39 protein-coding genes and 1 pseudogene are annotated in these 49,914 nt (G+C 44.4%); 25 read left to right on the top strand and 15 right to left on the bottom strand.

Annotation, left to right across the window (positions count from 1 at the left end; genetic code table 11):
- Positions 1–231 precede the first annotated feature (231 nt).
- The 5 genes and pseudogenes from QZ379_RS02820 to QZ379_RS02800 all read right to left on the bottom strand — a co-directional run.
- Positions 232–1,167, bottom strand: a pseudogene (locus QZ379_RS02820) (glycoside hydrolase family 97 catalytic domain-containing protein); the annotation flags it as partial.
- A complete protein-coding gene (locus QZ379_RS02815; RefSeq protein ID WP_291558139.1) occupies positions 1,143–1,274 on the bottom strand; it encodes a hypothetical protein in 132 nt (43 codons plus the stop codon). The gene QZ379_RS02815 and the pseudogene QZ379_RS02820, both read right to left, overlap by 25 nt.
- A 226-nt stretch (positions 1,275–1,500) precedes the next feature.
- Entirely contained in the window at positions 1,501–1,653 is a 153-nt protein-coding gene (locus QZ379_RS02810; RefSeq protein WP_291558136.1) for a hypothetical protein, read from the bottom strand.
- A 105-nt stretch (positions 1,654–1,758) separates the two neighbouring features.
- A complete protein-coding gene (locus QZ379_RS02805; RefSeq protein ID WP_291558134.1) occupies positions 1,759–2,634 on the bottom strand; it encodes a DMT family transporter in 876 nt (291 codons plus the stop codon).
- 180 nt (positions 2,635–2,814) lie between these two features.
- Positions 2,815–2,994: an integrase core domain-containing protein gene (locus QZ379_RS02800; RefSeq protein WP_291558131.1), complete on the bottom strand. Its 180-nt coding sequence runs from the start codon at positions 2,992–2,994 to the stop codon at positions 2,815–2,817.
- Between the two features lie 5 nt (positions 2,995–2,999).
- Here QZ379_RS02800 and QZ379_RS12720 point away from each other — a divergent pair, with 5 nt between their 5' ends.
- The 4 genes from QZ379_RS12720 (at position 3,000) to QZ379_RS02785 (ending at position 7,469) form a co-directional block, all read left to right on the top strand.
- Complete coding sequence (locus QZ379_RS12720) at positions 3,000–3,236, top strand: helix-turn-helix domain-containing protein (RefSeq protein ID WP_366933566.1); 237 nt, start codon at positions 3,000–3,002, stop codon at positions 3,234–3,236.
- A 73-nt stretch (positions 3,237–3,309) separates the two neighbouring features.
- Positions 3,310–4,593, top strand: coding sequence for a voltage-gated chloride channel family protein (locus QZ379_RS02795; protein WP_291558128.1), 1,284 nt, complete (start codon positions 3,310–3,312; stop codon positions 4,591–4,593).
- A 142-nt stretch (positions 4,594–4,735) separates the two neighbouring features.
- Entirely contained in the window at positions 4,736–5,797 is a 1,062-nt protein-coding gene (locus QZ379_RS02790; RefSeq protein ID WP_291558143.1) for a choloylglycine hydrolase family protein, read from the top strand.
- Positions 5,798–6,005: 208 nt separating this feature from the next.
- Positions 6,006–7,469, top strand: a complete 1,464-nt coding sequence (locus QZ379_RS02785) for a Fic family protein (protein WP_291558125.1) — start codon at positions 6,006–6,008, stop codon at positions 7,467–7,469.
- Between the two features lie 161 nt (positions 7,470–7,630).
- Here QZ379_RS02785 and QZ379_RS02780 read toward each other — a convergent pair whose 3' ends face one another.
- Positions 7,631–8,536, bottom strand: coding sequence for a nucleotidyltransferase (locus QZ379_RS02780; RefSeq protein ID WP_291558122.1), 906 nt, complete (start codon positions 8,534–8,536; stop codon positions 7,631–7,633).
- Positions 8,537–8,672: 136 nt separating this feature from the next.
- Here QZ379_RS02780 and QZ379_RS02775 point away from each other — a divergent pair, with 136 nt between their 5' ends.
- From QZ379_RS02775 to QZ379_RS02750, 6 genes are all read left to right on the top strand, one after another.
- A complete protein-coding gene (locus QZ379_RS02775; RefSeq protein ID WP_291558118.1) occupies positions 8,673–13,358 on the top strand; it encodes a translocation/assembly module TamB domain-containing protein in 4,686 nt (1,561 codons plus the stop codon).
- Positions 13,339–15,663, top strand: coding sequence for a BamA/TamA family outer membrane protein (locus tag QZ379_RS02770; protein ID WP_291558115.1), 2,325 nt, complete (start codon positions 13,339–13,341; stop codon positions 15,661–15,663). Before QZ379_RS02775 ends, QZ379_RS02770 begins: the two co-directional genes overlap by 20 nt.
- 65 nt (positions 15,664–15,728) lie before the next feature.
- On the top strand, positions 15,729–16,580 hold the full coding sequence (locus tag QZ379_RS02765; RefSeq protein ID WP_291558142.1) for a peptidylprolyl isomerase: 852 nt from the start codon (positions 15,729–15,731) through the stop codon (positions 16,578–16,580).
- A 6-nt stretch (positions 16,581–16,586) separates the two neighbouring features.
- The gene (locus tag QZ379_RS02760) at positions 16,587–17,822 is read left to right on the top strand and encodes a pitrilysin family protein (RefSeq protein ID WP_291558112.1); all 1,236 of its coding nucleotides are present in this window, start codon (positions 16,587–16,589) and stop codon (positions 17,820–17,822) included.
- Positions 17,819–19,138 carry an MATE family efflux transporter gene (locus QZ379_RS02755; RefSeq protein WP_291558109.1) on the top strand — a complete coding sequence of 440 codons (1,320 nt, stop codon included), beginning with the start codon at positions 17,819–17,821 and terminating at the stop codon, positions 19,136–19,138. The genes QZ379_RS02760 and QZ379_RS02755 overlap by 4 nt, the downstream gene beginning before the upstream one ends.
- A gap of 31 nt (positions 19,139–19,169) precedes the next feature.
- The gene (locus QZ379_RS02750) at positions 19,170–21,584 is read left to right on the top strand and encodes an ATP-binding protein (RefSeq protein WP_291558107.1); all 2,415 of its coding nucleotides are present in this window, start codon (positions 19,170–19,172) and stop codon (positions 21,582–21,584) included.
- A gap of 8 nt (positions 21,585–21,592) precedes the next feature.
- Here the strand turns inward: QZ379_RS02750 and QZ379_RS02745 are convergent, their stop codons facing one another.
- The 7 genes from QZ379_RS02745 to QZ379_RS02715 form a co-directional block, all read right to left on the bottom strand.
- Positions 21,593–22,975 (bottom strand): peptidoglycan DD-metalloendopeptidase family protein, encoded by a 1,383-nt coding sequence (locus QZ379_RS02745; RefSeq protein WP_291558102.1) that lies wholly within the window; start codon positions 22,973–22,975, stop codon positions 21,593–21,595.
- A 2-nt stretch (positions 22,976–22,977) separates the two neighbouring features.
- The gene (locus QZ379_RS02740; RefSeq protein ID WP_291558100.1) at positions 22,978–23,823 is read right to left on the bottom strand and encodes a DUF4292 domain-containing protein; all 846 of its coding nucleotides are present in this window, start codon (positions 23,821–23,823) and stop codon (positions 22,978–22,980) included.
- Between the two features lie 4 nt (positions 23,824–23,827).
- Entirely contained in the window at positions 23,828–25,450 is a 1,623-nt protein-coding gene (locus tag QZ379_RS02735; protein ID WP_291558140.1) for a tetratricopeptide repeat protein, read from the bottom strand.
- Between the two features lie 161 nt (positions 25,451–25,611).
- Positions 25,612–26,046 carry a dUTP diphosphatase gene (gene dut / locus QZ379_RS02730; RefSeq protein WP_291558097.1) on the bottom strand — a complete coding sequence of 145 codons (435 nt, stop codon included), beginning with the start codon at positions 26,044–26,046 and terminating at the stop codon, positions 25,612–25,614.
- An 84-nt stretch (positions 26,047–26,130) separates the two neighbouring features.
- Entirely contained in the window at positions 26,131–27,462 is a 1,332-nt protein-coding gene (gene dgt, locus QZ379_RS02725) for a dGTP triphosphohydrolase (RefSeq protein WP_291558095.1), read from the bottom strand.
- Between the two features lie 268 nt (positions 27,463–27,730).
- Complete coding sequence (locus tag QZ379_RS02720) at positions 27,731–28,672, bottom strand: GNAT family N-acetyltransferase (RefSeq protein WP_291558092.1); 942 nt, start codon at positions 28,670–28,672, stop codon at positions 27,731–27,733.
- A gap of 31 nt (positions 28,673–28,703) precedes the next feature.
- A complete protein-coding gene (locus QZ379_RS02715) occupies positions 28,704–29,522 on the bottom strand; it encodes a 1-acyl-sn-glycerol-3-phosphate acyltransferase (protein WP_291558089.1) in 819 nt (272 codons plus the stop codon).
- Positions 29,523–29,815: 293 nt separating this feature from the next.
- On the opposite strand from QZ379_RS02715, the gene rsmH reads away from it, so the two are divergent.
- From rsmH to QZ379_RS02640, 15 genes are all read left to right on the top strand, one after another.
- Positions 29,816–30,730 (top strand): 16S rRNA (cytosine(1402)-N(4))-methyltransferase RsmH, encoded by a 915-nt coding sequence (rsmH, locus tag QZ379_RS02710; protein ID WP_291558087.1) that lies wholly within the window; start codon positions 29,816–29,818, stop codon positions 30,728–30,730.
- A 12-nt stretch (positions 30,731–30,742) separates the two neighbouring features.
- Positions 30,743–31,099, top strand: a complete 357-nt coding sequence (locus QZ379_RS02705; protein WP_291558084.1) for an FtsL-like putative cell division protein — start codon at positions 30,743–30,745, stop codon at positions 31,097–31,099.
- Entirely contained in the window at positions 31,099–33,213 is a 2,115-nt protein-coding gene (locus QZ379_RS02700) for a penicillin-binding protein (protein ID WP_291558080.1), read from the top strand. The genes QZ379_RS02705 and QZ379_RS02700 overlap by 1 nt, the downstream gene beginning before the upstream one ends.
- 20 nt (positions 33,214–33,233) lie before the next feature.
- Positions 33,234–34,685: a UDP-N-acetylmuramoyl-L-alanyl-D-glutamate--2,6-diaminopimelate ligase gene (locus QZ379_RS02695; protein WP_291558077.1), complete on the top strand. Its 1,452-nt coding sequence runs from the start codon at positions 33,234–33,236 to the stop codon at positions 34,683–34,685.
- Between the two features lie 44 nt (positions 34,686–34,729).
- Complete coding sequence (locus QZ379_RS02690; RefSeq protein ID WP_291558073.1) at positions 34,730–35,998, top strand: phospho-N-acetylmuramoyl-pentapeptide-transferase; 1,269 nt, start codon at positions 34,730–34,732, stop codon at positions 35,996–35,998.
- A 13-nt stretch (positions 35,999–36,011) separates the two neighbouring features.
- Positions 36,012–37,346, top strand: a complete 1,335-nt coding sequence (murD, locus tag QZ379_RS02685; RefSeq protein WP_291558070.1) for a UDP-N-acetylmuramoyl-L-alanine--D-glutamate ligase — start codon at positions 36,012–36,014, stop codon at positions 37,344–37,346.
- Between the two features lie 12 nt (positions 37,347–37,358).
- Entirely contained in the window at positions 37,359–38,633 is a 1,275-nt protein-coding gene (locus QZ379_RS02680) for an FtsW/RodA/SpoVE family cell cycle protein (protein ID WP_291558065.1), read from the top strand.
- A 104-nt stretch (positions 38,634–38,737) separates the two neighbouring features.
- Positions 38,738–39,868, top strand: a complete 1,131-nt coding sequence (murG, locus tag QZ379_RS02675; protein ID WP_291558061.1) for an undecaprenyldiphospho-muramoylpentapeptide beta-N-acetylglucosaminyltransferase — start codon at positions 38,738–38,740, stop codon at positions 39,866–39,868.
- A complete protein-coding gene (locus tag QZ379_RS02670; protein ID WP_291558058.1) occupies positions 39,858–41,234 on the top strand; it encodes a Mur ligase family protein in 1,377 nt (458 codons plus the stop codon). Before murG ends, QZ379_RS02670 begins: the two co-directional genes overlap by 11 nt.
- Complete coding sequence (locus QZ379_RS02665; RefSeq protein ID WP_291558055.1) at positions 41,231–41,965, top strand: cell division protein FtsQ; 735 nt, start codon at positions 41,231–41,233, stop codon at positions 41,963–41,965. Before QZ379_RS02670 ends, QZ379_RS02665 begins: the two co-directional genes overlap by 4 nt.
- Before the next feature lie 6 nt (positions 41,966–41,971).
- The gene (gene ftsA, locus QZ379_RS02660; RefSeq protein WP_291558052.1) at positions 41,972–43,747 is read left to right on the top strand and encodes a cell division protein FtsA; all 1,776 of its coding nucleotides are present in this window, start codon (positions 41,972–41,974) and stop codon (positions 43,745–43,747) included.
- Between the two features lie 119 nt (positions 43,748–43,866).
- Positions 43,867–45,174 carry a cell division protein FtsZ gene (gene ftsZ, locus QZ379_RS02655; RefSeq protein ID WP_291558049.1) on the top strand — a complete coding sequence of 436 codons (1,308 nt, stop codon included), beginning with the start codon at positions 43,867–43,869 and terminating at the stop codon, positions 45,172–45,174.
- Positions 45,175–45,207: 33 nt separating this feature from the next.
- Positions 45,208–45,657 carry a GatB/YqeY domain-containing protein gene (locus tag QZ379_RS02650; RefSeq protein WP_291558047.1) on the top strand — a complete coding sequence of 150 codons (450 nt, stop codon included), beginning with the start codon at positions 45,208–45,210 and terminating at the stop codon, positions 45,655–45,657.
- Positions 45,658–45,773: 116 nt separating this feature from the next.
- Complete coding sequence (locus QZ379_RS02645) at positions 45,774–46,691, top strand: ABC transporter ATP-binding protein (RefSeq protein WP_291558045.1); 918 nt, start codon at positions 45,774–45,776, stop codon at positions 46,689–46,691.
- Positions 46,692–46,724: 33 nt separating this feature from the next.
- The gene (locus tag QZ379_RS02640) at positions 46,725–48,023 is read left to right on the top strand and encodes an ABC transporter permease (protein ID WP_291558042.1); all 1,299 of its coding nucleotides are present in this window, start codon (positions 46,725–46,727) and stop codon (positions 48,021–48,023) included.
- Between the two features lie 104 nt (positions 48,024–48,127).
- On the opposite strand, the gene recO is transcribed toward QZ379_RS02640, so the two are convergent.
- Positions 48,128–48,853, bottom strand: coding sequence for a DNA repair protein RecO (recO, locus tag QZ379_RS02635; protein ID WP_291558038.1), 726 nt, complete (start codon positions 48,851–48,853; stop codon positions 48,128–48,130).
- 15 nt (positions 48,854–48,868) lie between these two features.
- The coding region (locus tag QZ379_RS02630) for an ROK family protein (protein ID WP_291558035.1) at positions 48,869–49,914 on the bottom strand (1,046 nt) is incomplete at its 5' end.

Below are 49,914 nucleotides of genomic sequence, written 5' to 3'. Positions count from 1 at the left end.
TTATTTTCGATTGCGGATGCAAAGGTACGCACTTTTTTGATTCCTGCAATACTTTATACAACTTTTTTCAAGAAAATTTTTACGACACCACTTAATATACTGAAAATCAACTCATAAACAGTAACTATTTTTATATTACCTTTTTCATTTATATTTCAACAGTAATATAATATACATTATAATATAAGCAGCACAAGTACAAGAAGCTTATGCTGCCTACAATCAATCGTATTATTTTTTAGTAACTTTCATTATAAAGCCACCGCCACTGTACATTTTTACATCTGCTACAGACTTTCTATTAACCACAAGCGTTTCCTTCTTATAGTCTTTAGCCACCAAGTCCGAATTGATACCATCTCTAAACAACACTACGTCATATTCACCATCACCAAGGAAAGAGAAATCAACCTTCACTTCACGTTCTTTCCAGTTAGTAAGACCACCAACATACCACACATCGCCATTCATACGTGCCATTACTATACACTCACCAATCTTTGCCTGCAAAGGACGAGCTTCATTCCATACAGTAGGAACATCAGCAATGAATGATGTACACTCCTGCTCTTTTTCATAGTTAGTCGGAGAATCACACAACATATTCAGTGGAGATTCAAATATCACATATTCAGCCAACTGTCTGCACCTTGTACCCTGGCTCATAGGTTCAGTATAGATAGCCCTGAAGTTCTCCTTATTGGCATTCACCATAGCCCCCTGAGTATAGTCTACAGGCCCAGCCACCATTCTTATAAACGGGAAAGTCACATCATATGTCACCTGATCAGTACCTTCCTTGGCCCATTTCAGTTCTTCCAGGCCATGTCCCCCCTCGAAGTTGATAGTATTAGGATATATTCTCTGCAATCCTGTAGGCTTGAATGTTCCATGCAGGTCGATAAGAAGCTTATATTTCGCACCGGTTTCCGCAGCCCTTTTATTAAAATCAACAGCTATCTGGTCATCCCTGTCCATAAAGTCAATCTTGAATCCTTTCACCCCCATAGCCGCATAATGATTACATACGTTATCCATATCTTTATCGAAAGCCAGATAACCTGCCCAAAGTATTATTCCCACATTTTTACTTTCAGAATGAGAAATAATCTCCTTTAAATCAATTTCAGGTACCACTTTCATCAAGTCAGCCGTACCTGGAACAGCACAAACGAAGCATAATTACTATATTCATTCTGTATAGCCATATCGTCATTTATCAGGAAGTCCATCAATTCTTTAGACTCCTTATTGAAACTTCCCCATATAGGCATTTCCAGCTGAATGAAAATACTTTCAAAATCGGCAGTATCGAAACAAGCCTTCGGCGGACACTATAAATAAAATCTTCAATGATTTATACCATACTCCTTTCATATTCTGAAGTAACGCCTCCATTCCTCCACATCCATCGCAGTATATACCATAAGAGGAAAAACACAAACTCTTACCACCCCATTTCTCAGATATCACGACATCCTTACTATACCATACCTTACTTTAAAACTTATAATATCTTGACAGGAAAGTCGTTTCATTTCTGTTTTCATTCACCTTTCCCTTCCTGTTCGTATCAGTAGTTCCGGGAAGAATCAACTCATCATCATACGTCTTATTATCAAACGAGAAATTCCATTTCCCTTTCAAATCCATTATTTCCGTATTTCCCGAATGTGCGGCAAAGCCACAGACAGAAATAACGCCCAATAAAAAATCAGATAAAATTTTCTCATAACACAATCTTTACATTTTATAAATTCACAAAGCCCTATTCCTTATAAACGCATCCATTGACTGTAAGACTACAGAGAACAATATCAGCAGCAATCCCAAATAGAAACTACTATCCAGATAATGCCCCTCATCAAACAATATCATAGCCAATATAATACTGTATATAGGTTCAAGATTATAACTCAGATTAACCGTAAAAGCCGATATAACCTTCAGAACCTGAATCTGCAATATATACAGACAAACCGTACATACAGAAGCCAATGCCAACAGGTAACACAAGTCCGTTGTTCCCGGTATTACAAAATCCGTATTAAAGCAATAACTGTATATCGGCATTAAAACCGTCAGCCCTACAAATCCGCCACACATTTCGTACAGCAACATTGTTCCTGAAGAATAATTGACAGACACTTTCTTGTTCATAATAGTAAACAATGAAGCCAATGCCGACGATATCATCCCCAACAGGACACCAGTCCTATATCTCGTATCAAAGTGGAATATCAGAACTATTCCCACTACAGCAATCAGACTGAAAGCGATCTCCTTTACAGAGATTCGTTTTCTGTTTATAACAGGTTCAAAAATCGCCGTGAAAAAACTCATCAGCGACAGACATACCACCCCGATAGAAACATTCGAGAACTTGATACTTGCATAAAAGAACACCCAGTGCAAAGCCAACAAAGTACCTACAAGGCCAATCTTAAGAATGTCTTTTCGCCCCACCTTCTTAAGACTACCGGAAATCTTAAGCACAAAATAAAATAATATTGCAGCCAATAACAACCTGTACCACACCAACATAAATTCGTTCAGCGTAATCAGTTTTCCGAATACTCCCGTTCCTCCTGCCAACAGAACAGACAGATGAAGTTTTATAAATGCCTCTCTCATATATTTACGTTTTCTAAATCTATTATTATATTCTAAATACAAAGACGACTTAAAATTACAATATATAAAAACAAAACGAAAACATTAGAAAGGAGTTTTTACCTATTTATTCCATTTCACTTAGCTCCATATACCCATACTTCAAACGCTTCGTCATTTTGATTAAAACGACGAAACGTTTTAATCAAAATGACGAAGCGTTTTCCTGTCAGTATCTCCATTGAGAGTTTTCATTCCAAGTGCCTTATGTGGTCTAGCATTATTGTACATTTCAATGAACTTACTTATAGTTTCCTGTGCCTGTTCAGAGCTCAGATTTCCATCATTGAAGAGGCATCCGTTTTTTAGCGTATTGTTCATTCTCTATGCAAGGGCATTATGAAGCAGGTCACCGGTCTGTGTCATACTTATTCTTATGTTTATTATACCATTTTATCTGGCTGAAAACTGCCGCAAAACTGTTGGCGGAAGGCAAATACAGGATTTCTGAAATAACTTATATAGTGGGATTCAGTTCATCATCGTATTTTGCAAAATGCTTCCAGAAGCAATTCGGCATACTGCCTACTGATTTTGTAAAAAATTTGAAGGGTAATGAATAATCATTCTGTTGCGAATGGTGGATAAACAACTCATTTGAATTAACTTTGCACCACAATTTGATTTCGCAAAAAGATGAGACTTGACAAAAACATTACCTGGATTGGAAATAAAACGGAACAGCTGCCTATATTATGGTATCTGCTAAAATGGACTGTAATAGGGGCAGTGGCCGGTGCATTGATTGGCTCGGCATCGGCATTACTGCTGGCATCACTAAACCGGGCTACAGACTATCGTGAAAATAACCTTTGGATAATAGCACTTCTTCCGTTGGGAGGTTTGGCTATAGGACTGATGTATCATTATCTGGCAGGTACAGCGGCCAAAGGTAATAATTTTCTGATAGAGGAGATACGCTCTTCAAGAAACATAATCCCGTTCAAGATGGCTCCGTTGGTTTATATAGGTACGGTGCTGACACATCTGTTCGGAGGTTCTGCCGGTCGCGAAGGTACAGGAGTGCAAATGGGAGGAGCGATAGCCGATTTCATGTCCCGTCTGTTCAAAATGCACCCTTACGACAGGAAAATTATGATTCAGATAGGTATAGGAGCCGGATTTGCATCTATCTTCGGAACTCCGCTTGCAGGGGCTGTTTTCGCTCTTGAGGTCATCATAGTGGGAAGACTGAGATACGACGCCATACTACCTGTTTTCCTTTCGGCTTTCTTCGCCAACCTGACCTGCCACGCATGGGGAATAGCCCACACTCATTACTGCATAAGTCAGACTCCGGACATAAACATACAGACATTGCTGCTGGTTCTTGCGGCAAGTATTCTTTTCGGAATTGCTGCAATGACTTTCTCACGGTTCATTGAGATTTGGGGAGGTCTGGCAAAAAAGTATATATCATACCCTCCTTTGCGTCCTTTCATAGGAGGTATTTTCATAGCACTGAGTGTTTATCTGTTGGGAACAACCAAATATATCGGTCTTGGTGTCCCTACCATTGTAGCGTCATTCAGTGAGGTACAGATGTGGTATGACTTTCTGCTGAAAATCCTCCTTACTACATTTACTATCGGAGTAGGATTCAAAGGCGGTGAGGTCACCCCCCTATTCTTCGTCGGTGCGACATTTGGAAGCGCATTGTCCGCAATACTGCCTCTGCACGTATCATTCCTCGCCGGAATAGGTTTCGTGGCCGTTTTTGCCGGAGCAACCAACACTCCTATAGCCTGCACGCTTATGGGAATCGAGCTGTTCGGAGCAGATGCAGCTGTATATATAGGAATAGCCTGTGTAACTGCATACATGTTTTCCGGGCATACGGGTATATACACATCACAGATTATCGGAAGTCCTAAACATATCATATTCTGGAAAAAGAAAAAAGGAAAGATGCTGGACTAAGATGTTTTTTTCATAGGGAATGCTTGATTTTTATCAACAAAGTCTTTAATTTTGAGGATATAAGCAACAAAAGTATCACTTCTGTTGTTTTTAGGATTAAAGATAAAGACATTCTTGGTTTATGAAAAAACAAATTCTTACGATGTGCCTTGCAACTGCAATGATAGCAGCAGGCACGAACAATGCAAATGCCTGCACAGGCATAACTCTGACAGCAAAAGACAGCACTAAAATCCTTGCGAGAACCATTGAATGGGGAGGAAGCGACCTCAACAGCCAGTATGTTATAGTTCCAAGGGGATATACTGCACAATCATATGTTCCGGGAGGTATTGACGGAATGAAATTCACCGCAAAATACGGGTATGTGGGATTGGCTGTGGAGCAAAAGGAGTTTATAGCAGAAGGACTTAACGAGAAAGGGTTGTCTGCCGGACTGTTCTACTTCCCTAAATATGGCAAGTATGAAGATTATAATGCGGCAAACAAGGAAGAGAGCATTGCCGACTTGCAGTTAGTTTCATGGATTCTCGGAGAATGTGCCACTGTGAAAGATGTGAAAGATGCAATAAGCAAGATTCACGTTATTGCAATAGACCCGAGAGCCTCAACTGTGCATTGGAGGTTTGCGGATACTACAGGAAGACAAATTGTTCTGGAAATTATAGACGGCAAGCCAGTTTTCTATGAAAACGAGTTAGGAGTATTGACTAACTCACCTGACTTCAAATGGCAGATGACAAATCTGAACAATTATGTAAATCTCTTCCCGGGTTCTGCTCCTTCGCAGAAACTTGGCGAGACTGAGCTTTCACAGTTCGGAGCCGGTAGCGGATTTCTTGGTATTCCTGGTGATGTAACTCCTCCGTCACGATTTGTAAAAGCAGCTTTCTATCAGGCTACAGCGCCTGTACAGGAAACATCTGAAGAAACCGTACTGCAAGGTTTTCAGATTCTGAACAATTTTGACATCCCCGTAGGTATAGAATTCGCACGCGGACAGGTTCCGGTAAATATACCAAGTGCCACACAATGGACTTCGGCCACAGACATGAACAATCTGAAGATTTACTTCCGAACGATGTATAACAGTGCTATAAGAAGTATAGACCTGAAGGATATAGATTTCAGCAAAGTGAAATACCGTGCCGTACCGATGGATACCCAGAAACAGCAGCCGGTGTTCAATATCAAAGTGAAATAAGCATAGAATTAATTTTTAAGTCTTACTACATATAATAGCCCTATCAATCTCAAATTTGAGAATGATGGGACATTATTTATAAACATAGCCCTTAAAATACTAAAAATGGTTGTAGAAAGCCTCTTATCATACTAAAAATGGTCTAAATTACTTTTATTGACTATATTATTTACTACTTTTGTAACAAAACATCTATTTAATTAAACATATGAGTATAGCACTTAATATTTCAGAGGTTCTTTTTGCAGGCATAGATATGAGTGAAAGCCAAAGGAAGAAAATGGTCAATGAAGGTATTATTCGTAAAATAACATCAAAAGTATATACCACAAACATGAACGATTCGTTGGATGAAATAGTCAGACGTAATGTTTTTCGTATATTAGGCTTCTTATTTCCTCATGCTGTAATTAGTCATAGAAGTGCTTTTGAATTAAAACCAACAGAGGAAGGAGATATTTATCTCACTTACAATTATACAAAAAACGTAAGGCTTCCAGGCTTAAAGGTTCATTTAATTGAAGGAACAGGTGGTGGTAAACGTGACATGCCTTTCATAGAGAATTTGTATATATCAAGTGCCGAACGAAGAACATTAGAGAATTTACAGATAAGTCGTGCCCGAAGTGGTGTTTCTAAATGTTTACCACGTACAGATATAGAAAGCTACTTGGAAAGACATCTTCAAGTTAATGGAGAAAAAGGACTTAACGATTTCAGGGATAGGGCAAGAGAATGTTCACATGAGCTTGGTATGGAAGAAGAATTCAACATACTAAATTCTATCATTGGAGCGTTATTACTGACAAGGCCTATTTCAGTATTAACATCTTCAGGTGCAGTGGCCAGAGCAAGCGGTGAACCATTTGATGCCGAGCGTGTCAAGCTCCTTGGAATCCTGTTTGAAGCATTGCATAACCAACCCTTTGAAACTATTGATGAACCCAACGTAGAGACATCTGCATTCCGAAATTTTGCCTTTTTTGAAAGTTACTTTTCCAATTATATTGAAGGTACAGAGTTTGAAATCGAGGACGCAAAACAGATAATCGAGACAGGTCAGCCACTACCGGCACGCAATGCAGATTCCCACGATGTCCTTGGGACTTTTCAAATTGTGGCAAGCCGCAGAGAGATGAAACGAGTTCCTTCGACATCAGATGAACTGATAGACATTCTTCAAGACAGACATCGTATAATGATGGCCGCTCGTCCTGACAAAAATCCCGGCATGTTCAAAATGCAAAACAATCATGCAGGTGACACTCATTTTGTGAACTGTACACTCGTTAGAGGAACACTCAGAAAAGGTTTTGAATATTATCAGGCACTGGATAACGCCTTTGCAAAGTCCATCTTCATGCTTTTTATGATTAGTGAGATACATCCTTTTGCTGATGGGAATGGCCGTATTTCCAGAATTATGATGAATGCAGAGTTGGTAGCTGCTGAACAGTCGAAAATCATTATTCCAACTGTATTCAGAGAGGATTATCTTAATGCGCTTCGTAGATTGACTCGTAGAAATGATCCGAGTATCCTAATCAGAGCTATTTCTCGAGTAAGACAATTCAGTGCTAAAATCCAAGGAGATGATTTCGAGTCCACACGTAAGTATCTCGAACAATGTAACGCATTTAAGGATGCAGATGGGTATATTCTAAAGTTTTAGTTCATAATAATAAAGTAAACACTGTTTAAAATAGCCATCTGAAAATAACATTTATATTTTTACTTTTCATTTAGAAATAAAGTTCTGCAAATTCTATAAATAAAAAGCGTATTACCTCTTTCGTGGTAATACGCTTTTTATTTATACTGTAAAATTGTTTATCAGAACAATTTAGAAGGATATTCACCAGCATCAACCAATGCCTGAATCTTATCAACTACACTCTGACGGTCAGCAGCATAAGTTACACCGAACCATTTAGAAGTAGTGTCAAGAACCTTAACATTAGCAGTCTTTTCATTGATAAGTTTATTTACCATCAATGGGATGAAGTATTCTGCTTTCAGATTATCCTTGTTTGCATCAAGGAATTCAGTGAAGTAGTCTTCTGAATATTTGAAATAGTCAGGAGTGAAGCCCCACATGTTCATAGAAACAGGAGTGTTATCTTCAATTCCTACCCATTCGCCATTTTCATCCTTATAGCTTACTACTCCGTCTACACGCATGATTTCAGTACGTTCAACTACTGTAGTCAAGTTACCTTCTTCGTTAGCAGAGCAAACGCCGCGTGCAACAGAACCACTTTCAGACAAAGTGTTACCAACGCGGAAACCTACCATGCAATAGTCGTTCTTTGAACCTTCAGGAAGCTCTGAAAGATATTTGCCAAGAACTGCGAAACTGTCTCTTCCATAGAAGTCGTCAGCATTGATTACTGCAAATGGTTCTTTGATAACATCCTTACCCATAAGAACAGCGTGGTTTGTACCCCAAGGTTTTACACGACCTTCCGGACAAGTATATCCTGCCGGGAGGTTGTCCAATGCCTGGAATACCACTTCTACCGGAATATGATTTTCATATTTGCTAAGAACGATTTTACGGAAATCTTCTTCGAAATCTTTGCGGATTACGAATACTATCTTACCGAATCCGCCACGGATTGCATCGAAGATTGAATAATCCATAATAGTTTCCCCACTTGGACCAAGTCCGTCAAGCTGCTTAAGGCCACCGTAACGGCTTCCCATACCGGCTGCCAATACAAATAATGTTGGTTTCATAAGTTATATAAAGTTATATTTAAAAGTAAGTCATTGCAAAGATACGGATTTATTATTAATCATATACTTCCTGAACAAATTATATTCATTTATAGTTATTTTTTTAGTATATTCGCAAGCATAAAGAAACATAGATATGAAGAAATTTTTAAAATGGTGCGGGATTATAATATCCATCCCCTTCGCCCTATTCATAATAATATCAATTTTAATATATATCCCCCCTGTGCAGGAGTTCATAGTCAGGAAAGCAGCTTCTGCGGCTTCGGCTGCAGCAGGTATGGATATAAGCGTAGGCAGGATATCGCTGTCTGTTGACTTCGTCGATTTAAAAATTCCCCTTAATCTGAATATACACAATGTTTCGGCTGTACAGGAAAAAGACACTCTGCTCAGTGCAGGGAGAATAACCCTGAAGGTTCAGATGAAGCCATTGCTGAGGAAACAGGTGGAAATAGATGCCTTCAGGCTGGAGAAAATCATTCTGAACACCGGGGATATGATATCCGGACTCAGCCTTAAAGGCGAACTGGGAGAGCTGTATCTGGAATCGCACGGGGTTGCATTGTCTCCCGGGACGGCTGCTGTAAACTCATTTATTCTTAAAGATACGCACGTGGACATATGTATGGCGGACACGGCTGCTGCAGACACCACTGCCGGAGAGCCGCTGTACCGGCAGTTTATGCTGCACGAGGCCGATCTGGAAAATGTGGAAATAAACCTCAGTATGCCTCTTGACAGCGTGAGGATGGGAGTAAATATAGGTTCGGCCGCACTGACGGAAGGTCTTGTGGACCTGCGGAAAGAGGCGTATTCTATACAAAGGTTCAGAATCAGGAACTCGTCGGCCGGTTATGCGTCGGGCGGTAAACAGCCGGCGGAAGGGTTTGATCCGTCACACATCGCCATAGAGGGGCTGAATATTGGTCTGGACTCTGTATATTATTGCGGAAATGAGATAAAGGCAGAAATCAGGGAACTCAGAATGAAAGAACGCTCCGGACTGGAAATCATATCCGGCGGAGGGGTGGTGACGGCCGATGACGAACGGATTGAGGTATCGGGGCTGGAGCTGAGGACCGCTGATTCTTATCTCTCGGTACAGGCCGGCGCGGGGTGGAACATATCGCAGATAAACAATGATGGCAGCATCTCGGCCGGGATAATGGCTGATATAGGCAAGAACGATTTGTTCCGTTTCGTGACGGGTATGCCTGAAGACTTTAGGAAGGACTTTCCGGCAGAACCTGTGCGGATACGTGCAGGTGTGGACGGCAGCCTGAACAGAATGAGAATAACGGGAGTCAGCGCGGAGATAGACGGACATGTCTGTCTGACGGCGGAAGGATGGCTGGACGATGTGACTGACAGTACAAAGACGGCGGCACATCTTGATATGGATGGAATTTTCCCGGACATGAGGTTTGCACAGTCGCTGACGGGGGCTGCGGTAGTACCTGCAGACATGGCCATAAAGGGCAGTGCGGACATGAGGAACGACAGTCTGACGGCGGCATTGGTTCTCACTCAGGGTGAGGGACAGGCTGAGATAAAAGCCGGATTTATACCTGATACAGAGTCTTTCTTTGCCGGAATGGAGCTGAAGGAACTGAATATACATAACTTCCTGCCATCCGGTTCATTGCTCAGGGTAACGGCATCGCTTTCGGCAGAGGGGAGAGGGTTTGACATATTCTCGCCGGACACAAGGATGAATATAAAGGCAGGAGTTTCCAATTTTGAGTATGCCGGATATTCTTTCTCCGGAATTGATATGAAAGCCGGACTTGCCGACGGCAAAGCGTATGCAGCTTTCAATATCAATGACAACATGATGGAGATAGGCTCAATACTTGACGCTGATATTTCAAGCAACAATATAGCGGCACGGATGCGTACGGACATCAGGCGTCTGGATTTGCATGGTCTGGGACTTGTGGCCGAACCATTGAAAACAGCACAGGTTATAGACATCGATGCGCGTACGGATATGCGGAACAGGCATCAGGCTAAGGTCGGCATAAACAATATCAGATTCAGTACTGATAAAAAGACTTTCAAGACTAAGGATTTGAACTTCGGGGTGAGCATGACGGAGGATTCTCTGCGCTCGTACATCAACTCGGGGGATATGACAATGCTTCTCAGGACTACAGGGGGCATAGACAAGGTGACTGACAGACTGACAAAAATATCTGCTCTTGCTGCCGGGCAGTGGGAAAGCAGGACATTGAACCTTGACACTCTGCGTGCTTTGCTGCCGGAAACATCGTTCAGGCTGACGGCGGGCGATGACAATCTGTTTGTGAATATTCTTGGGATGAGTGGAATTTTCAAATCGGCAAAGCCGATAGGTTTCAGCAGACTTTATGCCTCGCTTAATACTTCCCCGGCAAAGGGAATAAACAGTTCAGCTTATCTGTACGGTCTGCACACTGACAGTCTGCGTCTGGATACAATTACGTTCCGCGCGGTGCAGGACTCGACAGGCATAATTCTTACAGGGGGAGTGAAGGCTGACCACACGGACCGGCAGGAGGCTTTGGCTTCGCCGGTTGGCCGGTTGGCTTCGCCGAATAGTCATTTCGGCATATCACTGGACGGAGGTATCTACGACGGCAGCGCACGAATGATGGTGAAATACGCCGACGCCCGGAACCGGACCGGGGCACTGATAGGACTGGAAGCTGTGCTGCGCGACAATGGTATAAGCCTGCACGTGCTGCCTGAAGAGCCTGTCCTGGTTTACAGGAAATTCCGGCTGAACAAGGATAACTATATATTCCTGAGCGACAATGGCAGGATACATGCCGACATGAGGCTGTACGATGAAAAAGGAACGGGGCTGCAGATATATTCAGTTCCGGATTCTACGTCGCTGCAGGATATAACTGTAAGTGTAAACCGTATTGATATAGGTGAGCTCAAACGCATTATCCCTTATATGCCGCCTGTAGAAGGAGTTATCAGCGCCGAGGCTCATTATGTTCAGCAGAAAGAAAACATGTTCATGACTGCAATCGAAACAGACATCAGCAGACCGGCTTATTCCGGCAAGCCGCTTGGCGACTGGACTATGAGCGGAGTCTATCTGCCGATGGAGAACGGCGGACATCATGTGGACGGATATATAACCAGAAACGGCAGCACATTGGCTGAGATAAACGGCCGGTACAGAGCGGCGGCTTCGGACGAAGAGAAAGACAGAATAAGCGCACATATGCGGCTGATGCGTTTCCCTTTGGAGATGGCAGGGGCTTTTGTTCCGGAGGATATGGCCCGGCTGAAAGGGTATGCCGGAGGAGAAATCACAGTGGAAGGCCCGACGGACAGTCCTGTCATAAACGGACGGCTGGCTACGGACAGCGTGAACGTGTTTATTCCTATGGCTTCGGTGAACCTGAGGCTGGAGGATAAGCCGATAACGGTGACAGACAACAAGCTGGTGTTCGACAAATACAGCATCTTCTCGAGAGGGAAGAATCCTTACGTGATAGACGGAAGCATCGACTTTGCAGACATGGGCAATATGCGGACGGACCTGAAAATGACGGCACGCAACTTCGAGGTGTTCAACGCGAGGAAGAACCGCACGTCGATGGTGTACGGAAAGATGTATATCGACCTGAATACTACTATTAAGGGTACGCCGGACGCGATATCTGTGCGCGGCGGTGCGAATATACTCGGCAGCAGCGACTTTACTTACGTGCTGCGCGAATCGCCGCTGACGGTGGAGGACAGGCTGGCGGAGACGGTGACTTTCGTGAACTTTGCGGACACGGCGGCTGCACGGAGGAAACCGCCCCGGGAGATGCGTCCGGGAGGTATCGACATGCTGGTGAATCTGCATATAGACCAGGCGGTGCAGTGTAAGGTGGATATCAACGAGAGCGGCTCGAACTATATGCGTGTGGAAGGCGGGGGCGACCTGGCTTTCCGGTACACGCCGGACGGGAACATGCTTCTGAACGGACGGTACTCGCTGATGAGCGGAGAGATGAAATACGAAATGCCGGTCATCCCGCTGAAGACATTCAAGATAAGGGAAGGAAGTTATATAGAGTGGACGGGGAATGTGACGGACCCGCGACTGAACATCCGGGCGTATGAGAGGATGAGGACTTCCGTCACTCAGGAAGGTCAGGCGGCAAGGATGGTGGGCTTCGACGTGGGTGTGAGCATAACGGACAGGCTGAGCAACCTTGGGTTCGCATTTACCATCGACGCTCCGGAGGACGGCTCGATGCAGAACGAACTGGCGGCGATGTCGGCCTCGCAGAAGAACAAGGCGGCGGTGACTATGCTCGCGACGGGGATGTATATCTCGGACAGCTCGACGGCGAAACTTGACGCGAACAGTGCACTGAACTCGTATCTGCAGGGACAGATAAACAATATAGCGGGTAATGCGCTGAAAACTATCGACCTGAGTGTGGGCATGGAAACGACAAACGCCACGGAGACGGGCGACCAGAGGACGGACTATAACTTCCGGTTTGCGAAACGTTTTTGGAACAACCGGGTGCGTGTGGTGATAGGGGGTAAAATCTCTACGGGAAATGCCGCGGTGAGGGACGAGTCGTTCATAGACAATATATCGCTGGAATACAGGCTCGACAATAGCGGCACGAGATACGTGAAGCTCTTCCACGACAAGAAGTATGCGAATGTTCTGGAAGGCGAAGTGACGGAAACGGGTGCCGGTATAGTGCTGAAGAAGAAGGTGAGCCGGATAAAGGATTTGTTTGTATTCCGGAGGAAAAAGAAAAAGGTTAATGACACAGAAGAAAAAGTAAATGAAAATGAAAATAAATAACATACTTGGATTATTGGTTGTCGTGACCGTAATTGCCGGATGTTCCACCACAAAGAATCTGCCTGAAGGTGAAACCTTATATACGGGTATAAAGGATATACACGTGAACGAAAAAGACATAAGCGAAAATGGAGAGAAAACACTGGAAGAAGTAACTGCAGCCGTCAGTGTGGCTCCGAACAACTCTTTCTTCGGCAGCGCCGGACATCGTATTCCCATCCCCTTCGGACTGTGGGTTTACAACAATTTCCGGAAATACGAGAAAGGACTTGGCAGATGGATTTTCCGCAAGCTGGCAGCCACGCCCGTAACGGTGTCGTCCGTCAATCCGGAAACACGTACGAAGATTGCATCGAACCTGCTGAAGGACTACGGATATTTCGACGGAAACGTGACGTACAGCGTGGACAGCACAAAAAATCCGAGGGCCGTGAAGCTGAGCTATGAGATCAGCATGGGACGGCCGTACCTTATAGATACGGTGACGTACGAGGGATTTCCGGAACGTGCGGACAGGATTATCAGAAAGCATTTCGACGAGAGGCTCGTGAGAAGCAACCGGAATTTCGACGTGACGCTTCTGAACAGCGAGCGCGAAAGGCTCGTGAACCTCTTCAAGGACAACGGATATTATTTCTTCCGTGGGGAGTATATCTCTTTCCTTGCCGACACTCTGATGCGGTCGGGGTACGTGAACCTGAAGATTGTGCCGGCTGCGAATATCCCGAAGGAGGCGAAGAAGCCGTACGTGATTGGGACGACGGAGGTCAGGCTGATAGGCTGCAACGGGGAGCAGCCGGAGGACTCTATCTGCGCCAGGGACTTTACGGTGCATTACTTCGGCAAGAAACCGGAGCTGAAATACGGAGTGCTGAGGAAAAGATTTATCTACAGAAGCGGCGAGACGTATTCGCTCACAAGGCAGAACTACACGCAGGAGGCGCTGGCAAGGCTCGGGGTGTTCAAGTTCAATGAGTTCCGGTACGTTCCGCGTGGGGAATCGGACACTCTCGACATCAAGGTGAACTCGATGTTCGACCTGCCGTATGACAGCGAGCTGGAGTTCAACCTCACGACGAAGGATACGAAACAGACGGGGCCGGGAGCGAAGTTCAATCTGTCGAGGAAGAACTTTATGCGTATGGGGGCCTCGCTGAATCTTGAGGTGAAAGGCTCGTATGAATGGCAGACAAGCTCAACGGTGGACGGACGAAGCTCGGTGATGAACTCGTATGAGCTTGGGGCGGCTCTGTCGCTGGAATTTCCGCGCATCGTGCTGCCGTGGCTGAAGGACAGGATTGACCCGTTCCGCTTTCCGTCGAACACTAACTTCAAGGTGTATGCCGAGCAGATAAACCGCGCGCGGTACTTCAAGATGCTGTCGTTCGGAGGAACGGTGTCGTACAGTTTCCAGCCGAAAAGGAGCATGAAGCACTCGGTGACTCCGCTGAACCTGGCGTTCAACACGCTGCAGAACAGTACGGAGGAGTTCAATCAGATAGCGGCCCGGAACCCTATGCTGTTCTACAGTCTGAGCGACCAGTTCATCCCGTCGCAGTCATATACAGTGACGTTCGACAATTCGTTCCGCAAACGCAGGAACCGCACGTGGTGGGAAAACTCGCTGACAAGTGCGGGTAATGTCACTTCGCTGATATATGCCGCCTTCGGACAGAAGTTCACGGAGAAGGACAAGAAGCTGCTGGGAACGCCGTTCGCACAGTTCCTGAAGTATTCATCGGAGGTGAGAAACACTTTATGGTTCAACGGCACTCATCAGTTGGCTTTCAGGGCGATGGGCGGCATAATATGGTCGTACGGGAACAAGACGATTGCACCGTACACGGAGCAGTTCTATGTGGGAGGGGCGAACAGTATCCGCGCCTTCACCATCCGCTCCATCGGACCGGGACGATACAGGCCGGCGGAGAATAACACGTACTCGTATGTGGACCAGACGGGTGACATAAAACTTGAAGCGAATATGGAGTATCGTTTCAGATTATTCTCTAACTTTGCAGGCGGAAGTCTGAACGGTGCTGTCTTTCTGGATGCGGGCAATGTATGGCTCCTCAGAGAGGACCCGGCACGCTCCGGAGCTGAATTCACCTTCAACCGCTTCTTCGACAGCATAGCACTGGGAACGGGAGCCGGAATAAGATATGACCTGGATTTTCTCGTCCTCAGACTTGACTTGGGTATCGCCCTGCATGTGCCATACGACACAGGAAAGAAAGGGTATTACAATATTCCACGGTTCAAGGACGGAATGGGGTTGCATTTTGCTATCGGATATCCGTTCTGATGAACCGAAGGTCAGCGAAGCTAACTAATAATTAACAATTAAAAATTGACTTTGGCATGGGAACTTTGTCGGCTAAAAGAATAATTATCATAATAATAGCAGCTGTCAGCATGACGGCATGCACAGGAAACAGTAAATCAGAAAAGAAAATCAATATGGAAAATGTAAAAGAAACATTAGTTCGCCTGGAAACAACAATGGGCGACATCACAGTGAAACTCTATGACGAAACTCCTAAACACAGGGATAACTTTATCAAATTAGTCAAGGAAGGAGCGTACGACAGTACTCTGTTCCACCGCGTGATAAAGAACTTTATGATTCAGGCCGGCGACCCGCTGAGCAAGACAGCTACCGACACTACGGTGCTGGGAAGCGGTGACGTGGGCTACACTGTCCCGGCAGAGTTCAACAAGAACTTTTTCCACAAGAAAGGTGCTCTTGCCGCTGCACGCCAGGGCGATGAGGTGAACCCGGAAAGAGAATCGTCAGGATGTCAGTTCTATATCGTGACAGGAAGAAAGTTCAGCGAGGCGCAGATGATTAACATGGAGAACCACATGAACGAGGCTCGCCTGGAAGAGGTGTTCAACAATCTGGCACGCAAGCATATGAAGGAAATCTACAAGATGCGCAAGGCCGGCGACACTGAAGGCTTGCTGGAACTGCAGGACTCACTGGAATCGCAGGCACGCAGCATAGTGGAAAAAGAACCCGCTCTGAAATATACCAAGGAACAGAAACAGGCTTATACCACAATAGGCGGCGCACCTCATCTTGACGGAGCATACACCGTATTCGGAGAAGTAATAGATGGTATGGACGTAGTGGAAAAGATTGAACAGGTGGGAACAAACCGCGCAGACCGCCCGAAAACGGATATCAGGATTCTGAAGGCGGAGGTGATGAATAAATAAAAGAAAATGCTTACAATCAACAGACATACCCTCGACAACGGCCTCCGCATTGTACACAGCGAGGACAACTCTACCCAGATGGTTGCCCTCAACATTCTCTATAATGTAGGAGCAAGGGACGAGCATCCTGAACATACGGGCTTCGCACACCTGTTCGAGCATCTGATGTTCGGAGGCTCGGTGAATATCCCGGACTATGACACTCCTGTGCAGAACGCAGGGGGCGAGAACAATGCGTGGACCAACAACGACATTACAAACTACTATATCACTCTGCCGTGCGGAAATGCTGACACCGGGTTCTGGCTGGAAAGCGACAGAATGCTCTCGCTCGACTTCAACGAGAAAAGTCTTGAGGTGCAGAAACATGTAGTGACAGAGGAATTCAAACAGAGAAACCTGAATCAGCCGTATGGCGATGTGTCGCATATCATAAGGGATATGGCATACAAGACGCACCCTTACCGCTGGCCTACCATAGGAAAGGAAATCAGCCATATCACTAATGCCACGATGGACGATGTGAAGGATTTCTTCTACAGATTCTATGCGCCGAACAATGCCATACTGAGCGTGAGCGGAAATATCACGTTCGAGGAGACCGTACGATTGGCGGAGAAGTGGTTCGGAGATATCCCAAGAAGGGACATCAGGGAGAGAAACCTGCCGATGGAGGAGCAGCAGACGGAGGAAAGACGACTCACCGTGGAAAGGAATGTGCCTGTGGACACACTCTATATGGCATTCCATATGTGCAACAGACGCGACAGTAGGTATCACACGTTCGATATCATGTCCGACATTCTGTGCAACGGACGCTCGTCGCGACTCATACAGAGGCTGGTCATCGGAAAGAAAATCTTCTCGTCGGTGGATGCGTATATCTCCGGAAGTATCGACAACGGACTGTTTCATATCACCGGAAAGCCGTGTGATGGTATCAGCCTCGAAGAAGCGGAACAGGCGGTATGGGAGGAACTGGAGAAACTGAAACATGAGCCAATCAACCCGAGAGAACTGGAGAAAGTAAAAAACAGATACGAAAGCGAACAGATATTCAGCAATATCAACTACCTGAGCGTGGCCACAAACATGGCTTTCTTCGAACTGATAGGCAAGGCCGAGGATATCAACAGCGAAGTGGACAGATATCGCTCCGTAACAGCAGAGGAGATAGCAGCCACGGCAAAGGAATGTTTCGTACGCACGAATTGCAACACATTATATTATAAGAGGAAATGAAACAGCACTACCGCACACTCCTGACATTGGGTATTCCGATAGTGATAGGACAGATAGGAGTAATAGTATTGGGATTTGCCGATACGCTGATGATAGGACATCACAGCACGACGGAGCTTGCTGCCGCGAGTTTTGTCAACAATATGTTTAATCTTGCGATAATCTTCAGCACAGGTTTCTCCTACGGACTGACTCCTGTGGTGGGAAGTCTGTTCGGACGCGGAATGCGCACCGACGTGGGACGCGCTCTGAAGAACAGTCTTGCGGCAAACACTCTGCTCGCCGTACTAGTATGTGCAGTGATGAGTGGAGTATATGCAGCCATTCCACATATGGGACAGCCGGAAGAGCTTATCCCGTACATCCGGCCATATTTCCTCATTCTGTTAGTATCTATCCCGTTCGTGCTGTGGTTCAACGGTTTCAAGCAGTTTGCCGACGGAATAACGGACACGAAAGTGCCTATGTGGATTCTGCTGAGCGGAAATATCCTTAATATAACAGGTAACTATGTACTGATATACGGCAAGATGGGATTCCCTGAATTGGGACTCTGCGGAGCCGGTATCTCTACCCTTATCTCAAGAATACTGATGGTGGCGGCCTTTCTGATTCTCTTCTTCATGACTGACCGCTATGCGGAATACAAAGCCGGATTCCACAAAGGCAGGGTGAACAGGGAAGAGTTCCGTCATCTGAACAGGCTCGGCTGGCCTATAGCCGGACAGATGGGTATGGAAACAGCATCGTTCAGCCTCAGTGCCATTATGATAGGATGGTTGGGAAGCATGGAGCTGGCATCGTATCAGATTATGATGGCGGTGTCGCAGGTATGCTTCATGATGTATTACGGCATGGGGGCGGCTGTATCTGTCAGAATAAGCAATTTCCACGGCCAGGGCGATATGGAGAACGTACGCCGCACCGCCAACTATGGGTTCCATATCATCCTCGTGATGCTCCTGATGACAGGTATTCCTATCTTCCTCCTCAGAAACCATATCGGAGGATGGTTTACTGACAGCGAGGAGGTGAGCCGCATGGTGGCAAGTGTGATATATCCGTTCCTGCTATATCAGTTCGGCGACGCACTGCAGATAAACTTTGCTAATTCTCTACGCGGTATATCCGACGTGAAACCGATGCTTCTCTATGCTTTCATAGCCTATTTCGTGATTTCCCTTCCGGCAGGATATATCTTCGGATTTGTTCTTGACGGCGGACTGACGGGAGTATGGATGGCATTTCCTTTCGGACTGACCAGTGCCGGTGTGATGTACTGGCTGAGGTTCAGGAAGAAAACAAGGATAGTATAAGTTTGTGAGTTTTTAATTATTAATTTCTTCCATGTTCTCTACCAAGTCTAAATTAGCTTTCGGATATATAGTGCTTATCATTCTCCTTTTGGGAGCCATAGGTTACGTGTATAAACAGATGAACCTCCTGACACAGCCTACGGGTCTGGAGGAAAGCATCTACAACCGCCGACGCACTACCCACAACATTATCAGCCGACTGTATGAAACAGAGGTGATAGGTCAGGCACTGCGTACAGGCGACTCGAACGAGCTGTGGCTATACACCAAGGCGATGAAGAAGGTGCATCTCTCAATCGACACTCTCCGCACGCTTCTTACGGACTCCGTGCAGCAGGCACGTATAGACACGGTTAAGATACTTCTGCGCGACAAGGAGAGAAACATGCTTGCAGTGCTGGAAGCGATGCGCACCACTCCTACCGACATCATATACCGAAAGCAATTGGACAGTCTGCTTCACGAACACGACTCTCTCATTACCAAGAGCCACGTACGCCGCCGTGTAGTGACCCACCATAACACATACACCATACACCACGAGCCGAAAGGGTTCTTCCGTCGCCTGGCTGATGTGTTTGCACCCGGGAAGGCGGACTCCACTGAGGTGAGCAACGTGGTGGAAGAGGTATTCACCGACACGATAGACCAGGTGTTCAGCCCGGTGGACACAATAGCTTCGATGCTGTCAGGCATACAGGACAAGGTGTTTCAGACGCGCCGGGACGAGCTGCGCACTCTGAGCTACAGAATAAACCGCCTGAAGATAGCCGGCAGTCACCTGAGCCGCCGCGTAAACCAGCTTCTTGAGAGTATAGAGCAGGACGAACAGGCCGCGCTTGCCGCACGAATGTATCACGAGCAGTCGATACGCCGCGAAGCCGCACTCGCCATGGCCGGTATCTCAGTGGCGGCAATCATCCTGGTACTGGTGTTCTTCACCATTATATGGCGCGACCTGACACGCAGCTACCACTACCGCCGCGAGTTGGAAAAGGCACGCGACTATGCCGAAGATCTGCTCCGGGCACGCGAGAAGCTGATGCTTACCATCACACACGACATCAAGGCTCCGGCAGGCTCCATCATAGGATATACCGACCTCCTGGAGCGTCTTATCACCGACAAGCGCCAGATGTTCTATTTAGAGAACATGAAGAGTTCCGCACAGCATCTGTTGGCTCTTGTCACTTCGCTGCTTGACTATCACCGCCTGGAGGCAGGGAAGATGGACCTTAATCCTGTAGCTTTCCGCCCGTACCGACTGCTTGAAGAGATATACAACAGTTTTCTCCCTCTTGCCGAGAAGAAAGGTATCACACTGAGATATGCATCGGACATGGAGCACGACCTGACTCTCGAAGGCGACCCGTTCCGCATACGTCAGATAGTGGAGAATCTGCTTTCGAACGCCCTTAAGTTTACAGCAGAAGGCAGCATAACCCTCACAGCCGATTACTCCGGCGTACGTTTCTCATTCAGTGTAGAAGATACCGGCTGCGGCATGACAGAAGCCGAGCAGGGAAAGATATTCAATGAGTTCACCCGTCTTCCGGGAGCACAGGGACAGGAAGGATTCGGCCTCGGACTGTCTATCACACGCAAGTTGGTTGAGCTTCAGAACGGACAAATCAGCGTGGACAGCACTCCGGGACAAGGCAGCCGCTTCAGTGTAGTCATTCCGCTGCCGTCATTTGCCCATCACACTCCCCTCCCCTATCCCACCGCCGCCAATCTGCGTATTCTCCTTATCGACGACGACCGCATCCAGCTGCAACTGACGCGCGACATGCTCCTCAGTCTGAACAAAGCGGACAAGGATATAATAGAAACCATAGTATGCTGCCGGCAGCCTGACGAAGTATTCGAACGTATAAGAGAGGAGAAGTTTGATATCCTCTTCACTGACATACAGATGCCGGCCATGGACGGTTTCAGTCTGTTAGACACACTGCGCAATATGCCTGAGGAACAAGCTGCAGCCATTCCGGTGGTAGCTATAACAGCCCGTGCCGTACCAGACGACGACGGGTTCCGCAGCCGTGGTTTTGCAGCAGTACTGAGAAAGCCTTTCAGCCGAAAAGACATCATGCGCATTCTGAGCCGGACGCCCGACTCCTCACGCTTCAATTTCTCCCGCCTCACAGAGTTCTCCATGGACGATGAAGAAGCGGCAAGAGAAATACTATCCACTTTTGCCGAAGAAACTAAAAGAAACATCAGGAAGATGGAAGATGCCATAGCCGCTCACGACACGAACGCCATCTGCGCCACAGCCCACAAGATGCTGCCCACATTCATAATGATAGAGGCACGCGATGCCATCCCTGCCCTGCAGTGGCTTGACGAGCACAAAGGGAAAGCCACAGACCACGAAGAGGCATGCCGCCATGCATATACTATAATAGATATAGCAAAAGACATACCGGAGATTCTACAGAGGTAATCCTCTTCTCACCCGCCAATCCAAAGCTCCGGATTAAGCTTCACGGTTTCCTTTCTGAGCTGGAAGTGCAGCACCGTATTGCCGTCGGCATCCGTATGAATCTGTCCGAGGACATCACGGGCCTTGAGCACACTGCCCTGCTTCACTATCACCGACTGCAGATTGCAATACACAGAGATATAGCTGCCGTGGCGCACAAGGACGTTGGCCAGACCGTTGTACTGGAACACGGCAGTCACTTCGCCGTCGAACACCGTCCTTGCCATAGCTCCTTCTCTCGCCTTTATGTCGATACCCTTGTTGTCGAGGCGCACGTTTCTGAGCCCCTCCACCTGATACTGCCCGTAGTGTCCCACCACGACGTACGGCCCTGTGACAGGCACAGGCAGCCTGCCCTTGTTCCTCTCGAAGGTACCGGCCAGTTTACGGTCGTCCTCATTCATACTGAAGCGTTCCATCGGTTCAGCACTCCTTTTCTTCTCCACTTCGCTGTCCTGCTGTCCTTTACCGGAGCTGTTCACCTGCGCTTTTCTGCGACGTTCCTCTTCGGCCTTCCTTCTGCGTTCCTCCTCGGCCCTTTTCCTTGCTGCCTCTATTTCGATGGCTGTCAGGCGGTCAATCTCCGCGTTCAGCCTGTCTGCGGCCTTGCGCTGTTTGTTCAGTTCCCCACGAATCTGAATCTGTTTCTTCTGCATCGATGCAAGCAGTTCCTTTCTCTCCGCCTCCTGCGCCTCGAGTTTCTTCTTCTCCTGCTCCTGATGCCTGAGCAGTTCCACCTTGGCCGCATACGTTTCCCCGGTCACCTTCTTCTTGTCCTTTATCTCCTCCTGCTTGGACTTTATCTCCTCGCCCTTTCTGCGCTGAAACTCGGCATACCGGCGCACGTAGCGCAATCGTCTGTACATCCGGCTCAGATTGTCGGCCGAGAATACAAACATCAGTTTCTCCTGTATCGAGCTGTTGCGATGCAGATACCTGAGCGATTCCTCATATCTGTCCTGCTTCGTCTTCAGTTCCCCACCGAGCTGCTTAAGCTCGTTCTCCAGACGGTTTATCTCCTGCTGAATGCTGTTCACATCCCTCTGCACGGCCGTCAGATACTTGCGGCGCTCCTCTATCTGTCCGCTGATGAGGGCCAGATTGTCCAACCGGCTTTTCACATCCTTGCCTGCCGACTGAAGCAGCGATTCCGATTCGTTTATCCTCTTGTGGAGTTCGTTACGCTCCTTCTTCAGCTGACGGATTTTCGATGTCGACTGGGGGTATGCCCACTGCAACGGGAGCAAGAGAAACACGATGATAACTGACAGGGTGACGAGTCTTCTCAGATGAGAAGGCTGCCATCCGGATGATTTTGTGAGTTTAACTATGTTGAGCTTATGGTTATTCATTATTAATTTTTAATTATCAACTGCATCACCTCCTGCACCGTCATTTTCCTGTATTTGGCCGGCACTTCCGATTTTGCATCCCAACCGGAGTCCGTTCCGATGCGTGAGAGTTTCAGTCCCAACGAATATTTCTTCTGTGTTCCTTCCGGAGTCAGCTCTATCGACTGCGGGAACACGTCGCTGCCCACCATCGTAAAGTCTGTGTAGCGGCAATGCAGTGCATACGGCAGGTTCTTCAGCGATATCACAGTTTCCTCCAGGCGTCCGTCCGTGGCAGAGGTAAAGAAGCTGGAGCGTAAGTCTTTCATCTGAGAACGCGAATCCTTCACCTGCAGATGCGCCCTTCCGTCCTGTTCGCTGAGGTCGAACTTAACGGCATCCTCCACCGTCAGACTCTCCCTGCCCGGCAGGAATATCTCATTGAGGAACAGCGACTGCAACGCATTGAAGTCCACCTCCACCTTCAGTATGTCGGCCACTTCGGCAAAGCCAATCTCCACATACCGCCTGTTCATCCTGTCTATCACCAACACGCCTTTGGGAGTGATATCCATGCGCGCCACCTCTATGCCCAATACCGGCGCCACGCTCAGGCGTATAAGCTCTCCGCGCCGGATGCGCATATTGGCATTCACCGACACGGACGACGATTCGCTTCCCATATTCAGCTGCACACGCGTACGTGCCGTCAGATTCTCTCTCTGCGGAGTCCACTCTATCACTTTCTCCATATACTCAGTGCCCGAAAGACCGCCTATCACGGTGTTCCGGAGCACATTCCTCGATGTCGAGCATCCCGTAAGCAGGAGTGCTGTGAGGAAAAGGGGGATTATTTTGTGTTTAGCCATGTTGTCAATTCTCCAGGTATCTCTTCAGCGCCACCTTCCTCTTCAGCCTCTTAATCTCCTTTTCGGGTCGTGGCACGGTTCCTTCGTCCGTCGGCTCCTCTATCGTCAGAGCCTTTTTCCACATCTCCACGGCCTTCTCCTTCTCTCCGAGCTTGAAGTAGATATCGCCGCAATGTTCCACTATCACCTGACTCTTGTCGCCGCCGTTCCTCATGGCCTGTTCTATGTAGATACGCGCCTCCGTGTACCTGCCCTTCTCGAACAGAATCCACGCATACGTGTCCAGATACGTCGCGTTCTCCGGTTCCTCCTTCACGGTGATGAAGCTCATCTCCTCCGCCTTGTCCAGGTCAGTACGCTCCACCGACAGATAATACGCATAATTGTTCAGCGTATTGATATTCTTCGGATTATACACCAGCGACGAATCGTATGCCGCATATGCCTCCGTCTTCATCCCGCGCTGATGATACAGGTCGCCAAGGATAGAATAAAAATCCGATGCCATCCCCTTGTCGCTCTTCCCGTTTATCTGCTGCACCCCCTTGCGGAACACCTCCAGCGCCTTGTCCGTCTGCTCCTTCTGATAGTGAGCCATCCCGAGATAATAATAGAACTCCATCGCGTCAGGACTGTACACCAGGGCAGGTTCCGCCGCACGGATCACCTCGTCCGGGTCGTTCCTGCTGATGGCATAACTCAGCAGCTGCAGCCTCGCCGGCTTGTTCTCCGGGTCGATGCCCAGCACCCTGTCGAGCACCGGCACCGATTCCTTCTCCATCTTCTTCGATATCAGATACTGCGCATAGAGCATCGCCACGTCCGCCGTAGTCTGCTTCCTGCCCATCATCTTCTCGAACAGGCCGATAATCTTCGTGCTGTCCCTGTCCGTCTGTTCCGATTTCAGAATCAGCTGCCTCATGAAGTTCATCTTCACCCCCGGCTCCACATTCCCGTTCACCAGGATAGAATCTGTCTGCACCGCATACAGGCTGTCCTGCCCCGTTTTCTGATAATACGAAGCCAGCGAAATCATGGCCGGCGCATAGTCCGGTTCCTCCTTCAGAATCGCGCTGTACACCTTCAGCGCCTCGTCGTTGCGCCCCACGGAGAGATACATATCGCCCATCACCGTCCTGTAGCGCATGTCGTACGGATATTCGTCCGTGAGCGACTGAATCTCGCCGAACGCCTTCTCCATATTGTCCATCTGCAGATACGCCCTGAACTTCTCCATGCTTATCTGTTCCGACTTCCCGTCCAGCTCCTCTATGCGGTCCAGCACAGCCACCAGGCGGTCATAACTCTTCATCCTTCCGTACAGGTCCGCCAGCGAGAGCAGCGGCTCAAGCCTTGCCGGAAATATCTGCGCCATGTCCTCGTAGACGGCGACAGCCTTCACCCGGTCCTGCTTCTGCAGATAATACGACGCCAGCGTCTGCTTGTACCAGAAATTGCCGTCGTCCCTGCGCACCGCCATCTTCAGAGCTTCCTCGCCCCTCTGCTCCTGCCCCGGGAACATATAGAACTGCGACAGCTCATACATCACTGCAGCCGAACCAGGATAAATCTCCAGACAGCGGCCGTACAGCTCGAAGGCAGCATCATATTCGCCCTTCTGCTTCATGCGCACCGCCTCGAGAAAATAATAGTCGAACTTCCTGCGCTCCCCGTACGTCAGCGGATCCCCGAGCTCCGTCGCCGCCTTGTCCGCCGCACGCTCCCTGTTCCTGAGGGTTCCGCACGAGGAGAAGAAGAGGAGTAAAAACAACAGTATATAGTACATTTTCATTTCCTCCCGCTATGTCCGAATCCCCCTTCTCCGCGTTCCGTTTCGTCCAGGACCTCCGTCACTTCCCATTCCGCCTGTTCGTGGCGCGCTATCACCATCTGGGCCACACGTTCGCCATCCTCTATCGTGAAAGGTTCCGCAGAGAGATTCACAAGGACGATACACACCTCGCCCCTGTAGTCCGCATCAATCGTTCCCGGACTGTTCAGCACCGTGATGCCCCTCTTCAGAGCCAGTCCGCTGCGAGGGCGCACCTGAGCTTCATATCCTGCCGGCAGAGCCATGAAAAGCCCCGTAGGCACCAGGCAACGCTCCATCGGCCCGAGGATGACAGGAGAATCGATATTCGCACGCAGGTCAAGGCCTGCCGAAAGAAGAGTCGCATACTGCGGCAACTCGTGTTTTGACTTGTTTACAATTCTGATTTTCATATGTTTGAGTTTTTAATTTTCACTTTCCGTCCGCATGGTTCCAACAACCGACAACCAACAACCAACAACTTCTCACCATCAGCCTCACACCGCCGGCAGACTGTTCCCGTTAATCTTCCTGTACAGGTCCAGCGCATATACATCCGTCATTCCCGATATATAGTCCAGCACCGCCATAATCCGTCCGTAGAGTGTCGGCGCCGCCACGTCATACTGTGCAGACACCCTGTTTATCAGCAGCCTCGAGTACGCCTTCTCCGGGTTCATCACCGCCTCTATCATCAGGTCCGTCAGAGTCGACATCACCCTGTATCCGGCCAGCTCCACGTCCACCACCTCCTTCGAGCGGTAAATCCTGCTGTATGCCACCTCCGAACAGTCCTCGTACGCCCTTTTCGCCCTCTCGTCCATCCTCCCCACGAGCGTACCGCTGAACGTCCCCTTCAGGATACTCTCCTCGTTCTCCACAAACACCCGCGTACATTCCTTCACCATCACCCCTATGGCCACACTCCTGAGATACGCTATCTGCTCGTTCCCGTCCGCCACCATTCTGCACACCTCCTCCGTACGCCTCGCCCTCTCCGGGTCCATGAATCCGCGGTAGAGCCGCTTCGTCTGCTCCGTGTCCAGAATCTTCAGCCTGTACGCATCCTCTATGTCCATCATCTGATAGCAGATGTCGTCCGCCGCCTCCACCAGGTACACCAGCGGATGCCTGGCATACCGTGCCGCCTCTCCCTCAGCGCTCAGCCTCTCTATTCCGAGTTCCGCCGCTATCTTCTCGAACTCCTTCTGCTCGCTCATGAAGAAGCCGAACTTCTGCTTCCCCCCCGCCAGTACCGACGCATACGGATATTTCACTATCGACGCCAGTGTGGAATACGTCATCACGAACCCTCCCGGCCTTCGCCCCCCGAACCGGTGGGTAAGCAGGCGGAAAGCATTGGCATTCCCCTCGAAGTTCGTTATGTCGCTCCACTGCTCGCGCGTCAGCCTCTCGCGGAGGTACGTCCCCTTTCCCTCTGTAAAGTACGTCGCTACAGCCTTCTCGCCCGAATGTCCGAAAGGCGGATTGCCCAGGTCGTGAGCCAGACATGCCGCCGACACTATGGCGCCCGCCTCGCCTATATGCGTTTCTGCCAGGCCGGGACTTCGGAGCAACAGAAGACGGGATACTTCGTTGCCTAAGGAACGACCCACACAGGCCACCTCTAAACTGTGCGTAAGCCTGTTATGTACAAACACACTTCCAGGCAGCGGAAACACCTGCGTCTTGTTCTGCAGCCTCCTGAATGGTGCTGAGAAAATCAACCGGTCATAGTCGCGCTGAAACTCAGTTCTGTCGTCTTTCCTTGCCTCATGCAGATGCTCAAGGCCGAGACGTTTATTGGATATTAGTTGTTTCCAATTCATAATAGGATGATTTATTGGTGCAAAGATAAAATTTTGTTTTCAATATTCAACCTTATTGATTATTAAGTGGGCTATAAAGAAACAAAGGGTGAGAACAAATGCCCTCACCCTTCAACCATATTACTCTAAAATTTTATTAAACGATTTTTTCCACATCTATATCAATAGACATCCGATAAACCGAAAAAGGACGTCCACTGAACAATAACCGAACATTCGTAAAGAAACATAGTTAACTAACTACCAGCTTAGCACCAGAAGTAATTTTTTAAGCCTCCGGATGTTCTTTAATATAAGATTCTATATGTCGTACACGTTTCTCCTCCAGGATTTCATCAACAGCAATAAGGATTCCTGTCTCTTCCACATCACCAAAACCATAATTAATCGCTGTTCCGAACATACGCATAGTAGGCGAAAGACTCATATAAGCATTAACCAAAGGAGGAATATTATATCCTAACTTACGGATCTCTGTATTCAGGATTTTATAATCTTCTTTAAAAGTATTACAGCAGAACAACTTTTCAAGTTGCTTGACATCAGTTTCTATTTCAAGCGGTTGAACCGGAGTTATCAAAGAATCCGGATCGCTGAAATGCTTATTGAGGAAATAAAGAATCATATCCCGACCATAACGGTTGTAGCTTGGATACATTGTCATCTTGCCAAAATAGTATTTCATCTTAGGATTGATAACAGTAAGTGCTCCAAGACCATCCCAAAGATTGTCCAAAGCAAAAAGACCTTTAGAACCCGCACGGCTTGACTGATATTCAAGCGTTACAAAAGAACGTCCCAACTCAACTGTATATGGGAGATACTCCTTCAGGAATTTTTCGGAGAAATTAAACATGTGAGCTGTCGCCAGTACAGGTTTTCCATGCTCGTCAAATTCCACTTCATCGCCAAACAGATAGCGGTAAGCGCCAAGTATTTCCTCGGCATCCGGATTCCATACCACTAATTGTTTGTATGGGTTTTCCATCAAATCGTATTCATCCAAGTCAAGAGATTTTCCTGTTCCACCTCCTGCTTCACGGAATGCAATCTCACGAAGGCGTCCTATCTCCTTCAATACGTTAGGAGAGTCTTCCCACGTAACGATATATATCTCGTTATTACTCTTGTTAGTAAATCTCAATCGCTTTTCTTCTGTCAATTCCGATTTCAAAATCTCCTTATCAATCGGAGCAATAATATCTTCCATATATCTTCTCTTGTTGTTTTCTTTGCTATACTTATAATTTATAGACAAGTTCTCGCACATAGTTAGCCCATTCTGCATGAGAACGTGTCTTGTCGAATGTCTGCCAAGGAATCGGCTTACCTATAGTTATTTTAAATGTCTTATGTCTGTTCTTATACATCTCATCTGCCAGATAAAGCATTGCGATATTGAACTTTATCCCTAAGAACTTGCAAATATTGGCCAGATTATAAAAGAAATCCGAATTTCTTCCCTCAAAATGTACAGGAACGACATCACGTTGCGATTCAATACTTTTCGAAATAAAAGTCTTTTTCCATTCCAAATCCTTTATCACCCCTTTATTTTTTCTGGAGCACAACCCTGCCGGAAACATTATGATATGTTCATTCGAACGAAAACCTGCCTCTACCATACGAGGGAAATTCCTCGACTGCGACCCTGTCTTATTGATAGGAATACACAGCGGAGCCAGACCATGCAGGTTCATAAGCAAATCATTGACCAGATATTTGATTCTACCATCATAATGCTTGCCCAATACATATCCCAATGCTATCCCGTCCTGTCCGCCCAAAGGATGATTTGAAACAAAAGTGCACTGGCCTGTTTCAGGCAGATTTTCCAAACCCTCAACTTCCAGTTTTATATCCAGATACTCCATACAGGCACCAAGAAAATCCACTCCCGTCTTATCAGATACGCTGGATAAGAAACTGTTTATCTCATCCTGATGAACTATACGCTTCAGATAAGAAACAAGAAAACGGGGAATACGGCTGGCCTTTTTGCCTGCTTTTTCCTTTAATATTTTGTCTATATCTATCAGAAATACAGAATTGTCCGGCATATATTACATTATTTTTTAGGTTATTCAGCGCAAAAATAGTGTATCTTTTGCAAAAAGTTACATTTTAAGGAGAAAATTATACAATTACATGCTAAAAATTATGCAATAATATATTTATGGACAAAGATTTTACATTTATTTTAAACATAAAAGATTTTCTACAATACCGCCTGATACCTGTTGATAACTTTTGGAAAGATTTTCATTCTACGATAACTGTTTTTTGTAAGGAAATTTATAATTTTACGCCTAATTTGGATAAATAAGGTATAAAGCATATAATAACAGCATTTATGGACGATGTAAAACAGACATACCACATACCAGTGTTACTGGACGAAAGCATAAACGGATTGGACTTAAAGGAAAACGGCATATACGTTGATGTCACATTTGGCGGTGGTGGACACTCTAAAGAAATCTTAAGAAGGATGGGGAAAGGCTGTAAGATCTACAGTTTCGACCAGGATGAGGATGCAGAGAACAACATCGTCAAAGACAGCAGATTTACTTTCGTAAGAAGTAATTTCAGATATCTGAAGAATTTCTTGAAATATTACGGTGTTACAGAGGTGGACGGCATTTTGGCCGACCTTGGAGTTTCATCTCACCATTTTGATGATTCTGAAAGAGGTTTTTCTTTCCGTTTCGAAGGAAAACTGGATATGAGAATGAATAAAAGAGCCGGTATGACAGCTGCCGATATCGTCAACAACTATGATGAGGAGAAATTAGCTGACATCTTCTACCTGTACGGAGAATTGAAGAACAGCAGGAAATTAGCCTCAACGTTAGTGAAGCGTAGAGCAGCAAAACAGTTCGAAACTATTGGGGACTTCCTTGAAGTTGTAAAACCTCTATACGGCAGGGAAAGAGAAAAGAAAGAACTGGCAAAGGTTTTTCAAGCACTCAGAATTGAAGTAAATCAGGAGATGGAAGCACTTAAGGAGATGCTGCTGTCGGCTTCTGAGATACTCAAACCGGGTGGAAGACTTTCAGTAATAACATATCACTCGCTTGAGGACAGAATGGTTAAGAACATAATGAAGACCGGTAATATTGAAGGCAAAACTGAACAGGACTTTTTCGGTAATGTTAAAACACCTTTCAAGATTATCAACAACAAGGTAATTGTTCCTACTGATGAAGAAGTAGAAACAAATCCGAGATCAAGGAGTGCAAAACTAAGAATAGCAGAAAAGAAATAACAGTAAAAAAATATGGGTAACAAAGATTATTCAAACAACGAGCATAAGAATTCCGGTATCACATGGAAGAGTATTCTTGGAGGTGATATTCTGGCCCATGATTTCTTTAAAAGGCAGATTAACCTGTTGTGCCTGATTGTGGTACTGACCATTGTATATATCGACAACAGATATTCCAGCCAAAGAGAAATGATTGAGATAGACAAACTCAAAAAAGAGCTGACAGATATCAAATACGATGCCCTGACCATTTCTTCCGAGCTGACAGAAAAAAGCCGACAGTCAAGAATAGAAACCTATATTTCGGAAAAAGAAACGCCTATTGCGACTTCGGCACAACCACCATATTTGATAAAGGAGGATTACTGATGATACCCGGACATAAGAATATTACTCTTAGATATACCTTTTTCGTTCTGATAATGGCTCTTTTGGCCATTGCAGTAATCGTAAAGGCCGGCATTATTATGTTTGCAGAAAGACAGTACTGGAAAGATGTGGCAGACAGATTTGTGAGAGAGAATGTCATAGTATTTCCGACAAGAGGCAATATAATCTCTGCAGACGGAAAACTTATGGCCAGCAGCCTGCCCGAATTCAGAATATACATGGACTTCAAAGCCGGTGGGGTGAAGAAAGATACTATGCTGATGAACCACCTGCAAGAAATTTGCGAAGGGCTTCACAAAATCTTTCCGGACAAAAGTGCTGCAGAATTCAGAAAGACTATCTTAAGAGGAAGAAAATTAGGAAGTAGAAATTATCTGCTATATCCAAAAAGAATCTCATACATAGAATACAAAGAAGTAAAGAAGCTTCCAGTATTATGTCTGAACAGATATACAAGCGGACTTCACGAGCTTGCATACAACCAAAGAAAGAAACCTTTCGGTTCATTGGCGATGAGAACATTGGGAGATTTATATCCTGACACCGCCTTAGGTGCAAAAAATGGCCTGGAACTTACATACGACAAGTTCCTGAAAGGAGAAGTAGGAATCACTCACAGGCAGAAAGTAAGAAACATGTATCTTAACATTGTGGACAAAGAGCCTGTAGACGGATGCGACCTTATAACAACAATTGATGTTGACATGCAGGATATTGCCGAAAAAGCTCTCGTAGACCAATTAACCAATCTCGAAGCAGAGGCCGGTGTAGCTATTGTAATGGAAGTCAAGACAGGAGAAGTAAAGGCTAATGTCAATATGACAAGAGCCGGCGACGGGAAATACTACGAAATGAGAAACTTGGCAGTAAGCAACCTTATGGAGCCTGGTTCAACATTCAAGACAACCTCTATTATGGTGGCAATGGAAGACGGATACATCACTCCTGATTATGAGGTAGACACCGAACAGGGTATTGTAAACATGCATGGCAGTAAGATGAGAGACTGGAACTGGTATAAGGGAGGTTATGGAGTAATAGACGTAACAAAAATCCTTGAAGTTTCATCTAACATCGGTGTATCAAAGATAATAGACAAATTTTATGGAGACAATCCGCAAAAATTCATAGACGGACTTAAAAGGATGAGTATTGACACTCCATTGGAACTTGGCTTCGCAGGCGAGGCCAGTCCAAGAATATTAGGTCCGAAAGACAGATATTTTGCCAAGACTACACTGCCATGGATGAGCATTGGTTACGAAACACAGATTCCGCCAATCTACATATTGAACTTCTACAATGCCATAGCCAACAATGGGAAAATGGTAAAACCGAAGTTTGTAAAAGCTATAACAAAGGATGGAAACACTATAAAGGATTTCCCGACTGAAGTAATTAATGAACAGATATGTTCGGACAATACCCTCGAGCAGATACAGATGATACTAAAAAGCGTTGTAGCCAACGGACTTGCGAAACCGGCCGGAAGCAAGCTTTTCAGCGTATCAGGTAAAACAGGTACTGCACAGATTTCACAAGGAAAAGCCGGATATAAAAGCGGAGGGACCAAACACCTTGTAAGTTTCTGCGGATATTTCCCTTCGGAGAAGCCTATGTACAGTTGCTACGTTGCTATACAGGCTCCTAAAGCGAGCCCTTCAGGAGGTGTACAGGCAGGTAGCGTATTCAGCAAGATTGCAGAACGAGTATATGCAAAATATCTGTTCTTTGACTTGGCACAGGCAAAGGATTCTACTTCCGTAATGATTCCCGACACCAAGAATGGGAATGTTCACGAAACGACTCGTATTCTTAGCGAATTAGATATCAATTACAATGAGCCGGGAAGTGAGATTGAATGGTGCAAAGCTTCAAGCGAAAGCAACAACATACGGTTAAGCGAAATCAATCTTAATGAAAAGCTTGTCCCCAATGTCAGGGGTATGGGAGCCAAAGATGCTGTGTTTCTGCTTGAAGAAAAAGGTTTGAGGGTTAGGCTGAACGGTATGGGCAAGGTCGTATCTCAGAGTATAACTCCAGGCAGCACTGCCAGAAAAGGACAAACAATAACATTGACTTTAAAACATTAAAGAACTAAAAACAGATATCTATGATTCTAAAAGATTTACTGAAACTTGCCGGTAAATATGAAATTGTCGGTAATGAAGAAACTAATGTAAACGGAATAGAAATCGACTCCAGAAACATAAAGGAAGGCAATGCATTTATTGCAATAAAAGGGACTCAGGCCGACGGACACAACTATATAGGAAAAGCTATTGAACTTGGAGCTAAGACCATTATATGCGAGAAACTGCCGGGAACTACAGTTGAGGATGTAACTTATGTAACAATAAGCGATACAGAAGATGCTGTCGGAAAAATAGCAACAACATTCTACGGTAATCCGACCGAGAAGCTTGACCTTGTAGGTGTGACAGGAACAAACGGCAAAACCACTATTGCCACCTTATTATATAATATGTTCAGAGCCTTCGGATATAAGGTAGGACTTATATCAACTGTATGCAATTACATCGACGGAGAAGCTATCCCGACAGAGCATACTACACCAGATTCTATCACACTAAACAAGCTTTTGGGAAGAATGGCCGACGAAGGTTGCAAATATGCTTTCATGGAAGTCAGTTCACACTCTGTTGCACAGAAAAGAATCGGTGGACTTAAATTTGCAGGAGGTATCTTTACAAATCTAACAAGAGACCATTTGGACTACCACAAGACTGTAGAAAATTACCTGAAAGCGAAAAAAGCATTTTTTGACGGACTTCCAAAGACGGCTTTTGCACTTACCAACGCCGACGACAAAAACGGAATGGTAATGGTACAAAACACTAAAGCTAAGGTAGCAACCTATTCTCTGAGGACTATGGCCGACTTTAAAGGTAAAGTACTGGAAGACGGATTTGAAGGTATGCTGATGGATATAAACAATACGGAGGTAAATGTACAGTTTATCGGCCGATTCAATGCTTATAACCTGCTTGCGGTTTATGGAGCCGCATATATGCTTGGCAAGAAAGCTGAAGATATTCTGCTACAGCTAAGTGTTCTGAAACCGGTGAGCGGACGTTTTGACTCAATGCGTTCACCACAAGGTTACACTGCCATAGTTGATTATGCTCATACACCTGATGCTTTGGTTAACGTACTCAACGCCATACATGATGTACTAAAAGGACGAGGAAAAGTTATTACAGTAGTTGGCGCAGGCGGAAACAGAGATAAAGGTAAAAGGCCATTGATGGCACAGGAATCTGTAAAGCAAAGCGACAAAGTCATTATAACATCAGACAATCCACGCTTTGAAGAGCCACAGGACATCATCAATGATATGCTTGCCGGACTAAATAAAGAAGAAATGAAGAAGGTACTGGCTATAACAGACAGAAAAGAGGCAATACGCACAGCATGTATGCTGGCCAATCAGGGTGATGTTATACTAATAGCCGGTAAAGGACACGAGAATTATCAGGATATAAAGGGAGTGAAACACCATTATGACGACAAAGAAGTAGTTAGAGAAATATTTCTCGGCTGATTTCCAATGATTCAAACTCCTAAGTAAATAAAAAGACAGGACTAATGTTATATTATCTATTCAATTATTTAGAGCAATTTGATTTTCCGGGAGCAAGGATGTTCGGCTACGTATCTTTCAGAGCACTCATGGCCGTAATACTGTCGCTGCTTATCTCAGCCATATTTGGTGAGTATTTTATAAACAAGCTGAAAAAGAAGCAAATAACAGAGATACAAAGAGATGCATCTATTGACCCTTTCAATGTAAATAAAAAGGGTGTTCCGACAATGGGCGGTATCATAATCATAGTAGCCATACTGATACCTTGTCTGCTGTTGGGAAAGTTGCATAATGTCTATATGATACTCATGCTGATAACAACTATATGGTTGGGAACGCTCGGATTCCTTGACGATTACATAAAAGTTTTCAAAAAAGACAAGGAAGGTCTGCACGGCAAGTTCAAAATCATAGGTCAGGTAGGCTTGGGATTCATAGTCGGACTTACACTTTACCTAAGCCCGGATGTAGTGATACGCGAGAATGTTGAGATACAGAAAGACGGAGAAGTAGTTGATGTAATTCATAAAGTACAAAACGAAAAGTCCACAAAAACCACTATTCCGTTTTTCAAGAACAATAATCTTGACTATGCCGATTTCGTCGGTTTCTTAGGCAAGCATGCACAGTCTGCCGGATGGGTGGTATTTGTAATAATAACCATTTTTGTAGTAACAGCCGTTTCAAACGGTGCAAACCTCAACGACGGTATGGACGGAATGACAGCCGGCAACTCGGCTATAATAGGTGTGACCTTGGGAATATTAGCCTATGTGTCAAGTCATATTGAATATGCATCCTACCTTAATATAATGTTTATACCGGGAAGCGAAGAACTCGTTATCTTCATTTGTGCATTCATAGGTGCCCTGATAGGTTTTCTGTGGTATAATGCATTCCCGGCACAAGTATTCATGGGAGATACAGGCAGTCTGACAATAGGCGGAATCATAGCCGTTTTCGCTATAATAATACATAAGGAATTGCTCATCCCAATACTGTGCGGAGTCTTCCTCGTAGAAAACCTGTCAGTAATACTGCAAGTTAAGTATTTCCAGAGAGGAAAGAAAAAAGGCATCAAACAGAGGGTTTTCAAAAGAGCACCTATACATGACCACTTCAGAACAACTATGGCACAGCTCGACCCTAATTGTTCATACATATTTACAGGACCTAAAAGCGTGTTCCACGAATCAAAAATTACCGTAAGATTCTGGATAGTAACAATAGTCCTGGCTGCAATAACGATAATAACATTAAAAATAAGATAAAACTGTTTTTACCATGGCAAAAAGAATTGTCATTTTAGGAGCCGGAGAAAGCGGAGCGGGAGCTGCCGTACTGGCAAAGAAGAAAGGTTTTGACACATTCGTATCGGATATGTCAATGATTAAGGACAAGTATAAGTATATGCTTGACAGCAAGGGTATTGCTTGGGAAGAAGGGAAGCACACAGAAGAACTTATACTTAATGCAGACGAGGTTATCAAAAGCCCCGGAATACCTAACGATGCACCTATGATATTGAAGATTAAGGAAAAGAACATTCCTATAATATCTGAAATAGAATTCGCCGGAAGATACACTAATGCCAAGATGATATGTATCACCGGAAGCAATGGTAAAACTACCACTACTTCGCTGATATACCATATATTCAAAAAGGCCGGTATGAATGTAGGACTTGCCGGAAACATCGGACAGAGTCTTGCATATCAGGTGGCAGAATGCAATTATGACTATTATGTTATTGAGCTGAGCAGTTTCCAGCTTGACAACATGTACGATTTCCATGCCAATATTGCAGTCCTGATGAATATCACACCAGACCATCTTGACAGATACGAATACAAGATGCAGAACTATGTAGATGCCAAGTTCAGGATAATTCAGAACCAGACAGAAAACGATGCCTTCATTTTCTGGAATGACGACCCTGTGATACAACGTGAATTACACAAGTACGGTATCCATGGCCATTATTATCCATTCGCCGAAACCAAAGAAGAAGGAACTGTGGCATATGTACAAGAAAAAAAAATATGCTTCACCGAACCAATAGCTTTCAATATGGAACAGGAGGAACTGGCTCTTACAGGAAAGCATAACCTGTTCAATTCAATGGCTGCCGGAATATCAGCAAATATTGCCGGAATCAAAAAAGAATGTATAAGAGAAGCACTAAGCGACTTTAAGGGTGTAGAACACAGACTTGAAAAGGTAGCAAGGGTAAAAGGAGTAGAATATATCAATGACTCAAAAGCGACTAATGTAAATTCCTGCTGGTATGCACTGCAAAGTATGACAACAAAAACGATTCTCATTCTTGGCGGTAAAGACAAAGGTAATGACTACAACGAGATAGCCGACCTCGTAAAAGAAAAATGCAGCGGACTTATCTTTATGGGACTTCATAACGAGAAGCTTCATGAATTCTTTGGCAGTTTCGGTCTTCCTATAGCTGATGTAAAGAGTATGGAAGATGCTGTAGACGCGGCATATAAGATGGCAAAGGATGGTGAAACTGTTCTGCTGAGTCCATGCTGCGCAAGTTTCGACCTGTTTAAAAGCTACGAAGACAGAGGAGAACAATTCAAGAACTGTGTAAGAAAACTATAATCTGAATTCAAGATGGATTTGCTTAAGAAACTATTCAAAGGTGACAGGATAATATGGATTATATTCATGTTATTCTGCCTTATATCAATTATTGAGGTGTTCAGCGCATCAAGTACACTTACTTTCAAGTCGGGTGACCACTGGCGTCCTATAACATCTCATATAACTCTTATCATGGCAGGTACCATCATAGTCTTCTTTACACACCTCATGCCATGCAGGTGGTTCAAAAAACTAAATATGCTGCTGCCTGTTTCATGGGCTTTATTGCTGGTCGTATTAATACAAGGAGCCATGACTAATGGTGCCAGGAGATGGATAGACCTTGGATTTTTCCAGTTCCAGCCTTCTGAAGTTGCAAAAATGGCGCTTATAATATCAGTATCTATTATATTGGCAAAATTCCAGAGAGAAGAAGGAACGGACAAAAAGGCATTCAAATATATCTTATTCCTGACCGGTATAACTGTATTCCTGATAATATCAGAGAACCTGTCAACAGCTGCATTGCTGTGTGCCACTGTATTTGTAATGATGTTCATAGGAAGAGTGCCAATGCAACAATTAGGAAAACTTGTTGGAATATGTACTTTAGGTTTAGTCTTGTCTATCGGAGCTATCAAATTCATTCCGAATCAGGCTTGGGATGCTATAGGACTACACCGTTTTACAACATGGAAGAGTCGTCTTGATAACCATTTCAATCAGGCACAAGTTCCGGCTGCCAAATTTGATATTGACAATGACGCGCAGGTAGCTCACGCAAACATAGCAATAGCAACCAGTAACATCTTAGGAAAAGGTCCTGGAAACAGTGTCCAAAGAGACTTCCTTTCACAAGCATTCTCCGACTTTATTTATGCCATTATCATAGAAGAACTTGGATTAGTGGGAGGGGCATTTGTGGCATTGCTGTACATCGTACTTCTTCTCAGAATAGGGAAAATAGCCAGGGGGTGCGACGAATCGTATTATGCCCTGCTTATCATGGGAATAGGTGTACTTCTGTCCATACAGGCTATGTTCAATATGCTTGTAGCTGTTGGAATTATTCCTGTTACCGGTCAACCTTTACCGCTTATAAGTAAAGGAGGTACATCCATACTTATAAATTCCGTATATATCGGTATAATATTGAGCATCAGCCGCCATGTATATGAACTGCAAGCCCAAAAAGAAGAAGAGGAAGCCCTGAAAGAAGCGCAACTGCATGATGCAGCCATATCCATACTTAAAAATGCTGCATTGAAATTAGCAGAAAAAGATAGAGATAAAGAAACGAACTAAAAAGTTGTTATATAGTAATATAAACTTATTAATTTACTATTATTCTATCTTTTTTTGAAGTTTATTGATATCTTTGCGAAAAATAAAAACAAATAGGACGAGATATGAGTGATAATCTACATATAATTATTAGCGGTGGAGGAACAGGAGGCCATATATTCCCTGCCCTGTCCATAGCTAATGCAATAAAAGCAATACGCCCGGATGCTGAGATTCTCTTTGTCGGTGCAGAAGGCAGAATGGAAATGCAAAGGGTACCAGCTGCAGGATATAAAATCATAGGTTTACCTGTAGCGGGATTCGACAGAAAAAATCTTCTAAAGAACTTTTCAGTCATTATAAAGCTCATCAGAAGCCAGATGATGGCACGCAAGATTATCAAAGACTTCAATCCGCACGTAGCTGTCGGTGTTGGAGGATATGCAAGCGGTCCTACACTGAAGATGGCTGGAGCAATGGGGATTCCTACATTGATTCAGGAACAGAATTCATATGCAGGAGTAACCAACAAGCTATTGGCCGCAAAAGCAGAAAAAATATGTGTAGCTTACCCGGGCATGGAAAGGTTCTTCGACAAGAATAAAATCATCATGACAGGTAATCCTGTAAGACAAGGACTTTTAGACTGCAAAATGTCAAAAGAAGAAGCGATAAAGAGCTTTGGTCTTGACCCGAACAAGAAAACAATATTGATTGTCGGTGGAAGTCTTGGAGCAAGAACACTAAACAACTGTGTAATGCATGCCTTGAATGATATCAAACAGTCCGGAGTACAGTTTATATGGCAGACCGGAAAATTCTACATTGAAGAAGCACGAAAGTGTTATTCAAACGCCGGAAGTCCTGAGATGCTGCACACTACAGATTTCATCTCTGATATGAATGCCGCATACACGGCAGCCGACCTGGTTGTCAGCCGTGCCGGAGCCGGTTCGATATCAGAATTCTGTCTTTTAGGAAAGCCTGTAATACTGGTTCCATCGCCAAATGTTGCAGAAGACCATCAGACAAAGAATGCAATGGCACTTGTAGACAAAGATGCAGCCATATACATAAAAGATTCGGAAGCTGAAGAAAAGCTTATAAAGACAGCCATTGAATTGGCAGGCGATGAAGCAAAACTGGAAGCACTGAGTACAAACATAAAAAAACTTGCTTTCCACAATTCTGCAGATATAATAGCACAGGAAGTATGCAAGTTGGCTGAAAAATATAAAAAGGAACATGAACATTAATTCTATAAAATCGGTTTATTTCATTGGTGCCGGAGGTATCGGAATGAGTGCCTTGGTTCGTTACTTCTTGTCAAAAGGCAAGAAAGTGGCCGGCTACGACCGTACGCCGAGCGAGCTGACAGAGAAATTGATTGAAGAAGGTGCATATATACATTACGAGGAGGATGCAAATCTTATTCCGGCAGAATGTAAAAGCAAGGATGATACTTTGGTTGTTTACACTCCGGCTATACCTCAGGAACATAAAGAACTTGTGTATTTCAGAGAAAATGGTTTTGAGATTCTGAAACGTGCACAGGTATTGGGAATGATTACACAAACAGAGAAAGGTTTGTGCGTAGCCGGTACACACGGAAAGACAACTACATCAACCATGGTTGCGCATCTGCTGCATCAGTCACACGTGGGATGCAATGCCTTTTTAGGAGGTATATCAAAGAACTATAAGACAAATTTACTGCTTTCTGATAAAAGTGAATATGTAGTAATAGAGGCTGACGAGTTTGACAGATCATTCCATTGGTTGACACCCTTTGCTACTGTAGTAACTGCTGTAGATTCAGACCATCTTGACATATACGGAACAAGAGAAGCATATTTGGAAAGTTTCAATAAATATACATCACTAATTGTTCCCGGAGGTTACCTGATAGCTAAAAAAGGAATAGAACTGACACCAAGGGTACAAGAAAGTGTTAAGGTTCTTACCTATGGTATAGGCGAAGGAGACTTCAGAGCCGAAAATATCAGAATAGGAAATGGCGAAATCATTTTTGACTATGTTTCTCCATTTGGCAATATAAACGACATCCAGTTAGGTGTCCCGGTATATGTAAACATCGAGAACGGAGTAGCTGCAATGGCTTTGGCACAAATATCCGGAGTTACTAACGAAGAGATAAAAACGTCAATGCCTACATTCGGAGGAGTTGACAGAAGGTTTGATTTCAAGATAAAGGAAGATAATCTGGTATTCTTAAGCGATTACGCACATCATCCGGCAGAAATCAGACAAAGCATTTCTTCAATCAAGGCATTATATCCCGGAAAGAAGGTTACAGTGGTGTTCCAGCCTCACTTGTTTACCCGTACCAGAGATTTCTATAAGGAATTTGCTTCAAGCCTCTCGTTAGCAGACGAAGTTGTCCTGCTTGACATATACCCTGCAAGAGAACTTCCTATCGAAGGAGTGACAAGCCGCCTTATATTCGACAATCTCGAGAATGTTTCATCGGCAGTAATGTGCAGCAAGGACGAATTGACAGATATTCTGTCTAAGAAGAATATAGAAGTACTCATAACTCTTGGTGCAGGAGATATTGAGAACATGGTACCACAAATATGTAATACACTGAAGAATAAATGATAAAACGAATTTTCATACTCTTGGGACTTATTGCAACATCGGTTTATCTAGTGTTGGCAATAACTGTATTCAATGCAAAGCCTTTGGAAAGGACTTGCAAGGGTATGGAATTGGAGATAATGGACGATACAGACTATGGTTTCATCACAATCAGGGACATAGAAAATTCTCTAAAACGGGAAAAGCTGTTACCCGTTGATGTCAAACAAAAAGACATCAATACACGAAAGATGGAACTTCTTTTGGAGAAAAATCCATTTATCAAAGACGTAGAATGTTACATTACTGCAGCCGGAAAAGTAAAAATAGATTTATACCAGAGAATCCCTCTTATGAGAGTAATGAGCAGTAACGGTGACAATTATTACATAGACAGCGAAGGAAAGGCTATGAAGGCCAACGGGAAACCGGTACATGTGGCTATAGCCACCGGTTACATTGACAGAAAATTCGCTCAGGAAAAGCTGTTCGAATTAGCTAAATTCCTGCAGTCTGACGATTTCTGGAAAGCTCAGATAGAACAGATAAATGTAACAAACAAGCAGGAGATAGAACTTGTTCCGAGAGTTGGCGACCACATTCTCTTCATCGGGAAACCGGAAATGTATGAAACAAAGTTCAGAAAGCTGAAAGCATTCTACACGGAAGGGCTGAACAAAGTGGGATGGAACAAATATGAACGTATAAGCGTTGAATTCAACAACCAGATAATTTGCACAAAAAAGAAGTAACAAGATATGGCAGCAACAGATTTCATAGTAGCAATAGAACTTGGTTCGACTGATATTTCAGGCATAGCAGGCAAAAAGAATGCCGACGGAAGCGTAAATATTTTGGCGCATTCGTCAGAAAAGTCTGATGATTGTATTAAAAAAGGAGTCATATATAATTTGGACAAGACCACACAAAAATTGACTTCTGTTATTAAGGATCTTGAAAACAAACTTCAAGCAGGAATCAAGAAGGTATATATAGGTATCGGAGGATTGTCACTCAGAAGCATCAAGAATACAGAGTCAAGGCAGTTAGCAGACGATACAAGAATATCACAGGCCATCATCGACAGTATGATGCAGGCCAACATGGAAACTCCGCTTTTGGATTATGAAATATTAGCTGTTGAGCCACAAGAATATAAAGTAGGGAATAACCTTCTGACTGAGCCTGTAGGTACAACAGCGAGCAATATAGAAGGGAACTATCTTAACATAATAGCCCTCCCCTCTGTAAAACAGAACATAAGACAATGTCTTTCGCACACAGGATATGAAATTGCCGGATTTACAATATCTCCAATGGCAACTGCCGACACTGTACTTACGACGAACGAAAAAAGGTCTGGATGTGCTCTCATAGATTTCGGAGCAGCTACTACTACTGTTGCCATCTACAAAAACAATATACTTCGTCATGCATGCGTAATTCCTTTGGGAGGAAACAACATAACAAAGGACATTTGCAGCCAACAAATAGAAGAAGATGATGCCGAACTTATAAAAATAAGATATGCTTCGGCATATACAGAACATAAAGAAGGTGAGGAAGTTCAAGACTCTGAATATACTATAGACGGAAAGTGCTCAATCATGTCAAGAACACTTGAGGATATAGTGGAAGCCAGAGTTAATGAAATAATAACCAATGTGTTCAACCAAATAAAGCTTTCAAACTACAGTGACAGTCTGATGGCAGGAATTGTTATAACCGGTGGTGTTTCAAACATGCCTAATATCGACAAGGCAATAACAAACATTACAAAGTTTGAGAAAGTAAGAATAGCCCATACCGGCGAAACAAACCTGTTTGGAAATGTCAGCCTGCCGAAAGATGGAAAGTCGAACACACTTATCGGAATACTTCTATCGGGTGAAGAGAATTGCTGCAGAATTGACCCGAGAAAAGGCCATCAGTTAGACTTCAACGAAGATACAAAACCTCAGGAAAATGAAGAAAAACCTGAGAACGAAGAAAATCAGACCAATGAGGATTTGAATAATGATATTCAGGTAGAAATCGTTGAACCGGAAAAGCCTGACTACACTAAGGAATGCCACCAATTGGTAATCACAGCCTCACAGTTAATACTTAGCAGAAGCTACACAGAAGCTCTTGAGATTTTGGCAAAGGCTAAATCACTGAATGTCGAATCGAAAGCACGTGAAATAGACTCTTTGGAAAAAGAAGCCAAAAGATTGCTTGAAGAAGCTGAAAGAGTAAAAGCAATCAAGGAGGCTCAGTTGCAGGCAGAAAAACAAAGAGAAAAGCAGAAGAAAGAAGAGTGCGACAAGATACTTGAAGAAGCTATCGAGCTGATAGACAAGGAGCACTACAAGTCGGCAAAAGAAAAACTGGAAGCTGCAAAGAAATACAATATTCCTGACTGCAATATGGTTATTGAAGACTTGGAAGAAAAAATAATCAAGACACAGAAAAACAAGAAAAGAAGTATCTTCGACAGGATAAAGCAAGGCATGAGCAAAGCCTCGGAAGAACTTTTTGATGGAATAAAATGATATAAGTTTGTTAGTTTTCAGCTTATAAGTTTGCAGACCATTACAATCAACGGCCAACAAACATAGACAGAAAACTCAGAAACTTAAAAAACTTAAAACTTAAAAACTTATACAACGATATGTCAGACGAAACAATAATGCCTTTCGACTTTCCGAAAGACGTACAACATATAATTAAAGTCATAGGAGTAGGTGGCGGTGGTGGCAATGCCGTAAACCACATGTACAGAGAAGGTATTCATGACGTAAACTTTGTGGTGTGCAATACCGATAATCAGGCATTGGACGAGTCGCCGGTTCCAATCAAGCTACAACTCGGTAGCGAAGGTCTGGGTGCCGGCAACCGTCCGGAAAGAGCAAGAGCTGCGGCTGAAGAAAGCATTGAGCAAGTTAAGGATATGCTCAACGACGGATGCCGTATGGCTTTCATCACTGCCGGTATGGGTGGTGGAACAGGTACAGGTGCAGCTCCAATCATTGCCAAGGCAGCCAAAGATATGGATATACTTACCGTGGGTATCGTAACCATACCTTTCCTGTTCGAGGGAAACAAAAAAATTGACCAGGCTCTTGACGGTGTAGAGGAAATGAGCAAGCATGTGGACGCTCTGCTTGTCATCAACAACGAAAGACTGCGCGATGTTTATTCAGACATAAGCGTAATGAACGCTTTCGGAAGAGCCGACGACACTCTGTCTGTAGCTGCAAAAAGTATTGCTGAAATAATAACCTTAAGAGGTAAGATAAACCTCGACTTCAACGATGTCAAAACTGTACTGAAAGATGGTGGAGTAGCCATCATGAGCACAGGGTATGGTGAAGGCGAAGGTAGAGTAACCAAGGCCATCAACGACGCCCTGAACTCACCACTACTGAACAACAACGATATCTTCAATTCCAAAAAAGTATTGTTCGTTATCACATACAGCCCTACAAGCGAGCTTATGATGAACGAAATGGACGAAATCCACGATTTCATGAGTAAATTCGGAAAAGATTTCGAAACCAAGTGGGGACTTTATGAAGACAGTTCTATTGAGTCGAAAATCAAATTCACTATCCTTGCTACCGGTTTCGGCATCTCGGACGTTCCGGGAATGGACAACGTAATGCAGAAGCATACAAGAGAGGAAGAAGAACGACTCGCAGAACAGGAAGAGATAAGACAAAAGAAGGAAGACCGAAGAAGCAACTACTACGGTGCCAACATGGTGAGAACCAACAGAAAGAGAAGACACCATCTGTATGTGTTCAGCCAGGAAGACCTCGACAACGAAGACATCATAAGTATGGTAGAAACAATACCTACATATAAGAGAACAAAGAGCGAGCTTGAAAGCATTCAGTCGAAAGCTGCAATGCAGGAAACTCCGGCACAGACTTCCGATAACAACGGAAATGAAAGTTCGGTAATCAGTTTCTTCTAAGAATGATATTTAAAAACTTAAAACTCACATATTATGGATTTATTTGAACAGATAAGCAACGATATCAAGGAAGCCATGAAGGCTAAAGACAAAGTGAAACTTGAAACTTTGCGTAACGTAAAAAAATTCTTCCTCGAAGCTAAAACAGCTCCGGGAGCAAATGATACACTGACTGACGACGCCGCACTGAAGATTATGCAGAAGCTCGTAAAACAGGGAAAAGACTCTGCAGCCGTATATGAAGGTCAGGGACGCTCAGACCTGGCTGAAAGCGAAATGGCTCAGGTACGCGTAATCGAAGCTTATCTTCCTAAACAGCTCTCTGCAGAAGAACTGGAAGCCAAGCTTAAAGAAATCATCGAACGTACCGGCGCAAAAGACGGCAAGGATATGGGAAAAGTAATGGGTGTTGCTTCAAAAGAACTTGCAGGCCTTGCAGAAGGAAGAGCTATCTCGGCCAAGGTGAAAGAACTCCTCGGATAATACTTTTAGTTAAAATATTTATTTTCTTAAACAACGGTATATACATTATGACATAATATAAAGATGTTCATCGTGTATATACCGTTTTTCTTTATAAGAAACAAAACCAAACACTTATGAATGAATTCTTTTTGGAAGCTCAAGACATTGTAAAATGTTATGCCAACCATAAAGCCCTCGATGGTGTCAGTATCAAAGTACCTCAAGGAAAGGTTTTCGGACTTCTCGGACCTAACGGAGCCGGAAAAACCACACTTATCAGAATCATAAACAGAATTACGGCACCTGACTCAGGAAAGGTTTATTTCAACGGTCATCTGTCACAGCCGGACGATATCTACAACATCGGCTATCTGCCTGAGGAAAGAGGACTATACAAGAAGATGAAAGTAGGCGAACAGGCCATCTACCTGGCACAGCTTAAAGGACTGGACAAACGCGAAGCCACAAAACGCCTGAAAGAATGGTTCGGCAAGTTTGAAATCACACAGTGGTGGGACAAGAAGTTGGAAGAGCTATCGAAGGGTATGCAGCAGAAAGTGCAGTTCGTCATTACCGTACTCCACAAGCCTCAACTGCTGATATTCGACGAACCCTTCTCCGGTTTCGACCCTGTAAACGCTGAACTTCTCAAGAGAGAAATCTTAGAACTGAAGAATCAGGGACACACCATTATATTTTCCACTCACAATATGTCATCAGTAGAGGAAATATGCGACAACATAGCCTTGATTAACCACTCTCACGTGGTACTGCAGGGAGAGGTGAACGAAGTCCGTTCGCAGTTCAAGACCAACACTTACAGGTTAGGGCTCCACATGGGAGATGAACTGTCCGCCAACAGCATGTTCGAGATTCTGTCGTCAGAAGAAAAAGGCGGGGAAAATATATACACCATCAAAAAGAGCAGCGACATCAGCAATTCGCAGTTGCTGTCATCAATAGCAGCAGCAAACGAAGTTACATCGTTCTCCGAATGCCTGCCTTCGATGAACGAAATCTTTATCAGAACTGTGGAGAACAGCAAACTGTAAAACTCAAGAACTTATAAACTCACAAACTAATATATGAACAAGACATTCATTATAATCCAGCGCGAGTTCATGAACCGCGTGAGCAAGAAATCATTCATCATACTGACTGTCCTGATGCCTTTCATCTTCGCAGCACTGATATTCGTACCGCTGATGCTTTCTATGGTGAAGAGCGATGAACAGAAAAACATAGCCGTGATAGACCATACGGGGAAATACTTCCCAATGATGGCAAACGATGAATCGTATCTTTTCTTCCCAGAAGAGGAAATGAAAGATGAATTCCGTACTGACACTACCGTCTACAGCGCAGTGATAGAAATCACCGACGACCTGATAGAGAATCCTGACGCAGCAGCCATCTATTCGCGTAAGGAGATTCCGCAAGGCCTGTCGCGCATAGTGAACAATGCCATCAACGAGCAGATTCGTCACGACAAGCTGATAAGCTATAACATTCCTCAGTTACAGAGGATTATGAACGATTTTGACCAGACATACAACATACGCACAATCAAGTGGAGCGACGACGGCAGCGAGAGCGAATCGAATGCCGGAGTAGCCGTAGCGGCAGGTATGATACTTACGTTCCTTATATATATGTTCGTAATGTCATACGGCGGAATGGTGATGCAGAGCGTGATGGAAGAAAAAACAAACCGCATTGTGGAACTGATGATTTCGTCAGTACGCCCGTTCCAGCTCATGATAGGCAAAATCATCGGTATAGGCCTTGTGGGAATACTCCAGCTTGCCATCTGGGGAGTGATGCTTGCTGTGATACTCACTGTAGCGGGACTAATGTTCGGTGTATCAGCCATGTCGAATCCGGACATAATGATGTCTGCCACATCGGCACCTATGCCTGAACCAACAGAGGCAAGCGCCATACTGGCATCTATCAACAATCTTAACCTGCCTGCTTTAGGAGGACTGTTCGTTCTGAATTTTATCGGCGGATACCTGGTCTATGCTTCTATATTTGCTGCCATAGGTGCGTCAATAAACGAAGCCGAGGATTCCCAGCAGTTTATGACTCCTATAGTATTCCTTCTGATATTTGCTCTTTATGCTGCAATCTACAGTGCCGAGAATGCCGACGGCCCGTTAGCCGTATGGTGCTCGATGATACCTTTCACTTCGCCTATAGTATCTATGGTACGTGTATCTCTCGATGCTCCTTTGTGGCAAACCACAGTATCCCTCGTTATACTGTACGCATCGGCTTTCACACTCATCTGGCTGGCCGGCAAGATTTACAGAGTAGGAATACTTATGTACGGAAAGAAACCTTCTCTGAAGGAAATGATAAAATGGATAAGCTATAAATAAAAATCTTGGTGCCGACCATAGTGGGCAGCTCTGCTGACTATAGTAGGCAGTGCTGCTGACCATAGTGGGCAGTGGTGCCGACTATAGTGGGCACCAAGAAATGACTATACAAAAAGTTCCTGAAGTACAGGCAGTGATTTCAGTTCCGGGAAATCAGGGAGATGCAAACGGTAATATTCGTTTATAATATCCAGACACCTGTTTCTCTCCATTCGGCTCATGGCAAACAGGTGCATATTGTCGTACTTCATACGCATCAGATTCACTATACGTGCCGATTCCTCCGGATGAAGAAACATTCCATGTAAAGGCTTCTCCATTGTGAAACATGCATTCATCAGGTCGAAATAGGCACCTTCAGTATAATCTTCAGTATTGGGATACAATCCAAGAAACCTTGTCAAACGAATGAGAAACACGAGATGAAAATTAGAAAAACTTTTTTCGCAAGCGTCAAGCCACATTATCGAACCTGCCAAATAGGAGAAAAGAGCCTCATCCCTGCCCTCTTCCTTCAAGGCACGGAAAAGAAACTCTGACAGAAACATTGCTATCCCTGATTTATATGGATCATATGGAAGTGAAGTGAGAATATGCCACAATCTGGCTTCACGGACAGGATGTAACGAAGCACGCGGACGAACTTCTGCATCTATCTCAACCATTGCGAAAGGCTGAAACAAAAGACTCATCGCGCCTTGCTTCTTCGAACGTGACACCGGTACAAGAAAAGACATTCGCCCATTCTCACGTGTGAAGATATGGGCGATGTTCTTTGTATCATTATACTTGAATGAACATAATACTATTCCTTGATATCTCTGCAACATAAATTATAGAAAATTCTACAAATCAACATTTTTCAGATTTCTCAGATAATTGCATCTTGCAAGATAACAAGCTCCGACAATTCCAGCTTCATCTTTTAATTCAGACAATGCAATATTCAAATCTTTATTAACCATCTTCAATGTATATTTTTTTATAGCTACATTCAAAGGTAACAAAAGATAATCACCAGTTTTTGACAAACTTCCACCAACAATTATAAGTTCCGGATTTAGAAGATTTACAAGATTCGCCACTTGTTTTCCTAATTTTGTAGCAATCTCTTCTATTATTTCTATACATAAAAGATCTTCATTGTTTATAGCCTGAATAATATCCTCCAGTTCTATCGAAGATACATCATTATTAATTTTTTCAGATAAGATAGACTGTTTTCCATTTTTTATTTGTTCAATACAAATTCTATAGAGAGCTGAGCCTGAAACTTCTGTCTCTAAACATCCTTTTTTTCCACAATGACACAAAATTTCATTGTCAAAAGCATAAAAGTGACCAAATTCACCGGCAAATCCAGACTTCCCATTAACAATATGACCATCAACCATCAATGAAGAGCCTAATCCCCAACCAACATTTATATATATAATATCTTTTTGTCCTTTTACGCATCCTTTATATATTTCCCCATAAAACATCGAACGAGTATCATTCTCTATTGTTACAGGATGTCCCAACTTATATTCAAGTACTTCAGCTATAGGATCCTCTAAAAAAGAAAACATTGTATAGCTTATTCCTTGTTTAGGATCTACCCTACCTGATATATTTATTTGAATGTTGATAATAAGTGTACTATTAACTTTACTTTCCCTTATGAAGTTCTGTATTTTCAAGCAAAAATCATTAAGACTTTTACTTGTATTCTCATATGTATATTGAATATTTTGTATAGACAATATGCTTCCACTAAAATCAACAAGACCTATTCTTATATAATTATATTTGATATCTACACCAATAAAATATCCTAATTGTGGATTTATTGTATATAACATCGGAGGTCTTCCCTCAATCGTTTCTTGTTTACCTATACATATTATAT

The organism is Bacteroides sp. (assembly GCF_019417265.1).
Taxonomy (GTDB): Bacteria; Bacteroidota; Bacteroidia; order Bacteroidales; family Bacteroidaceae; genus Phocaeicola.
This window is presented reverse-complemented; position numbering and strand designations above follow the sequence as displayed.

Coding starts and splice junctions, on each gene's coding strand:
- QZ379_RS02770 (WP_291558115.1), top strand. CDS start 13,339: ATGAAAATGAAAATAAATAACATACTTGGATTATTGGTTGTCGTGACC.
- QZ379_RS02795 (WP_291558128.1), top strand. CDS start 3,310: ATGAGACTTGACAAAAACATTACCTGGATTGGAAATAAAACGGAACAG.
- QZ379_RS02745 (WP_291558102.1), bottom strand. CDS start 22,975: ATGAATAACCATAAGCTCAACATAGTTAAACTCACAAAATCATCCGGA.
- QZ379_RS02815 (WP_291558139.1), bottom strand. CDS start 1,274: ATGCCTATATGGGGAAGTTTCAATAAGGAGTCTAAAGAATTGATGGAC.
- murD (WP_291558070.1), top strand. CDS start 36,012: ATGGCAAAAAGAATTGTCATTTTAGGAGCCGGAGAAAGCGGAGCGGGA.
- QZ379_RS02720 (WP_291558092.1), bottom strand. CDS start 28,672: ATGGAAGATATTATTGCTCCGATTGATAAGGAGATTTTGAAATCGGAA.
- QZ379_RS02665 (WP_291558055.1), top strand. CDS start 41,231: ATGATAAAACGAATTTTCATACTCTTGGGACTTATTGCAACATCGGTT.
- QZ379_RS02650 (WP_291558047.1), top strand. CDS start 45,208: ATGGATTTATTTGAACAGATAAGCAACGATATCAAGGAAGCCATGAAG.
- recO (WP_291558038.1), bottom strand. CDS start 48,853: ATGTTGCAGAGATATCAAGGAATAGTATTATGTTCATTCAAGTATAAT.
- QZ379_RS02705 (WP_291558084.1), top strand. CDS start 30,743: ATGGGTAACAAAGATTATTCAAACAACGAGCATAAGAATTCCGGTATC.
- QZ379_RS02700 (WP_291558080.1), top strand. CDS start 31,099: ATGATACCCGGACATAAGAATATTACTCTTAGATATACCTTTTTCGTT.
- QZ379_RS02690 (WP_291558073.1), top strand. CDS start 34,730: ATGTTATATTATCTATTCAATTATTTAGAGCAATTTGATTTTCCGGGA.
- ftsA (WP_291558052.1), top strand. CDS start 41,972: ATGGCAGCAACAGATTTCATAGTAGCAATAGAACTTGGTTCGACTGAT.
- QZ379_RS02670 (WP_291558058.1), top strand. CDS start 39,858: ATGAACATTAATTCTATAAAATCGGTTTATTTCATTGGTGCCGGAGGT.
- QZ379_RS02735 (WP_291558140.1), bottom strand. CDS start 25,450: ATGAAGCAGAAGGGCGAATATGATGCTGCCTTCGAGCTGTACGGCCGC.
- QZ379_RS02780 (WP_291558122.1), bottom strand. CDS start 8,536: ATGAAACCAACATTATTTGTATTGGCAGCCGGTATGGGAAGCCGTTAC.
- murG (WP_291558061.1), top strand. CDS start 38,738: ATGAGTGATAATCTACATATAATTATTAGCGGTGGAGGAACAGGAGGC.
- QZ379_RS02760 (WP_291558112.1), top strand. CDS start 16,587: ATGCTTACAATCAACAGACATACCCTCGACAACGGCCTCCGCATTGTA.
- QZ379_RS02805 (WP_291558134.1), bottom strand. CDS start 2,634: ATGAGAGAGGCATTTATAAAACTTCATCTGTCTGTTCTGTTGGCAGGA.
- QZ379_RS02645 (WP_291558045.1), top strand. CDS start 45,774: ATGAATGAATTCTTTTTGGAAGCTCAAGACATTGTAAAATGTTATGCC.
- dgt (WP_291558095.1), bottom strand. CDS start 27,462: ATGAATTGGAAACAACTAATATCCAATAAACGTCTCGGCCTTGAGCAT.
- QZ379_RS02810 (WP_291558136.1), bottom strand. CDS start 1,653: ATGGATTTGAAAGGGAAATGGAATTTCTCGTTTGATAATAAGACGTAT.
- dut (WP_291558097.1), bottom strand. CDS start 26,046: ATGAAAATCAGAATTGTAAACAAGTCAAAACACGAGTTGCCGCAGTAT.
- QZ379_RS02680 (WP_291558065.1), top strand. CDS start 37,359: ATGGATTTGCTTAAGAAACTATTCAAAGGTGACAGGATAATATGGATT.
- QZ379_RS02715 (WP_291558089.1), bottom strand. CDS start 29,522: ATGCCGGACAATTCTGTATTTCTGATAGATATAGACAAAATATTAAAG.
- QZ379_RS02695 (WP_291558077.1), top strand. CDS start 33,234: ATGATTCTAAAAGATTTACTGAAACTTGCCGGTAAATATGAAATTGTC.
- rsmH (WP_291558087.1), top strand. CDS start 29,816: ATGGACGATGTAAAACAGACATACCACATACCAGTGTTACTGGACGAA.
- QZ379_RS02800 (WP_291558131.1), bottom strand. CDS start 2,994: ATGAACAATACGCTAAAAAACGGATGCCTCTTCAATGATGGAAATCTG.
- QZ379_RS02775 (WP_291558118.1), top strand. CDS start 8,673: ATGAAGAAATTTTTAAAATGGTGCGGGATTATAATATCCATCCCCTTC.
- ftsZ (WP_291558049.1), top strand. CDS start 43,867: ATGTCAGACGAAACAATAATGCCTTTCGACTTTCCGAAAGACGTACAA.
- QZ379_RS02640 (WP_291558042.1), top strand. CDS start 46,725: ATGAACAAGACATTCATTATAATCCAGCGCGAGTTCATGAACCGCGTG.
- QZ379_RS02755 (WP_291558109.1), top strand. CDS start 17,819: ATGAAACAGCACTACCGCACACTCCTGACATTGGGTATTCCGATAGTG.
- QZ379_RS12720 (WP_366933566.1), top strand. CDS start 3,000: ATGCAAGGGCATTATGAAGCAGGTCACCGGTCTGTGTCATACTTATTC.
- QZ379_RS02740 (WP_291558100.1), bottom strand. CDS start 23,823: ATGGCTAAACACAAAATAATCCCCCTTTTCCTCACAGCACTCCTGCTT.
- QZ379_RS02785 (WP_291558125.1), top strand. CDS start 6,006: ATGAGTATAGCACTTAATATTTCAGAGGTTCTTTTTGCAGGCATAGAT.
- QZ379_RS02750 (WP_291558107.1), top strand. CDS start 19,170: ATGTTCTCTACCAAGTCTAAATTAGCTTTCGGATATATAGTGCTTATC.
- QZ379_RS02790 (WP_291558143.1), top strand. CDS start 4,736: ATGTGCCTTGCAACTGCAATGATAGCAGCAGGCACGAACAATGCAAAT.